The organism is Paenibacillus sp. FSL k6-2145 (genome assembly GCF_037976585.1).
Taxonomy (GTDB): Bacteria; Bacillota; Bacilli; order Paenibacillales; family Paenibacillaceae; genus Paenibacillus.
The window spans coordinates 115,343-173,013 of the sequence record NZ_CP150267.1 but is presented as its reverse complement, the minus strand read 5'-3'; the positions used below and the strand labels follow the sequence as shown (position 1 = coordinate 173,013).

Annotated in this window: 54 protein-coding genes and 1 pseudogene (2 of these 55 running past the window's edge); 46 read left to right on the top strand and 9 right to left on the bottom strand. The window is 45.0% G+C overall.

The annotated features are described in order from the left end of the window. On the bottom strand, positions 1 to 327 hold the 5' portion of the coding sequence (locus tag NZ043_RS00770) for an HAD family hydrolase (RefSeq protein ID WP_091028223.1). 342 nt of this gene lie to the left of the window's left edge; 327 of the gene's 669 nt are visible here — the first part of the coding sequence; its start codon is at positions 325 to 327; its stop codon lies beyond the left edge, outside the window. A gap of 503 nt (positions 328 to 830) precedes the next feature. On the opposite strand from NZ043_RS00770, the gene NZ043_RS00765 reads away from it, so the two are divergent. From NZ043_RS00765 to NZ043_RS00735, 7 genes are all read left to right on the top strand, one after another. After that, positions 831 to 1,757 carry an ADP-ribosylglycohydrolase family protein gene (locus NZ043_RS00765; RefSeq protein ID WP_133385685.1) on the top strand — a complete coding sequence of 309 codons (927 nt, stop codon included), beginning with the start codon at positions 831 to 833 and terminating at the stop codon, positions 1,755 to 1,757. 26 nt (positions 1,758 to 1,783) lie between these two features. Further along, positions 1,784 to 3,031 (top strand): MFS transporter, encoded by a 1,248-nt coding sequence (locus tag NZ043_RS00760; protein ID WP_133385684.1) that lies wholly within the window; start codon positions 1,784 to 1,786, stop codon positions 3,029 to 3,031. Positions 3,032 to 3,435: 404 nt separating this feature from the next. Further along, positions 3,436 to 4,383, top strand: a complete 948-nt coding sequence (locus tag NZ043_RS00755) for an alpha/beta hydrolase-fold protein (protein WP_133385683.1) — start codon at positions 3,436 to 3,438, stop codon at positions 4,381 to 4,383. A 216-nt stretch (positions 4,384 to 4,599) separates the two neighbouring features. Further along, positions 4,600 to 4,782: a hypothetical protein gene (locus tag NZ043_RS00750; protein ID WP_249912092.1), complete on the top strand. Its 183-nt coding sequence runs from the start codon at positions 4,600 to 4,602 to the stop codon at positions 4,780 to 4,782. A 130-nt stretch (positions 4,783 to 4,912) separates the two neighbouring features. After that, on the top strand, positions 4,913 to 5,611 hold the full coding sequence (gene sigK, locus NZ043_RS00745) for an RNA polymerase sporulation sigma factor SigK (protein WP_090915017.1): 699 nt from the start codon (positions 4,913 to 4,915) through the stop codon (positions 5,609 to 5,611). A 171-nt stretch (positions 5,612 to 5,782) separates the two neighbouring features. Beyond that, on the top strand, positions 5,783 to 6,028 hold the full coding sequence (locus NZ043_RS00740) for a hypothetical protein (RefSeq protein WP_133385639.1): 246 nt from the start codon (positions 5,783 to 5,785) through the stop codon (positions 6,026 to 6,028). Positions 6,029 to 6,191: 163 nt separating this feature from the next. Further along, a complete protein-coding gene (locus NZ043_RS00735) occupies positions 6,192 to 7,553 on the top strand; it encodes an amino acid permease (RefSeq protein WP_133385638.1) in 1,362 nt (453 codons plus the stop codon). Between the two features lie 58 nt (positions 7,554 to 7,611). On the opposite strand, the gene NZ043_RS00730 is transcribed toward NZ043_RS00735, so the two are convergent. Beyond that, positions 7,612 to 8,796, bottom strand: a complete 1,185-nt coding sequence (locus tag NZ043_RS00730; RefSeq protein ID WP_339310213.1) for a serine hydrolase domain-containing protein — start codon at positions 8,794 to 8,796, stop codon at positions 7,612 to 7,614. Between the two features lie 170 nt (positions 8,797 to 8,966). Here NZ043_RS00730 and NZ043_RS00725 point away from each other — a divergent pair, with 170 nt between their 5' ends. Next, positions 8,967 to 9,419 carry an Lrp/AsnC family transcriptional regulator gene (locus tag NZ043_RS00725; RefSeq protein WP_133385636.1) on the top strand — a complete coding sequence of 151 codons (453 nt, stop codon included), beginning with the start codon at positions 8,967 to 8,969 and terminating at the stop codon, positions 9,417 to 9,419. 102 nt (positions 9,420 to 9,521) lie between these two features. Here NZ043_RS00725 and NZ043_RS00720 read toward each other — a convergent pair whose 3' ends face one another. From NZ043_RS00720 to NZ043_RS00705, 4 genes are all read right to left on the bottom strand, one after another. Continuing rightward, positions 9,522 to 10,727: an MFS transporter gene (locus NZ043_RS00720; protein WP_339310211.1), complete on the bottom strand. Its 1,206-nt coding sequence runs from the start codon at positions 10,725 to 10,727 to the stop codon at positions 9,522 to 9,524. Between the two features lie 145 nt (positions 10,728 to 10,872). Further along, positions 10,873 to 11,712, bottom strand: a complete 840-nt coding sequence (locus NZ043_RS00715) for an alpha/beta fold hydrolase (protein ID WP_133385635.1) — start codon at positions 11,710 to 11,712, stop codon at positions 10,873 to 10,875. 56 nt (positions 11,713 to 11,768) lie between these two features. Continuing rightward, positions 11,769 to 12,215 carry a MarR family transcriptional regulator gene (locus tag NZ043_RS00710; RefSeq protein WP_289389953.1) on the bottom strand — a complete coding sequence of 149 codons (447 nt, stop codon included), beginning with the start codon at positions 12,213 to 12,215 and terminating at the stop codon, positions 11,769 to 11,771. A 139-nt stretch (positions 12,216 to 12,354) separates the two neighbouring features. Further along, on the bottom strand, positions 12,355 to 13,419 hold the full coding sequence (locus tag NZ043_RS00705; protein WP_339310208.1) for an ABC transporter substrate-binding protein: 1,065 nt from the start codon (positions 13,417 to 13,419) through the stop codon (positions 12,355 to 12,357). A gap of 166 nt (positions 13,420 to 13,585) precedes the next feature. On the opposite strand from NZ043_RS00705, the gene NZ043_RS00700 reads away from it, so the two are divergent. After that, the gene (locus NZ043_RS00700; protein ID WP_339312607.1) at positions 13,586 to 14,662 is read left to right on the top strand and encodes an iron ABC transporter permease; all 1,077 of its coding nucleotides are present in this window, start codon (positions 13,586 to 13,588) and stop codon (positions 14,660 to 14,662) included. Between the two features lie 2 nt (positions 14,663 to 14,664). Continuing rightward, positions 14,665 to 15,432 (top strand): ABC transporter ATP-binding protein, encoded by a 768-nt coding sequence (locus NZ043_RS00695; protein WP_339310206.1) that lies wholly within the window; start codon positions 14,665 to 14,667, stop codon positions 15,430 to 15,432. Between the two features lie 126 nt (positions 15,433 to 15,558). Here the strand turns inward: NZ043_RS00695 and NZ043_RS00690 are convergent, their stop codons facing one another. Beyond that, entirely contained in the window at positions 15,559 to 16,188 is a 630-nt protein-coding gene (locus NZ043_RS00690; protein ID WP_339310204.1) for a TetR/AcrR family transcriptional regulator, read from the bottom strand. 284 nt (positions 16,189 to 16,472) lie between these two features. On the opposite strand from NZ043_RS00690, the gene NZ043_RS00685 reads away from it, so the two are divergent. From NZ043_RS00685 to NZ043_RS00670, 4 genes are all read left to right on the top strand, one after another. Continuing rightward, positions 16,473 to 17,927 carry a 4-hydroxyphenylacetate 3-hydroxylase N-terminal domain-containing protein gene (locus NZ043_RS00685; protein ID WP_339310202.1) on the top strand — a complete coding sequence of 485 codons (1,455 nt, stop codon included), beginning with the start codon at positions 16,473 to 16,475 and terminating at the stop codon, positions 17,925 to 17,927. An 18-nt stretch (positions 17,928 to 17,945) separates the two neighbouring features. Then, the gene (ssuD, locus tag NZ043_RS00680; RefSeq protein WP_339310200.1) at positions 17,946 to 19,103 is read left to right on the top strand and encodes an FMNH2-dependent alkanesulfonate monooxygenase; all 1,158 of its coding nucleotides are present in this window, start codon (positions 17,946 to 17,948) and stop codon (positions 19,101 to 19,103) included. Positions 19,104 to 19,279: 176 nt separating this feature from the next. Further along, entirely contained in the window at positions 19,280 to 20,356 is a 1,077-nt protein-coding gene (gene sfnG, locus NZ043_RS00675; RefSeq protein WP_289389947.1) for a dimethylsulfone monooxygenase SfnG, read from the top strand. A 98-nt stretch (positions 20,357 to 20,454) separates the two neighbouring features. Then, positions 20,455 to 21,660 carry an acyl-CoA dehydrogenase family protein gene (locus tag NZ043_RS00670; protein WP_289389946.1) on the top strand — a complete coding sequence of 402 codons (1,206 nt, stop codon included), beginning with the start codon at positions 20,455 to 20,457 and terminating at the stop codon, positions 21,658 to 21,660. 91 nt (positions 21,661 to 21,751) lie between these two features. Here NZ043_RS00670 and NZ043_RS00665 read toward each other — a convergent pair whose 3' ends face one another. Continuing rightward, a complete protein-coding gene (locus NZ043_RS00665; protein ID WP_339310195.1) occupies positions 21,752 to 22,318 on the bottom strand; it encodes a DUF421 domain-containing protein in 567 nt (188 codons plus the stop codon). 131 nt (positions 22,319 to 22,449) lie between these two features. On the opposite strand from NZ043_RS00665, the gene NZ043_RS00660 reads away from it, so the two are divergent. The 3 genes from NZ043_RS00660 (at position 22,450) to NZ043_RS00650 (ending at position 25,473) form a co-directional block, all read left to right on the top strand. Next, positions 22,450 to 23,103 (top strand): ribonuclease H family protein, encoded by a 654-nt coding sequence (locus tag NZ043_RS00660; protein WP_249912105.1) that lies wholly within the window; start codon positions 22,450 to 22,452, stop codon positions 23,101 to 23,103. A 210-nt stretch (positions 23,104 to 23,313) separates the two neighbouring features. Beyond that, positions 23,314 to 24,183, top strand: a complete 870-nt coding sequence (locus NZ043_RS00655) for an alpha/beta hydrolase (protein ID WP_074095959.1) — start codon at positions 23,314 to 23,316, stop codon at positions 24,181 to 24,183. Positions 24,184 to 24,483: 300 nt separating this feature from the next. Beyond that, positions 24,484 to 25,473, top strand: a complete 990-nt coding sequence (locus NZ043_RS00650) for a serine/threonine-protein kinase (protein WP_339310191.1) — start codon at positions 24,484 to 24,486, stop codon at positions 25,471 to 25,473. Between the two features lie 181 nt (positions 25,474 to 25,654). On the opposite strand, the gene NZ043_RS00645 is transcribed toward NZ043_RS00650, so the two are convergent. Continuing rightward, positions 25,655 to 27,709: a VWA domain-containing protein gene (locus NZ043_RS00645; RefSeq protein WP_339310189.1), complete on the bottom strand. Its 2,055-nt coding sequence runs from the start codon at positions 27,707 to 27,709 to the stop codon at positions 25,655 to 25,657. Between the two features lie 576 nt (positions 27,710 to 28,285). On the opposite strand from NZ043_RS00645, the gene NZ043_RS00640 reads away from it, so the two are divergent. The 29 genes and pseudogenes from NZ043_RS00640 to NZ043_RS00500 form a co-directional block, all read left to right on the top strand. After that, positions 28,286 to 30,454 carry a transcriptional regulator gene (locus NZ043_RS00640; protein ID WP_339310187.1) on the top strand — a complete coding sequence of 723 codons (2,169 nt, stop codon included), beginning with the start codon at positions 28,286 to 28,288 and terminating at the stop codon, positions 30,452 to 30,454. Positions 30,455 to 30,638: 184 nt separating this feature from the next. Further along, on the top strand, positions 30,639 to 31,064 hold the full coding sequence (locus NZ043_RS00635; protein ID WP_056695746.1) for a hypothetical protein: 426 nt from the start codon (positions 30,639 to 30,641) through the stop codon (positions 31,062 to 31,064). Between the two features lie 126 nt (positions 31,065 to 31,190). Further along, positions 31,191 to 31,652 carry a J domain-containing protein gene (locus NZ043_RS00630; protein WP_133385625.1) on the top strand — a complete coding sequence of 154 codons (462 nt, stop codon included), beginning with the start codon at positions 31,191 to 31,193 and terminating at the stop codon, positions 31,650 to 31,652. Positions 31,653 to 31,721: 69 nt separating this feature from the next. After that, positions 31,722 to 32,246 (top strand): FHA domain-containing protein, encoded by a 525-nt coding sequence (locus tag NZ043_RS00625; RefSeq protein WP_339310185.1) that lies wholly within the window; start codon positions 31,722 to 31,724, stop codon positions 32,244 to 32,246. A 42-nt stretch (positions 32,247 to 32,288) separates the two neighbouring features. After that, positions 32,289 to 32,822 carry an FHA domain-containing protein gene (locus NZ043_RS00620; protein ID WP_133385623.1) on the top strand — a complete coding sequence of 178 codons (534 nt, stop codon included), beginning with the start codon at positions 32,289 to 32,291 and terminating at the stop codon, positions 32,820 to 32,822. Then, entirely contained in the window at positions 32,807 to 33,688 is an 882-nt protein-coding gene (locus NZ043_RS00615) for a protein phosphatase 2C domain-containing protein (protein WP_228469530.1), read from the top strand. Before NZ043_RS00620 ends, NZ043_RS00615 begins: the two co-directional genes overlap by 16 nt. A 40-nt stretch (positions 33,689 to 33,728) precedes the next feature. Then, the gene (locus NZ043_RS00610; protein ID WP_206105770.1) at positions 33,729 to 35,573 is read left to right on the top strand and encodes a SpoIIE family protein phosphatase; all 1,845 of its coding nucleotides are present in this window, start codon (positions 33,729 to 33,731) and stop codon (positions 35,571 to 35,573) included. Beyond that, positions 35,573 to 36,865: a normocyte-binding protein gene (locus NZ043_RS00605; protein WP_133386023.1), complete on the top strand. Its 1,293-nt coding sequence runs from the start codon at positions 35,573 to 35,575 to the stop codon at positions 36,863 to 36,865. The genes NZ043_RS00610 and NZ043_RS00605 overlap by 1 nt, the downstream gene beginning before the upstream one ends. 7 nt (positions 36,866 to 36,872) lie before the next feature. Continuing rightward, positions 36,873 to 37,562, top strand: a complete 690-nt coding sequence (locus NZ043_RS00600; protein ID WP_133385621.1) for an iron-dependent peroxidase — start codon at positions 36,873 to 36,875, stop codon at positions 37,560 to 37,562. Between the two features lie 32 nt (positions 37,563 to 37,594). Further along, positions 37,595 to 40,246 carry a molecular chaperone gene (locus NZ043_RS00595; RefSeq protein WP_133385620.1) on the top strand — a complete coding sequence of 884 codons (2,652 nt, stop codon included), beginning with the start codon at positions 37,595 to 37,597 and terminating at the stop codon, positions 40,244 to 40,246. A gap of 31 nt (positions 40,247 to 40,277) precedes the next feature. After that, a complete protein-coding gene (locus NZ043_RS00590) occupies positions 40,278 to 41,051 on the top strand; it encodes a DNA and RNA helicase (protein WP_133385619.1) in 774 nt (257 codons plus the stop codon). Positions 41,052 to 41,085: 34 nt separating this feature from the next. Further along, positions 41,086 to 41,724: a hypothetical protein gene (locus tag NZ043_RS00585; protein ID WP_133385618.1), complete on the top strand. Its 639-nt coding sequence runs from the start codon at positions 41,086 to 41,088 to the stop codon at positions 41,722 to 41,724. Between the two features lie 15 nt (positions 41,725 to 41,739). Next, a complete protein-coding gene (locus NZ043_RS00580) occupies positions 41,740 to 43,155 on the top strand; it encodes a hypothetical protein (RefSeq protein ID WP_133385617.1) in 1,416 nt (471 codons plus the stop codon). A 20-nt stretch (positions 43,156 to 43,175) separates the two neighbouring features. Further along, positions 43,176 to 44,282 (top strand): pentapeptide repeat-containing protein, encoded by a 1,107-nt coding sequence (locus tag NZ043_RS00575; RefSeq protein WP_133385616.1) that lies wholly within the window; start codon positions 43,176 to 43,178, stop codon positions 44,280 to 44,282. Next, positions 44,264 to 44,794, top strand: a complete 531-nt coding sequence (locus NZ043_RS00570) for a hypothetical protein (protein ID WP_133385615.1) — start codon at positions 44,264 to 44,266, stop codon at positions 44,792 to 44,794. The genes NZ043_RS00575 and NZ043_RS00570 overlap by 19 nt, the downstream gene beginning before the upstream one ends. Positions 44,795 to 44,810: 16 nt before the next feature. After that, positions 44,811 to 45,248, top strand: coding sequence for a DUF4280 domain-containing protein (locus NZ043_RS00565; RefSeq protein WP_133385614.1), 438 nt, complete (start codon positions 44,811 to 44,813; stop codon positions 45,246 to 45,248). A 1-nt stretch (position 45,249) separates the two neighbouring features. After that, positions 45,250 to 49,059 carry a polymorphic toxin type 15 domain-containing protein gene (locus tag NZ043_RS00560; RefSeq protein WP_165980232.1) on the top strand — a complete coding sequence of 1,270 codons (3,810 nt, stop codon included), beginning with the start codon at positions 45,250 to 45,252 and terminating at the stop codon, positions 49,057 to 49,059. Between the two features lie 16 nt (positions 49,060 to 49,075). Further along, positions 49,076 to 49,612 carry a T6SS immunity protein Tdi1 domain-containing protein gene (locus NZ043_RS00555; protein ID WP_276323994.1) on the top strand — a complete coding sequence of 179 codons (537 nt, stop codon included), beginning with the start codon at positions 49,076 to 49,078 and terminating at the stop codon, positions 49,610 to 49,612. Next, the gene (locus NZ043_RS00550; protein WP_240768067.1) at positions 49,609 to 50,064 is read left to right on the top strand and encodes an SMI1/KNR4 family protein; all 456 of its coding nucleotides are present in this window, start codon (positions 49,609 to 49,611) and stop codon (positions 50,062 to 50,064) included. The genes NZ043_RS00555 and NZ043_RS00550 overlap by 4 nt, the downstream gene beginning before the upstream one ends. A 26-nt stretch (positions 50,065 to 50,090) precedes the next feature. Further along, on the top strand, positions 50,091 to 50,585 hold the full coding sequence (locus tag NZ043_RS00545) for an SMI1/KNR4 family protein (RefSeq protein WP_062835590.1): 495 nt from the start codon (positions 50,091 to 50,093) through the stop codon (positions 50,583 to 50,585). Positions 50,586 to 51,144: 559 nt separating this feature from the next. Then, positions 51,145 to 51,276: a hypothetical protein gene (locus NZ043_RS00540; RefSeq protein WP_268801806.1), complete on the top strand. Its 132-nt coding sequence runs from the start codon at positions 51,145 to 51,147 to the stop codon at positions 51,274 to 51,276. Positions 51,277 to 51,282: 6 nt separating this feature from the next. Continuing rightward, a pseudogene (locus NZ043_RS00535) lies at positions 51,283 to 51,381 on the top strand (HNH endonuclease); the annotation flags it as partial. Positions 51,382 to 51,401: 20 nt separating this feature from the next. Beyond that, positions 51,402 to 51,878, top strand: coding sequence for a hypothetical protein (locus NZ043_RS00530; RefSeq protein WP_133385612.1), 477 nt, complete (start codon positions 51,402 to 51,404; stop codon positions 51,876 to 51,878). Positions 51,879 to 52,222: 344 nt separating this feature from the next. After that, a complete protein-coding gene (locus NZ043_RS00525; protein ID WP_339310178.1) occupies positions 52,223 to 52,372 on the top strand; it encodes an Imm3 family immunity protein in 150 nt (49 codons plus the stop codon). Between the two features lie 652 nt (positions 52,373 to 53,024). Beyond that, positions 53,025 to 53,960, top strand: coding sequence for a WG repeat-containing protein (locus tag NZ043_RS00520; RefSeq protein WP_133385610.1), 936 nt, complete (start codon positions 53,025 to 53,027; stop codon positions 53,958 to 53,960). A 185-nt stretch (positions 53,961 to 54,145) separates the two neighbouring features. Next, a complete protein-coding gene (locus NZ043_RS00515; protein ID WP_133385609.1) occupies positions 54,146 to 54,625 on the top strand; it encodes an antitoxin YezG family protein in 480 nt (159 codons plus the stop codon). A gap of 152 nt (positions 54,626 to 54,777) precedes the next feature. After that, complete coding sequence (locus NZ043_RS00510) at positions 54,778 to 56,193, top strand: phage baseplate assembly protein V (RefSeq protein WP_339310175.1); 1,416 nt, start codon at positions 54,778 to 54,780, stop codon at positions 56,191 to 56,193. A 36-nt stretch (positions 56,194 to 56,229) separates the two neighbouring features. Continuing rightward, positions 56,230 to 57,336: a pentapeptide repeat-containing protein gene (locus NZ043_RS00505; protein ID WP_339310173.1), complete on the top strand. Its 1,107-nt coding sequence runs from the start codon at positions 56,230 to 56,232 to the stop codon at positions 57,334 to 57,336. Further along, positions 57,336 to 57,671 carry the 5' portion of a hypothetical protein gene (locus NZ043_RS00500; RefSeq protein WP_339310171.1) on the top strand. Its footprint extends 180 nt past the window's final position, so the window shows 336 of its 516 coding nt (coding positions 1-336); it begins with the start codon at positions 57,336 to 57,338; the stop codon falls past the right edge of the window. The genes NZ043_RS00505 and NZ043_RS00500 overlap by 1 nt, the downstream gene beginning before the upstream one ends.

Genomic DNA, 57,671 nt, shown 5'->3' with positions numbered 1-57,671 from the left:
GGATGCTACAGCGAGTTTCAGTCCGGCTTCACGTGCTTGTTCGAGATATTCCTGAATACCAGGACGAACCTTCTCTTTGTTCATCAATGCAGCGTGCTGCAACTGAACGGATTCCCTGAACGCTTCCCGATCGATCGGAAGATTCAAATCTGTGATGAGGTACTCATACGGATTAAATGTTTTCAGACTGGTACCGATGCATTGTGAATACATCTCCAGGGTTAGATCCACGCCGTGTTCCTTGTAAGCATCACGAAAAGCAATATACCATGCTGTCTCTGTATCAATAATCGTTCCGTCGAAATCAAACACCAGTGCCTTAATCATAAATTTGTTCCTCCTGTTTCAGAATTAGTTTGGGAATAAAAACGAATGAAAATTTTCTGTAAATTCATTTCCGTATATTCATTAACCTGCGGGAAGTTAGTTGACGCAGTAAATCGAAAATGAATATTAATTTGGGAAAAAATATGCGTTTTAAGCTAATAAAACCGTAACATAGGACAAACTGAGAGGTCAAGCGTGTCATGATTGTTTACATTGAAAATTTTCACATATATGATTTGTTTTCAGAAAATGATGAACGTTGCAAACCGTTAACCCCTTTGCATGTAAGCGGTGTACCGAATAAACTGTATTTTCAGCTCGAAAAAATAAAACTTTTTTTATGAAAATTTGATAATCAGGCCGTTCAACAGCTTTCGACACTTTTATAATAGAAGAAATGGAGCTTAATTGATTGGATTTTATTAGCTTTACGCCGGATCAAGCCGTGTGGGAGAATGGAAGAAAGATTCTGAAAGTACATGGAGTAAGGGAGGAAGAAAAGGATGCTGCAAAAAGACCGTTTCAATGGCTGCTTCATCGGGCTTGCAGTGGGTGATGCGCTCGGAACTACCGTGGAATTCAGCAGCCCTGGCACGTTTGAACCTGTAACGGATATGGTGGGAGGTGGCGTATTTGGGCTGGAGGCAGGGCAATGGACAGATGATACATCCATGGCTCTATGTCTGGCAGAAAGTTTGATACGCAAGGCAGACTTTGATTCTGCGGATCAGATGCGCAGATACGTCAATTGGTACAAGGTCGGGTATATGAGCAGCACAGGTAATTGCTTCGATATCGGAGGTGCCACCCGAAGTGCCTTGGAGAGGTTTGAGATAACTGGGGAAGCCTACAGCGGATCAACTGACCCAATGACGGCAGGTAATGGCTCTATCATGAGGCTTGCTCCTGTCGTGATGGCTTATGCCAATCAACCTAACGAGGCGGTCCGCTATGCCGGGTTGAGCTCTCGTACAACACATGCTGCAACGGAAAGCGTGGAAGCATGTGAAGTGCTGGCTGCCATACTTGTTGCTGGTCTGCGAGGAGCAGACAAAAACGTCATGCTGATGCCGGAGACATGCCTACAGTGGAGGGAAGAGGTTTCATTTTCACCCGCTATTGAAGAGGTTGTTAGGGGGTCCTATCAGAGGAAAGAACCGCCCGAAATTAAGGGCAGTGGTTATGTGGTTCGTTCACTCGAAGCAGCACTATGGGCGTTCCATAAGTCGGCAAGCTTTGAAGAAGGTGCATTGTTAGCTGTGAATCTGGGTGATGATGCGGATACTACAGGTGCGGTGTATGGGCAGATTGCAGGTGCTTATTATGGACTGAGTGGTATTCCGGCACACTGGCGGGACAAGCTGGCTATGCGTGAAACGTTCGAACAACTAACAGATGCCTTGTGGTTGAAGGCGACAGAACATCGTTGATTAAGAGACAGGAGAAGAGAACATCTATGAGCACGACTGGACACACAATACAACCACAGGTTTCACAGTCAGGTAAACGAGGGGCGTTTCCATTGTCCCTGTTATGCTTGACTATTGGAGCTTTTGCGATTGGTATGACTGAATTTATTATTATGGGCCTGCTGCCCAATGTAGCAACAGATTTGAATGTAAGCATTCCACAGGCAGGACAACTCATTACGGGATATGCACTGGGTGTAGCGGTAGGTGCACCGATATTAACCGTGTTTACTCACAAGATTCCACAGAAGAAACTGCTGGTGCTGCTCATGTGCATTTTCATTATCGGTAACGCATTGTCTGTCATTGCTCCCACATACGGGTTGTTAATCTCGGCACGGATATTAACGGCATTTGCCCATGGTACGTTCCTCGGTGTAGGTTCAATCATGGCAACGCGGCTTGTTGCACCCGAGAGAAGGGCAGGAGCAGTATCCGTTGTTCTTGCAGGGCTTACAATTGCGAATATTATTGGTGTTCCGTTTGGTACGTTTATCGGGCAACAGCTTGGATGGCGTTCATCTTTCGGGGCGATTACGATCTTGGGCATCATTTCGTTGATTGGCATCATTCGTTTTATTCCCGTGCTCCCGCAAGGAGCACCAGCAAATCTCGGACAGCAATTTCGAAATTTGGTTCGTCCCCAAGTATTATTGGTTCTGCTTGTTGGAGCGATGGGATGTGGAAGTCTATTCGCCGTGTTCACTTACATCACGCCGATGCTTGTGGACATTAGTGGTTTTGCCGAACAGAATGTGACCTGGATTCTGGTATTGTTTGGCTTCGGCGTTACCTTGGGGAACATGGTTGGCGGCCGTCTGGCGGACTGGAAGCTGATGCCTTCCCTAATCGTCAATTTTGGGATACTGGCGGTGCTTCTGGCTGCACTTACGCTTACCCTGGAGAGCCCTTATCTTGCTGTAATCACTATATTCTTGTGGGGCGTTGCGGCTTTTGGCATTATGCCGGGATTGCAGATTCGAATCATGAATATGACCCGCGAAGCGCCACTGCTGGCAACAACATCAAGTCACTCCGCATTTAACCTGGGGAATGCAGGTGGTGCCTATCTGGGCGGGTATGCAATTACCCACACGGGTCTTATATCCGTACCTTTGTATGCGGCAGTTATTGCCGGATTGGGTTTGCTAGGACTGCTCTTCAGTCTGTTCATGGATCGTAAACATCATGGGCCAGAGGTTGTTGAGGTAGTAGAGGCAACGTCGGCAAGCTGAAAATGGAATCGGTTCGCCTCAATTCTTCCGTTGAACACGGAGAGTTGAGGCTTTTTTATTTCATGATGAGATCCGAAGTGGAGGAAGCGAATAGAGGGTATGGTGGTGTGCAGAAGTATACTTTTTAAACTATAAGGTATAGTTATTTAAGTTTTTTGATGATGTACAAGTCTTGGGAGGTGATATAATAAAGTTGTAATTGGAATTCATTGTAAATTATGGATCGTGATTCTTTACTTCCATATTGGGAAAGGCAAAGGATGCAGGTCCGTATTCATGCGTGGAAAGGAGGAACTTTACTCTAAAATGTAAGGGCTTTCAATTGAAGTTTTGTGTGTATCTGAAAGACCTGTTACGAGGTTCGAACACGGTTGAAAATCATATTCCAAAGGAGATTGATATTGATGAAAAAACGTCTGTCCAAGATTCTGAGTCTCTCCATCACAGCAGCACTCCTTGTACCAACGATGGCGTCTGCAGCCGATATGCAGGAAACTCCAGCTACAACCCCCATTCAGGCGGTGATCGATCAGGGAGCGACCGGCACCATGGATAATACGGGACAAAATGCGCTGGCTAACACTCCGGTTGTGCCTGCACCGCCGGGTTATGATGCGTATCGTAACAATATTCCACACGGCAATACCAATCTGATCTCCTATTATTCCACAACGGTAGGCAATACACGGAAAGCGACGGTGTATACACCGCCAGGATATTCACAAAATAAAAAGTATAACGTCCTGTATCTCTTGCACGGTATCGGCGGAGATGAGCATGAGTGGGTAAACGCCATGAAACCGAAGAACATTCTGGACAACTTGTATTCTGAAGGTAAGCTGTCAGATATGATCGTTGTCATGCCGAATGGACGTGCTATGAAGGACGACCGTCCAGTTGGTGACATTTTTGCTCCAGACAAGGTGGCTGCGTTTGAACGATTTGAGCAAGACTTGCTCAAGGATCTGATTCCTCATATCGAGGCCAATTATCCGGTGTACAAAGACAAGAATAGTCGTGCGTTGGCCGGTCTGTCCATGGGTGGTGGACAATCGCTTAACTTTGGATTGAAAAATCTGAATACCTTCGCCTGGGTAGGGGCCTTCTCGGCTGCACCGAATACGCAATCTGTATCGCAGCTGGTTTCCAACCCGGGACAAGTTGCCAGCCAACTCAAATTGCTCTGGATCTCCTGTGGATCAAGTGATGGTCTGTTATGGGTCAGCCAGAATTTCAAAAACGGCTTGAGCAGCATGAACATTCCGCATACTTGGTATCTGGATGTAGGTGGACATGAACCATCTGTCTGGAACAGCGGTTTGTATCAGTTCTCACAACGAATCTTCAAGTAATTAACCGGTATTCCTAGGGATTCTCAGATATTTACTGGGATTCATATTGGATGAGCCGCAGCCTCAGTTCTGTTTTGTACAGAGCTGGGGTTTTTGTTATGAATCAAGTCATCGGAATGGAACATATGAGGTATTTTTATTTTTGGGGATGGGGTTAATGAGAGTGTAAGTAATGGTTTAATTGATTACATAGGTAGTGTTAAGAAGGAGAGGGATATGATGTTTTATTACAAAGGTGCGTTCCGTGAAACGGACAATGTGATCTATTTTAAAAGCGATGTTTCATTAGCCCAGAATGATGTTGTCCTATTTGGTGAAAAGAAGTATTTTATCGAAAGTGTGGAAAAAGAATTTCTCCTGCTTCAGCGGGTGGGCTCCATTGTTTCTGTGAGTCTGTGAAATTTTCGCGAGATCATCCCCTTTTTCAAGTGTACGTGCACTTCTGGGCCTCTGCCTACATACAATAGATCGACCCTGTTCCCACATGTGCTCAGGCCAGATCGTTGTAAAACTGCAGGAGGTGTCATCTGTGCCCGGATTGTTTACCGCAATTGCTCTATTCATTAAAGAGTTAACGTTACTCGTCTCGTATGTCAAAAATAATGCGTTCCCCCAGCCACTGGCTGAGGATGATGAAGCCAAACATTTGCGCCTTATGGCTGAAGGCAATGCTCACTCTCGCAATCTGCTCATTGAACACAATCTGCGCCTCGTCGCGCATATCGTCAAAAAGTTCGACAATACGGGTGAAGATCAAGAGGACTTGATTTCCATCGGAACCATTGGTTTGATTAAAGCCATAGAAAGTTTTCAACAAGGCAAAGGTACAAAGCTTGCCACATTTGCCGCTAGATGTATTGAAAACGAGATACTTATGCATCTGCGTTCCCTGAAGAAAACACGCAAAGACGTATCCTTGCATGACCCCATCGGTACGGACAAAGAAGGCAATGAAATTACATTGATCGATATCCTTGGGACAGAAGCTGATGATGTTGTAGATCGGGTACAGCTTAAGATTGAAAAAAGCAAAATTTATCGCAATCTAGACATCCTGGATGACCGGGAGAAGGAAGTTGTAATCGGTCGATTTGGCCTGGAAGCAGGCGGGGAAGAACGAACTCAACGCGAAATTGCCAAGGAACTGGGCATCTCACGCTCATACGTATCACGGATTGAGAAGCGGGCGTTAATGAAGCTGTATCATGAGTTTTATAAGCAAAAATAGTTGCTGAACAACCAGAGGGCGCCTTTATCGGGAGCCCTTTTTACTGTGAAGATACTTAAAATTGGTCTATATAGTATTGATTATTTGGGATTATAACCTAAATAAAGGAATTTATCTCCCTGTTGAAGAATATCTTATAAACAGACAATTTAATATAAGGAGTAAATCATAATGAAGCAGCTTTTTCAGAAAACTCCACTGTGGTTTTTGTTAATCTGGATCGTAGGATTTATGATGATCGTTTTTAACATGTTCCAATCAAACTCGGGTAATATTAACTTGATTGCGCTATTGATGATTAGTGTTGCTAATGCTATTCGAGTTTGGAAAACCGAACGTTCATTAGCCATTGCTTTTTTAGTCGTTGCCGTTCTAAGCTTGGTTTATATTTTAATATATTTTATTAGGTATGTATGATAAACGTGTACATAAACAGAGGTCACCTTTTACAAGGTGGCCTATTTGCTGTGCAAAAAAATATATAAAATGAGGGATATGTATTCTGAGCAGATTATTATATGATGAGTAATAATATTTTGCATCGTAGAGAGCATTTGCAGAAAGAGAGTGGTGGTTGATCATGCAGCAAGAAACGTTAACAAGGGGATTAAAGAACAGGCACGTGCAGTTGATGGCGATTGGAGGGGCGATCGGTACAGGTTTGTTTCTCGGAGCAGGCAAAACGATCCAGCTGACAGGGCCATCCATCTTGCTGGCCTACATCATTACGGGTGTAGTGTTGTTCCTGATCATGCGTGCATTGGGGGAGCTGCTGTTAAGTAACTTGCAGTATCATTCCTTTGTCGATTTTGTGCGTGATTACCTGGGAAATATGGCGGCATTTATTACAGGCTGGACCTATTGGTTCTGCTGGATATCCATCGCCATGGCTGATATTACGGCAGTTGGTTTATATACGCAGTTTTGGTTTCCGAATGTACCTCAGTGGATGCCAGGGTTAATTGCGTTAGTCATTTTGCTGATCATGAACTTGGCAACGGTCAAGTTGTTTGGGGAGATGGAATTCTGGTTTGCCCTGATTAAAGTCGTGGCTATTCTGGCACTCATTGTTGTTGGTTTATATATGATTTTCAAAGGTTTTACAACGGATCAGGGTCCAGCGAGCTTCACCAATCTGTGGAGTCATGGGGGATGGTTTCCGAATGGACTGCATGGCTTTATCATATCGTTCCAGATGGTGGTGTTTGCCTTTGTAGGCATGGAACTGGTAGGACTCACAGCAGGGGAAACGGAGAACCCAGAGAAGGTTATTCCGAGAGCAATTAACCAGATTCCGATCCGGGTACTGCTGTTCTATGTTGGCGCACTGCTGATTATTATGAGTATCTACCCGTGGAACGCCATTGTGCCTACTGAAAGTCCGTTTGTACAAGTGTTTGCCGCTGTGGGTATTGCAGCTGCCGCCGGCATTGTGAACTTCGTGGTATTGACTTCCGCAGCGTCAGCGTGTAACAGTGCCATTTTTAGTACAAGCCGTATGGTGTTCTCCATGGCAAAGGATCGCAACGCACCCGAGTCATTTGCACGACTGAATAACAGGAAGGTTCCTTCCAACGCGCTGTTTTTCTCTACGATTGTTATTTTGATCGCAATTGTTCTGAATTATATCATGCCAGAAGGCGTATTTACGCTGATCACGAGCGTGTCTACCGTGTGTTTCATCTTTGTCTGGGGTATCATGGTGATCTGTCATCTCAGATATCGTCGTACTCAGCCGGAACTGGCGAGTCGCAGCCGCTTCAAACTTCCACTATATCCGTTTTCGAACTACTTGATTCTGGCATTCCTGGCGTTTGTGCTGGTGGTGTTGGCATTGGCCGAGGATACGCGTGTTGCACTGTTTGTCACGCCGGTGTGGTTTATTCTGGTTGCTGGGATCTACCTTCTCAAAAAAAGAAACTTGAGCAGTAACAGACAGTAAGTCTTACCATCGTTGCCAAATAAATAGCCGCCCAATGATATTGGGCGGTTATTCGTATTTAAATTCTTGTAGCCCCTTTGCCTTCACGAATGCCTGCGTAGATGGCATCACAGATATCGGTAGTGTATGGGCCCGACATCCCTTCAAGTGCCGTGTTGGTGAATGCTGCAACACTAAGTTCTTCTTTTGGATCAACAAACCAGGAATGCCCGTAAGTTCCACCCATCCGCCACGTGCCCGGGGATTCCGGGGTGCCAGCTGCAACAGGATCTTTAAGTACTGTAAAACCAAGGCCAAACCCTCTTCCTGGCCAATACGGCATGACGAGTTCACCGATTTGATTCGTGGCCATCTCGGTGGCAACAGCTTCCGTAAGAATAGGCTGACCCCCTTGCCGCAATGTCTCAAGTAAAGTGAGAAAATCTCCGGTACTCCCAACCATACCCGCTCCGCCTGATGGATAAGCCGAAGGTTGATTTGCACGGTTAGGGGCAAGCCGGAAACCGGCAGTACCTTCAATAAAAGGAACCTGCTCCAACTCATTATGGAGAAGACGCGGTTCTTCAGAACCATCAGCGTATGCAGCGGTCAACCGATTCGAATCCACTGCAACAAAATCAGTGTCCGTCATGCGAAGTGGATGAGTAACCAGCAATTGAACAGCTTCTCTTAGTGACATTCCGGTTACCTTTTCGATAACCGCTCCGAGTACATCTGTCGCGATGGAATATCTCCACATGTTTCCTGGCACATACAAAAGAGGAACAGAAGCAAGCCTTTGGAGATTCTCCTCCAGACTAATTCCAGATAAATCCATTCCATCCGAAACTCCTGCGCGTTCATAAGTGCCTTGGTCTTCTTGGAAGAACCGATAGGTTAAACCAGCGGTGTGTGTCATCAATTGACGAATTGTTATTTGAGCGTCCTGACCATGGGTAAGCTTGGGCTTGAATGCAGGTAGCCAGCGAGTCACCGGATCATGCAGACTCAGCTTTCCTTGTGAGACCAATGCCAGAGCTGCTGCTGACACAATGGGTTTGGTTACGGAAGCAAGTCGAAACAGAGCGTTTTCTGCCATGGTACGTTTTTGCTCCATGTCTGCAAAACCAGCAGCCCGGCTGTATATCAGGTCTCCTCCTAATGCAACTTGTACAACCGTTCCTACGATTCTTTTTTCGCTTATAGCGCGGTCTATTGCCTGATCCACATAAGTATGCAATGTTGTAATGTGTTCTTTTCCCATTCTTATCTTCCTCTCATCAACTGATGTGATTGATTAATTATTGTGACTGTGTTTATTATATTAATGATTAATCTTGTATTACATGGCTTACTAAAGGTATTATAGTGAATTATCGAATATACTTAAGGTTATTCTTGAATATATCTTATGTATTCAAAGGGGTGTATTATATGGACGAAATAGATCAGCATATTCTGTTTCATTTGGAGAATCAGGCGAGATTATCCATGACCGAATTAGGCAAATTAGTAGGACTATCTCAACCAGCTGTTACTGAACGAGTCAAACGAATGGAAGAAAAGGGCGTTATCGAGGAATATCGTACGGTGATCTCCCCATCCAAATTGGGCAAGCAGAGCACGGCCTATGTTCTTTTTCGTACGCGGGATTGTTATCCTTTCCTGGATTTCTGTCGTGCGTCACCTGAAGTTGTGGAATGTTATCGGATAAGCGGGGAGTACAATTACTTGCTGAAAATCCTCACAGACACCATTCAGGGACTCGAGGAGTTTGAGAACAAGTGTGATCCGTACGGCACTTACATGACCTTAATTACGATGTCTTCTCCGATTGCACATAAAAATCTCATGGAAGGACCGAATCTACTGGCACAGGCAGAATAAGACCGCAGTCTATAAAACTATAAAATGAAATGCAAAAGAGGAGTTCACATCAAGTGAACTCCTCTTTTGTCCTACGTGTAACTCATGCAAAATGCCTTCCTGTTATTTTACTTTGGGAAATCCATATTCATAAGCCCGCATAGCTACGAGCAATGCAGGGATGAGCAAGATAAACAGCGATCCGGCAAGGTATCCTGCTCCAAATACTTCAAGAAGGATGCCCCCGATGATGCCTCCTCCACCAATCGCCAGATTCCATGCTGTAACCAGCATCGATTGGGCGACATCTGCACTTTTGTCTCCGGCTTGAGCAATGGCAGTTTGCAGTAGAGTGGCAGCCCCACCAAACGTAAGTCCCCAGATCATAATGCCAAGGATAATAATCACAGGTTGATGAATACCGATTCCCATCACGACAGACGCCAGGGCGAATGCTGCCAGGCTGATGATTACTAATCTCCTCAAAAATCGGTCAATGAGCATTCCGGTTAACCAAATTCCCACAATGGAAGTGATACCAAAAATGAGCAAAATCAAGTCTACTCTGTTAGCAAATACCGTCTGGGCAAGGTAAGGAGAAATATAGGTGTAAAGGATATTATGGGCAAGCATCCAGGCCAGAACAACAAACAGAATGGGCCTAACGCCGGGAATTAAAAACACTTTATGCAGGGGAAGACGTTCTCCGGCTGGCTCTCCTGCAAAATCCGGCATTTTCCAGAGAACCCATACGATTAAAGCTGCGGTCAGAAGAGATACAATCCCGAAGATGAAGCGCCAGCCGATATAAGAACTAAGAAAACTACCGATTGGGACACCCAGGGCTAACGCCACCGGAGTGCCAACCATAGCCACAGCCATGGCCTTGCCTTTTAACGAATCCGGGACCATCCGACGAGCATAACCTGCTGTCATCCCCCATAACACACCTGCAGAGACCCCGGCCATGAAACGAGCAGCAAGTGTCAGGATATAATCTGAGGATATGGCGGTAACGGTGTTAAAGACAAGAAAGCCGCTAATGCATGCCAGCAGTAAAGGTCTGCGTCTCCATCCACGTGTAGCAGCAGTCAAGGGAATCGCAGCAATAAGTGATCCAATGGCATAAAGAGTCACCAACTGTCCAGTGAGGGCTTCAGTGACCCCCAAGTCTTTTGCAATTTGCGGCAGCAGTCCCGCGGGCAGGCTTTCAGTGAGGATGCATATGAATCCAGCCATGGCTAAAGCAAGTAGCCCAGCCCACGGAAGGCGTTCTGAAGATATGGAAGGCAGCTCCCTTTGCTTGGGGAGGGATGTGTTAATGGCCATGAATAAAAACCTCTTTTCTTATCGTTTAATCCTATCCAGAACTATGCATATAAGCTTATCTAAAAAAATCAAACTTTTGCATACAGGATTAAAGGTAAGAAGGAGGTTTTAACATGGTATTTATTTTATTTTGTGAGTTTCTCCGTTAATTCAAAAGATGCTGTCTGTTCAACCATCCAAGGATGAGTTGGACAGGTTCCATGTACCGTTGGCCTACCAGTAAACCCGTATGTGTTGTATCCCAGAGTCCGGCGTATTCAGCATGTAGCTGCTTGGCAGTTAATTTGCCTCTCTGATCTTCGTCTTCACAGGAAACAGCCTTGATCACCAAGCTGGGGCAACAGATCAGATCACCATTAATGGATACTCCATCGGCTCCACACAGAACTGAAAAGGTAGCAAATGCCTTCGCAGACTCCGTTTGCAGATATTTACGCTGAAAAGCAATGTCTTCTGCCGTCTCATCTATACTGGTCAGTTCATCACGGACAGGTGCAGGCATGATGATCCCCGGTGTGATACGATTGCTTTCCGGGTAGGGGATTAGCTCATGGACTTCCTTGCTCAGACTGGCGTCAATCACAACCAGGCCTGCCAGAGTAACGGTTTCTGCAATCTTTTGACTGAGAATCCCACCCATGCTAAAGCCAATGAGAACGGGAGGTTCGTTGAACTCGGCTAACACTTCACGAATATCCTCCAAATAATCGTCAAACGTAATCTTTGTCATGTCCATGACCCGACTCTTGTAGTGACTTCTCAGGTTCATGACATAACAGGTCCAACCGTGCTGGACAAAGTGGGGGATATATTTGCTCCACATCCAGCTGCCTGTGTATGCACCGTGAACGAACAGCAGTGGGGGCTTCTTGGTCGTTGTTTCTTCGTCATGAGGCGGGGTTCCTTGGAATATTTCCAAGTGTAAATCATGTTCTCCGATCTTCTTTACTTCATGTTCCGGTAATAATTGAGTGTAGTCCGTCATACCAAAAACCTCCTCTAAACTATTAGTTTGATATCAAACTATTTCTCCAAAAAAAATTAGAAGTTGCCATGAATTTTCATTAAAATTCGCAGCAGTTCTTTTTTCTCCGCTTCCGTAACGTCCGCATAGAACGCGTCCAACATGCGCTGAGATATCTCTTCAAAGACAGGCTTTAATTCTTCGCCTTTTGCAGTCAAAGCCACATGAACAACTCGTGAATCTGTTGCATCACGCTCCTTGAGGACGTATCCTGTCCGCACCAATTTGTCCACAAGTGCAGTCACCGTGGATTTATCCTTGCCAATTTTTTTGGCGATTTCAGCCATAGTCATCCTGTGATTGTTGTACAGGGCATAGATGATATCCCCATGGGATGTGGCAAGATCCTGGATTCCCTGCTCAGCCATCTCAGTAAGGATGAAGCGGTTGACCTTCTCTTTAATTTTGGATATGAGTGAAATAGCGTCTCTTGTTTTCATATGTGTAATATAGTTTGTTATCAAACTAATGTCAAGCTTTGATCCGTGATTTCTTGCATTCACGGCATAAAAAAGAGCAGTGAGAACTTCTTCTCCTGCTCCTTTGTTTTTATTTCATTGTAATACTTCACTGCAATATTATATTACCAACCAACGCCTGGGATTACTTAATCGGATTAGCTTTCATTTCCTGTCCCATTTTCTCAATACCATCCAGAATTTGATATCCATAACCCCAGAACTGGCTGAAATCTGTGACATAGATCTGTTTGTTCTTGATTGCGTTCATACTTTGCAGGGCAGGATTGGCATACAGATTTTGAATCAGCTTGTCGATATCCGGTGAACCGGCGTACGCGGACAAGAGCAGATACTCCGGGTTCGCTGTGATCAATTGTTCAACACTTACCTCACCTTGCACACCATCAAACGTATTTTTCAGCTTCAACAGGCCAAGTGCATCCAGCTGATACGTATCATTCTGCATGCTGCTTACCGTAATGGTGTCTTCTGTAGCGGGTACGATGTAGGCAAAAGTATGCTCAGGCTGATCGGCTACACTTGCCTTAATGGCATCAACACGAGTCTTCAGACTTTCTGTGAATGTTGCGGCATTTTCTTGAACGTCGAAGATCTGCCCAAGTTGTGCAATATCGCTATACAGACTATCGAGTGTGCCTTTGTGATTCGTCGTTTGCAGGAACGTGCGGATATTCATTTCATTCAAACCATCGACGGTACCCACGCCCCAGTCTGCATCAGCGAACAGGTCACCCCGTCCGAGTACCAGATCCGGGCTTGCACCTACAACCAGCTCTTTACCTACATAATCCTTGGACAATACCGGAATTTTGGCAAAATCATCAGCCACATCCGGTGTAACGGAACCGTATAGAGCAGCAACGCCGACCATTTTATCGGTCAGACCCAATTTGATGAGCATCTCAGCCGCAGATTGGGTATTCGCAACAACACGTTCAGGGGCTTTATCAAATACTTGCACTTTTGGTTTCCACTCGCCGCCCTCACCGGAGATTGTAAAATTCTCAATGGTGAGCGGGTACGTCGTTTTATTTGTACTCTCAGCAGGAGCTGAAGTTTCTGTCGTATTAGTTGTTGAAGTTGTTTCTTCGGCAGGGGAAGAAGTTGAAACATTCGAACAGGCTGCAAGCAGCAGTAACAGGAGACTTAGAGCAGCGAAGCCAATGGTTCTGGATGTGAATTTCATTAAATGATGAACCCCTTTTCTATGTGTTTTAAATTGACAAAGATAATCATTCTCAATTATAATCCGAGAAAACACATTGTAAATAGCTAAATTTAATTTGTTCTACATTTTACGCGAATTGATGGGGGAAGAGATGGCACAGACGGTTCAGGTTCAGACACAGCGTATGGGGAAAAGAGAGTCTCTGATTCATAGTAAATCCGGGTTTACTTTACTGATTGCAGCTTTAATCATAATTACGCTTATATCCGTAGGTATTGCAGTTTCCATTGGACAGGTACAAATTCCACTGGCGGAGTCGTATCGTATCCTACTATACAAATTAACGGGATTTCAGTGGGGAACAACACCCATTGAAGCAGGTTCCTTTACCGATATTATCTGGCAGATTCGCTTTCCGCGTGTGCTGATGGCGATGTTTATCGGTGCAGGCTTGGCCTTGTGCGGTGCTGTTATGCAGGCTGCTGTGCAGAATCCACTGGCTGATCCTTACATACTGGGTATATCCTCAGGCGCTTCACTTGGAGCAACCTTTGCAATTCTCATTGGATTTGGTGCGATTGGGTGGCTTGGTCAGACGGGGGTGGCTTTCTGGGCCTTTGCCGGTGCGATGGGTGCGTCCTTACTGGTTCTGACTTTGGCAGGGATTCGGGGGAAAATGACGTCGGTCAAGCTGGTGCTTGCCGGAATGGTGATTAACGCGCTATGCAGCGCTTTTTCGAACTTCATTATTTATTTTGCCAACAATGCTGAAGGCATCAAAACGGTGACATTCTGGACCATGGGCAGCCTGGCGGCTTCTGGATGGAACAAGCTTCCACTCGTGGGTATCGTCGTACTGGTTGCGATTCTATTCTTCCTTTTACAGTCCAGAGTTCTTAATACGATGTTATTGGGGGATGAAGCCGCCGTTACACTGGGCATTAATCTGAGTGTGTACCGCAGGGTGTACATGCTGTTAACCGCTTTGGTGACAGGAGTCATGGTGGCGAGCTGTGGCATGATTGGTTTTGTCGGACTCATTATTCCGCATATCGTCAGAGGTCTGGTGGGTTCCGACCATCGTAAAGTGATGCCTGTATCCGTGCTGTTTGGTGCCATTTTCCTTATCTGGACGGATGTTATTGCACGATCCCTCATATCCAGCGTGGAGTTACCGATCGGTATTATTACAGCCATGATTGGTGCGCCGATGTTTATGTATATGCTGGTCAAAAAAGGCTACGGTTTTGGAGGAAATTAAACATGAAGCTGAACGTAGAAAATGTATCCATCTCTGTGCTGAACACGGACATCATCAAGGATATTTCATTACAGGTGAACGGCAAACAGTTTGTCGGACTGATCGGACCGAATGGTTGTGGTAAGTCAACGCTGCTCAAGAGCATCTATAAAGTGATCAAACCGCAGCAAGGCAAGGTTTTTCTGGACAATACCGATATTCTCAAATCCAGTCCAAAGCTTGTTTCCAGACATATGGGCGTTGTCGGCCAGTTTAATGAATTGAGTTTTGATTTTACGGTACGTGAGATGGTCATGATGGGCCGTACCCCGCACAAAAAACTGCTGGAGACGGATAATGAACGGGATCACGAAATCGTGGAGCAGGCTTTGGAAAAAGTACATCTGACTGGACATGCAGACCGCAATTACGTGTCTCTGTCTGGTGGGGAGAAACAGCGTGTGGTATTGGCGCGTGTCTTGGCACAGCAACCCCAATTCCTGATCCTGGACGAGCCGACGAACCATTTGGACATCAAATACCAACTTCAGATTCTAAATATTGTCCGTGGACTCGGCATCGGCATATTGGCAGCGCTGCATGATCTCGAACTCGCCGCAGAATATTGCGATTATCTCTATGTGGTGAAAAAGGGCCAGATTGTGGTCCACGGCAAACCGGCTGATATCCTGACCCGTGAAATGATTGGTGAGGTATTTGATGTAGACTGTGAAATCTATGAAAATCCGGTTACGGGTGGCTTGGGAATTGCTTATCTGAGTACACGTTGATATGTCTAGTGTTCCAGTGAACTGTCTTTCTAGCTGATTTTCAGCTTGGAAGGCAGTTTTTTTTGTGTTTAGCTTTCTTCTCAGAGGAGGTTAGTCAAGTTAGCCTCTGGCTCCAGAACAGGCAGGTCAGGAAGGGGGGGAGCGTGTATCCTGGGCCTGCGCGCCCATGGCCGTGTAGACACCTAGTCGGGCAAGACGGGTAAGCTGCAAAGCCATATGATGGGGAGAGTATACTTTGTTGTTTTCAAGCCATTTATGAATAATTCCGCTGGTGGAGAAGCTGAGATGATCGAGTAAAATGTCCAGCGGTACCTGAACCTTCTGATCCATCCCGAGTTGGGTAATCCGTTGAAAAAAATAAGCTTTAATCACCTCGTTCAGCCGGGTACTGAAATTGCCGACAGGATTGATCAGTAGCATGACCCGGTAGAACTCATCATGTTCAAAGATGTGCTCAAACAGGACCGCAAAGATCGGGTCAGGCTCGGTAAAAGAAAGGGCCACATCCATGGCAGCAGAACGTTCACTGAGTACATGTTCCAGCAACTCCAATTTCTCGTTGATCATCTTGTCCAGTAAATCCTCTTTGTCTATAAAGTGGGCGTAGAAGGTTGAACGGTTGATGTTCGCTTGTTCAGCAATGTCCACGATACTGATTTCCACGTAATCCTGCTTCTTCATCATTTTCAAAAAAGCTTCAGAGATCATGACACGGGTTCTGTAAATTCTTCGGTCGACACCTCGAGTTTCATTCATTCCATATCACCTCAAAACAACAGATTAGTATTTTTTGTTGGTTAAGCAACATCGTTTAGATCCGCATTTCATGCATCCATGGGAATGCGCTTAAGATGCAGGTACCTTCAAATCAAGCCGGATTGTAGTTTATTTTGGCGTTGCCCGACAGATCAAGCATTTGTGTTTGTTAACCGTCAAATTTGGACTCATTGATTGTTGCGATCCAATGGATATTAGCTATGATAAACAATAAAACATAGCAAATCAATCGGAAAAATAAAATTTAAGTAAGGGGTGACATTTTGAGGGGAGATACTTTCATATCCAGTCTGGAGGATGGACGACGTGTCTGGCTGGAAGGGCAGCAGGTGAAGAATATTTCCGAACATGCGGCTTTTAAAGGCACACTATCCACCATCAGGCAGTTGTTTAATATGCTGGATGATCCTCTTCAACGGGAGCAAGTGGGCTATGCTCTCGAGGGACAGGAGCGATATGCACACAGCTCATTTCTCATACCGCACACAGCAGCCGAATTGAACAAACGCAGTCAGTCCTTTGCAGTCTGGTCTTCCAGCACCAATGGCATGATGAGCCGGTTATCCGACTATGCCCGTTCCATGGTAACCGGATGGTATGCTGCCCGGCACGAATTATCCGACCTGGACCCGCAATTTGCGGATAAAATCAGCACCTATTACCATGAGGCCAGAGACCGCGACCTCTTTCTGACAACAGCCATTATTGATCCCCAGATTGATCGTTCCAGCGGACTGGATGACCAGCGGATTGCAGAGCGATTCCTGCATGTGGTGAAGGAAACTTCGGAAGGGATTGTGGTTAGAGGAGCCAAAATGATTGCGACTGGTGCACCGTATACGCATGACTTTCTGATCTTTTCGTTCCTGCAATTTCAGACCCGACATCAGAAACATGCGCATGTCTTGATTGTACCCGCCAATTCACCAGGACTGCATATTGTGTGCAGGGAGTCATTTGCTGATGCCAGAGAACGCAATCATCCGCTCAGTGCACGATACGATGAGATGGATGCGGTCCTTTTTTTCGATGATGTCCTGATTCCTTGGGAAAGGGTGCTTCTCTACGGCGATTCTGACAAGGTCCTGAAGCTTCGCGGGAACCGTACAGCCAATGGATTGGCCTTCCACCAAAATGTCGTACGCTTTGTCGCCAAGCTGGAATTTGTCACGGGTGTGGCCTTTGCGGTGGCTGAGTCGATTGGCGTAACCGGATTTCTGCATATACAGGAGAAGCTGGGGGAGCTGCTGACACAAATTGATGTAATCAAGGCGCTGATTATTGCAGCGGAGGCCAAAGCCGTGCCTGATGCGGCAGGTGTACTCGTTCCTGATCTGACGTATGTAGAGACGGCGCGAAGTTTGGGAACCAAATATTATCCACGGGCTGTTGAGATACTTCAACAAGTCGGCGCAGGTGGCTTTGTTCAGACCCCTTCCGGAATTGAGGACTTCTACGGTCCGATTTCTGAATTTATGCATTTGTATTTTGAAGGCGCTGCGGTAAGTGCAGAGAAAAAAGTGGAGCTGTTCAAGCTGGCTTGGGATCTCATCGGCAGTCCGCTTGGCGCAAGACATCTGTTATATGAAAAATTTTATGCAGGTGATCCGATCCGGGGGCTCGCGTCCCATTACATTCGACATGACAAATTGTCGTTAACAGGTCCTGTCTGGAAGCTGATTCAAGAGAACAGCAAGGGCAGAGTAGCCACCATTTGAGCAGGAGGAGAGAGAAAAATGGAATTGTTTTGGTTTATCCCGACACATGGGGATGGAAGATTTCTGGGCACCCGAGAAGGTGCCAGGGCAGTGACCTATCATTATTGCAAGCAGGTTGCGCAAGCTGCAGATGAGCTTGGGTTTGCCGGTGCGCTGCTACCTACGGGAAAATCATGTGAAGATGCCTGGGTCGTTGCTTCCTCTCTGGTGTCGGTAACGGACAAGCTGAAGTTTCTGGTCGCTGCACGTCCGGGTCTGATGCTTCCGACCACGGCGGCACGAATGGCGAGTACACTGGATCGCTTCTCCAAAGGAAGACTTTTGATCAATGTTGTAGCCGGAGGGGATCCGATCGAGCTTGAGGGAGACGGGGTGTTCCTGGATCATGATGAACGTTATGCATTGACGGATGAATTTCTAACCATATGGCGCAAGGAGCTGGCGGGCGAAGAAGTCGATTTTGAGGGCAAATATTTAAAGGTCAACGGTGGATCGGTTCTGTATCCGACCATTCAGAAGCCTTATCCTCCACTTTATTTTGGAGGCTCCTCTGAAGCTGCCATGGAGGTGGCTGCCGAGCATGTAGACGTATACCTGACGTGGGGTGAGCCACCTGACCAGGTAGAGGCCAAGATCAACCGAATGCGAGAGCTTGCTGCCAGAAAGGGAAGAAGTCTGCGCTTCGGCATCCGACTTCATGTAATCGTTCGTCCAACCGCAGAGGAGGCCTGGCAGGCCGCGAATGACCTGATCGCTCATCTGGATGAAGAGACGATTGCTTCTGCCCAGAAGATCTATGCTCGCATGGATTCCGTCGGTCAACAGCGAATGGCCAGACTGCATAATGGGGATCGTTCCAATCTGGAGATCAGCCCAAATCTGTGGGCAGGCATTGGACTGGTCAGAGGGGGTGCCGGTACAGCACTTGTAGGTGATCCTGACCAGGTTGCAGCGAGAATTAGGGAGTACGAGGCACTAGGGATTGAGACCTTCATTATGTCAGGGTACCCGCATCTGGAAGAAGCCTACCGTACAGCTGAGCTGTTGTTTCCGAAGCTCAATTATGCACAATATGGCGATAACGGCGAGCGCTCGTTTATTAGCCCTTTTGGCGAGATCATCGCCAATAATAACATTCCTGATCATGTGGTAAAAGCGCCTGCGGCTTCCAAATGATAGGGTCTGCTTTTTACGATCTCTCCATTAAAAACATCATACATTCTGGCCGATTAGACGAACTAAAGGCACCCTCAAACTTATAGATTGTAGGTGTCTTTTTTGTTGCATTTCGCTCCGGTAGAGAGGGCCTTGGCCCTTGCCTATATATCATTCCATTGAAGAGGTGATTCAACATGTCCATGCAATTCGCGTATTGGGTTCCTAATGTAAGTGGGGGTCTGGTTATCTCCAGCATCCCGCAAAAAACAGGCTGGTCATTTGAGGATAACGCGAGGTATGCCAAGATCGCAGAAGATGTGGGCTTTGATTATGCGTTATTGCAAACCAGATTTATGGCCAGCTACGGCGCTGATAATCAACTGGAAGCCATTGCTCTTGCCTCCGCACTGGCTGTGGTTACAGATCGCTTGAAACTGATAGCAGCCATATTGCCTGGATTATGGCATCCCGGTCCAGTAGCGAAAGCGATCACGACGATTGATCATATCAGCAAGGGACGAGCTGCCGTAAATATTGTCAGCGGCTGGTTCAAGGGAGAGTTTCATGGATTTGGAGAACCGTGGCTGGACCATAACGAGCGTTATCGTCGCTCGGAAGAGTTCATCCGTGTCATAAAGGAGCTGTGGACGCAAGAAGAAGCCAATCACCAGGGAGACTTTTACCGTATTCATGAAGCGCCACACAAACCCAAACCGGTTGCACTTCCACCTGTGTTCCAGGGAGGGAATTCGGCGGCTGCACGCGACATGGCTGCACGAGTCTCGGATTGGTATTTCATGAACGGGAATAACATCGAAGGCTTCCGTACCCAGATTGAGGATGTGACTGGGCGGGCTGCGTCCTACAACCGCAAGCTGCAATTCGGAGTAAATGCTTTTGTCATCGTGAGGGATACGGAAGAAGAAGCATTGGAAGTACTGCGCCAGATTATTCTGCATGCTGACCCCGAGGCCGTGGAGGGCTTCCGCAGTCAGGTTCAATTTGCAGGCAAAGCTTCACCTGAACAGGAGGGAATGTGGGCGAATTCCAATTTCGACGACCTGGTGCAATATAATGACGGGTTCAAAACCGGTTTGATTGGTACCCCGGAGCAGGTGGCAGACCGCATCATTGCGTTGAAAAAGGTTGGAGTAAATCTCATTCTTACTGGCTTTCTTCATTACGATGAGGATATTCGGGCTTTCGGTGAGAAGGTAATCCCGCTGGTTAGAGAGAAGGAGGCTGCACTAAACCGGGTAGCAACTTCCTGATCAAACGATCGATCTTCAATAGAAGGAATGGATTGGCATATCTGTATCACTGTTATTGAGGGATGTATCCCTATTCTAATCAGAGGAGAGTTGATGCAATGAGTATTCAAGCAAACACCATTCACACCCAGCCAGACTATGAGCAATTGAGAGTTGAAATTCGGGGGATTGTCGACGAAGTCATTAAACCACGTGCTGAGCTGATCGACCGTGAGGGCCGTTTCCCGCGTGAGAATCTGTCCGCCCTTGCTGAGGCTGGATGGAATGGGGTGCTGATTCCCGAGCGCTTCGGTGGACGGGGACTGGATCATGTTGCCTTTGCGATTGCGGCAGAAGAAATTGCCAAGGGATGCCCTTCGACTTCACTGGTGTATGTCATGCATGTTGGAGCCGTTCAGACGATAGCTCTCTACGGAGATGAGGATCAGAAGGAGCGCTGGCTGAAGCCGGTACGTAATGGCGCTATTGGTACGTATTCCACAAGTGAGCGTGCTTCGGGAGGTCACTGGTGGTTTAATTTCAGCGAGGCTTCCCGAGACGGCGAGGATTATATTCTGAATGCCGAAAAGTCGTTCACGACAAGCTCGGGACAGGCTGATTTTTATGTGACTCAGACTCGCACGCCAGGAGCACAAACCCCGACAGATGTGAGCTTCTTCCTTGTCGATGGACAATTGGAAGGCATTACGTCCGGCGTGTGGGATGCGCTCGGTGTTCGTGGTAACCATAGCGGACCCATTAAATATGAAGGCGTTCGAATTGCAGCTCAGGATAAGCTTGGAACCGAGGGGCAGGGTCGCGAAATCCTGGAGAGTGGTGTATCCCCCGTATATTTGATCGGCCTGGGCTCAACCTGGCTTGGAGTTGCCGAGGCGGCGCTTGAGGCTGCATCCGAATATGTGAAGGGCATGGTTCATCGGGATTTTAACAAGCGCTTAGCCGATTACCAGATCATACGCCAGCAGTTGGCTGAAGTGAAGGTGCTAATCTCCAGCTTGAAGCCTTGGCAGTTATCACTTGCGCGGCAGCTGGACGAACTTCAGGCACAGGGGAAACCGCAAGTTGAGCTGTTCCTGCCGCTGGTTGAATTCAAAATTCATGCTGCCGAAGTCGCGAATAAAGCGACCAAAGCAGCACTGGATGTTACCGGAGGTTATGGTTATAAAAAAGGCGTGTTTGAACGTCTCTTCCGTGACGCGCGTGCAGGCATTGCCATGGGGCCCTCCAACAACATCGCCAGAGAGTGGATTGGCAAGTCTCTGGTCGGTCTGCCGCTGGAGCTGTGGTACGAGGGAGGGGATTAATTCACGCAGAAACTGAAAAAGGAAGCCTGTATATCTTCACCCGAAGATATACAGGCTTCCTTTTTCTATTGCGACGATGGACAGGCAGTAGCTATTCAAGTGTGGAGTCCAGCGGACGAGAGTGTCCATCCTGGATGACCTCCTGGAACAGTTTTTTGGATTCCGTGGGCCACGTACCTTGCTTCAGGAGTGCTTCCAGATCGCCTATGGTTACTGGGCGCGCGTGCCGTTTGAGCACATAACCGAGCTGCCCGTTTGGTTCCATCGTGGCCGTTTCCAGATCGGTAATACTTGTAATCCCTTTTTCCCGCAACTGCATCTCCAATTGGTCCACGGAAAAGCGCATATGTTTCAAATTCGGTAGATTCAACTTCCCATCTTCCACGATAACCTTGGATTTTCCGCTCATCATTGTTTCAAACCAATTAAACTTCAACTGTAATTGTTCAACGATCAGAAGCATGAGGATAAATACCGCCGCTGACCCGATCGCTTTGCCTAACTCATGATTCGCAATTGGCTGCACGATCGTTGTTCCGATTGAGATAATAATGACTGTCGTGGCTACACTCATTTGCGAGATGGATTTACGTCCAGCAATCCGTAGCAGAATCATGCCAATCAGTACAAGCAAGATGGATTTCCATATCCAGTCCATTGGTTGTATTCCTTTCTATACCAAATCAAGTGTCGTATTCCTTAGCTTGGACGAACAACTTAACTTTCATTCACCCCTCCCAATCGTTTACAATAGGGTATTGATGAAGTTAAATAAAGGAGCGGGTCAAAGTGGCAAAACAGAAATACTATGTTGTCTGGGAAGGTAAGAAGCCAGGCGTATATAGCACATGGGCAGAATGCAAAGCGCAGACGGATCAGTATACCGGAGCTAAATATAAATCTTATGAGTCTAAAGCGGCCGCAGAAGAAGCGTATCGTGCCGGATGGAAAGGGAACTGGGGTTCAAGTGCCGGCGGAGCGTCGAAGACCAAGTCGGCTGGTAGCGGAAGAAGCGCAGGCATGGAAACATCGGAAGAAGTGGATTATGACAGTATCTCTGTTGATGTGGGGACACGCGGTAACCCCGGACCTGTAGAATACAAAGGGGTAGACACCCGCACCGGTGAGATTATTTTCTCTGTTGGACCGATCTCCAAAGGCACGAACAATCTGGGTGAGTTCCTGGCCATTGTACATGCCCTCGCACATTTGAAAAAAGAAGGCAGTACCAAAACGGTGTATACCGACTCGGTCAATGCCATGAAATGGCTAAAGCAGAAAAAAGTAGCCACAACGTTACCAAGAGACAACTCCACGGAAGAAATCTGGCTGATGATCGATCGTGCGGAGCAGTGGCTCCAGACAAATACGTATAGCAATAAAGTGTTAAAATGGCAGACCAAACAGTGGGGCGAAATCAAGGCCGATTACGGCCGGAAGTAAGTATATTTTTTTTAGATGAGCCCTTTATTTCTGGTCTATTAGAATCGTTATTTACAATTTCCAGTTTCCGCTCTATAATCATCTGAATATGATTAGTTAAACATATGGAGGAGCCTGTCATCTGCAGGCCCTCTTTATCTTTTTGGTCCATCGATTAGCAAGTCCATTCACTAGAATGGGTTATTTGAGTATATATTGCAGGAGGCAGACATGAGTTCCATTTATAGAAGTGAAGAAGGCAAGAGCAGCATACTTGAAGAGTATGAGATTTATTTGAACGAGTTGGGTGAGGATTTTACGCGTGAGTATGTAGAGACGCGTTTTGGAAAGACGCATGTTTTACTGACGGGTCCTCTAGATGGCAAGCCGTTATTTATTCTCCAAGGCGGTAATTGTGTGAATCCGATGACGTTGTCATGGTTCTCTTCTTTATTTAAAGAATACCGGATTATTGCTCCTGATACGATTGGTCATCCTGGTTATAGTGAGGAAGCGAGTATCTCCACACGGTTTGATAGCTTGGCTTTATGGGTGTCGGATCTGCTGGACCACTATGATATTGAAAAGAGTGCATTTATCGGTCCATCGTTTGGAGGAGGCATTATTCTCAGATTGGCTACCTATATTCCGGAACGCATCTCGTGTGCTGTATTGGTTGCTCCTGCTGGTCTTGCGGTCAATTCCAAAATTAAAACAGCTCAGGATATCACGCTGCCACTCGTCAAGTATCGTATGACGTCTTCACCATCTTCTTTGCAAAAAATTACGGACAACATGTCGTGCAACTGCATGAAAGAAATGGATAAAAACATTATCGGCAAACTTTTTAAATACGTCAGCATAGATCAGGATCTGCCCAAGCTTACGGAGCGGGAAGAACTGGTGAATTATACGTCACCAACCTTATTGTTGGTAGGGGAGAAGGATGTCTTTTTCCCTGCGGATAAGTGTATTGAGCGAGCTCAAAAGATTATTACGAATGTAAAAGCCATTAAGTATGATACAGGACATTTCCCTTCACAGGATGTATTGGTTCAGATGAACGAGGAAATCGGGCGTTTTTTACAGAATAATTATTAATAAAAGCTGCAAATGAAGGATGAAAAATGTTTTTCTCCAGTTTAATAAAGTAATTACATCCATCTGTCGATACTCTATATAAGAGAATGCTTTTCTTCTATAGAATAGTGTGGATAGGGATTAGCAGTGGATCGTAGAAGGCTTGATATCATTTATATTTAAATATTTCGCGTGAAGGTGTTTCAAATTGCATCATTTGGTTTATATGTATAGTTGGCGATGAATTGCTTACTGGTTGAACCAAATGATGCATTTACGCGGAAAGTCTTCCGATTGACAAGGTTGAAAAGAGGTCTGGTTATGAGAAAAGACAATTGCAAAATGGCATTGCAACGCAATGTAATTATAAATGATACATATCAAATAAGACAGGTATTAGCCAGCAGTGAGTTGGCTATTGTATATGCAGGGCGAGATCGTAACACAGGTGCCAAGGTAGCCATTAAGGAATTTTTCCCACAGAGACTGGCTGAACGTCAGGCAGACAAGCGTGGGGTGTTCTGCTCTTCGCGAGGATACGGTGGGCAATATCAGGAGTTACTGGCTGCATTTCTGCTCGAAGGTGAATTGTTATCGAAACTGGATCATCCTCATATTGTTTCGTATTTGGATCATTTTGAAGCGAATGATACGGGGTATCTGGTGATGGAATACTGCACGGGAATCACATTAACCGAGTATTTGAATGAACACAATCATGCACTTGATGCTGCCTTCATAACGGAGACGCTGCTTCCACTGGTGGATACATTGGATTACATACATAAGCAAGGCATTCTTCACCGGGATGTGAAACCTTCCAACATTATGGTTATGGAGGATGGTACACCCAAACTTCTGGACTTTGGCTCAGCTACCCGTTGGCCGATGCAATCCGGAGAGAAACAGGTGATATTTACATCGGCAGGTTATTCTCCGCTGGAGTTTTATTCGGAGAAATCCAGTCAGGGACCGATGTCTGACATCTATAGCCTGGCGGCTCTGCTCCATTATTGGACATGCGGGCAACCCCCTATGGACGTGAAACAGCGGTTGTTCCAGGATGAATTGCCATCTGTTCGCTCACATAATGAGTATGTGAATCCTTGGCTTGCTCGTGTTATTCATTGGGGGTTGACGGTTCGGTCTGAGAAACGCTGTGCTTCCTTAGCTTGGGTCAGAAGTTCGCTACGAGTTCAAGCCTGGGTATGGAAAGTGCGCAAACCAGGTACAGTGGAATGGTCTTTAGCCGAGAATGAACATACGCAGGTCTATGAAGTGGAGTCGAAAAAGCAAACTGAGACGGCGTAAGCAGTCATAACCTATGTTCATAAAGTGGATGCACTTAAATGAGAGCATAGCATTTATATGCATGAACAACATTAACAAGCCAGTTCGTCCCCTTGATGGGGACGAACTGGCTTGTTTTCTTTTATATTTTCAGAGAGAACATACATCAGCGTGCTTCATTTCCACTTAGTTAACACGTAGTTTACTGGGGATCTCTCTTTTGCCCTACATAGATATTGGTACTTGGTTTGATGGCTTTGTAACGAATTTCGATCTCCGTAACACCATCCTCAAACGTAATATACAACTTTTCATTGTACTCCATAGCTTCCGTGTATCTACGCTTCACTGGCGTTCGGCCTCGGACAACCGTACAATTCGTATCGTGCCGTACCAATAACGTTTCTTTCTTACCCGCTTCCAGCCAGATTCGTCCCGCTTCAGGTACTTTGACCCCAATGTCCATGCGATCAAAAAGTTCACTGAGACTTACTTTTCGACGTTCCAATGAGGTTAGAGGCCAATTGGTCACTGGTATATCCTCGCCGTTCGCTGTAGCTAGAAAGTATCCTTCCAGTCTTCCGCGGAATACGGGTTTTGGTTTCAATACGAACCAATACAGTGCGAAAATACCACCAGCAAGAAGCAGGCCCAATCCTGTATAGAGCAGTACCTTTTCACGGAAAGACTGAATTTGCAACGTAATGTCTGTAGTTATACTTGCTCCCTCAGAATCCGTTGCTGTCACCTTAATGGTGGAACTTCCAGTGTGAAGAGAAGACCATCGCAACAGGTTACCTTCAATGACGGCCTCCCCGAGCTTGCGTTCATTTCCACCTTCAGCAAGGACATACGTTAAAGGATCATTATTGGCATCCTTAAAGTAGTTGTTCAGGTCGACATCTGTATTGCTGTCATCTTTGGATAACACCATGGATTCGCCGGTGGATACGGGTGCTTGATTCGTAATGTCTACTTCAACCGGAGTAATTTCGCGATAAAAGTCTGGACCGTCGATCCGTAGTCCCCATGTGTACAGATCCGACTTGGGAAAAGTGTATTTTCCCGTAAATCCGCTACCTGTATTGGTCAAAGGGATACGTTCTGTCTTTCCATCAGATGGAGTTACAATGAGTTCCGCTTCCAGTCCCTTGTACACATCCAAGTCCTGAATGGGTTTAGGGTCCACAGCCTGATCGTAGAGTGATGCCTCAAATGTGATGCTTTTCCCCTTGACTGGCTGCTCCGTTGCCATATTTGCAGTAGCAGCTACGTTGTAATTGCCCAGTAGATTAATCTTCACCAGATCACCACTACGACCTTTAAACTTCAGTTTAAACTGTCCTTTGACCGGACGAATGATCTTCATCAGAGCATATTTATCAGATCGAATGAAGCTGACATTGCTCGACTGATAATAGAGCTGAGCTTCCGAGACAGCATGATCAGAGAGCATGATAATGTTGGCATCCGCCATGCTGGAGTTAGGAATATCCACGGTTACTTCCTGCATTGCTCCAGTTGCAGTCACAGCCGCTACAGACACAAGAACAGATTGAATCTGATCTGCAAAAATACGATTGAAGATTTCAGGCAGATCGTCCGCACTTCCGGTAATGAAGGAAGAACCACCCGTTTCTTTGGCGATGCGCTCCAATTCTGCGGGGTTAACCGTACCGTCGCGGTTTAGTCCCACAGTATAGATGGGATAACCAGCTTGTTGTGCCATCTCAATAACCTTGTCCACATCCTTGGATGAGTCGGCAGGTGTTCTGCTCGTCGATCCTCGTAAATCCGTTTCTCCGTCAGAGAGCAAAATCATAAATGGTTTACGTTTGTCCGTCTGTGATTGTTCAAGCAGGCTAGCACCTCGGCGTAAGCCAAGTCCGAGATCTGTATATCCTGAACGTTTTAAGCCATCCACACGGCTACGAAGATTATTGCGAGCTCCAGAGGATGAAATATCCATCAGTGGTACGGATGAAGTGATCTTGTCATTATAAGCTACAAACCCCAATCGGGTCTTAGGTCCACTAGTCATATCCATAAACATATGTATAACTTCTTCGGCGATGCGATCTTTGTCGGTCTCATTCATGGAGTAGCTAACATCCAGGACAAACATGGCATCGAGTCCTTCATACGTCTGGGTCTTGACGGATGATTCAGCGTATATGCTTCCCATGTCCCATGCTGGAATTAAAAAGCTGATGAACAAGAGAGAGAAAATTGTTTTTTTTAATTTTATTAATATCATACGATGCTTTGAATCTCCTTTCTGTTTTGGGCACTACAATTGTTTTTAGAGGTGAAACTGATTTTTGTTGAAAAACTTTTGTTTTTACTCGATAAAACCCCGTTATGCGTAGTTTTGATAAGTTAAGAATATTGCAACACCGCATACGTTAAGGTGATTTCCTTATGATTAGGGGAAAAACTCCACTAGTCTTAAATCATTGAACATCATCCAAATTATAGGATATTCTTTATCATCGGCATGATTCGAAGGGAAGTGAAGCGAAATTCGGAAAATAGTTCTATAGGTATATCGAAGTCACATAAATGAGCTTTTAGACCTATATAGGGGAATATTGACAAAACATATCGCTGATGATTAAGATGAATTCCATAAATCTCCAAAGTAAACGGCATAATCTGGTACATAAGTTCCAGTCATATGTTGACAGCTCGTTCTATTGGACTTGTGATGGCCTGAGAAGATGATTCTCTTAGATCATGACCAAAGACTGATAGTGCGTGCGGAGTGTCAAAAATTGATGGAGGGGGGGAAGCATTCGCCCAAATGAACCATCATTAGGGGGATGTTGCCTGAATGGATATTATTAATCAAACGAACCGAACGATGCTTTTTGAAGAGATCAATCCTGAGAAAATGGATTTGATTACGATTGTCGGTGACGTAAAAGGGATCGACAGTTTGAATGATGACAAGATCAAGGAGATCAACGAACACTTGCTTGTACGCAACTTCGATGAGTTTTTGGACAAGTTTTCTCCCAGTGTGTATTCCTTTTTCAATGCGGTAAACCAGAAAGTCATGTATACGCTTAAAAAACCGGAAGGGATTCCGGATGAAGCAATCTCTGAGATCAAAATTGATCATAGCAATGACTTCCTGAGAATGCTCTTTACCCTGATCGATACCAAACGTAGTCAGGGGATTACGAATGTAGATTTCAAGTTTGAAAATTTGCTGGATATGATTTCACCGAAAAAGGTTATGGATGACATTCGGCAGGTACGGAAAGAAATTCATTACATGTATGGCCAGCATGAGAAGCTTGATGACGGGGACCCGAAGAAGTTGGATATCGGGGATAAACTTAATGTCATGTTTGAAGATGCCAGCCGGAACTATAACAATGTTATGGCAATGCTGCCACTGGCCATCGAAGATATCAAAACCCGCTTGTTGCTGGGCCGTGCTCAAGAAGAAACTTCTTCCGAAGCGATTCAGGTAGGACAACTCACGATTGGTGAGAGCGGAGAATTGAAAATTATTGAAGCTCCAAAGAGTGATAACAACGAGTTGATGCTCCTGGATGAGTCGACAAGCACAGATTTGACTCAGGTGTTTGCCGAAGATTATGATTCACTCTCCGAGGCACCTTCACCGTATGTACAGGATCTGGTCGTTCGTACATTCTGCCCACTTCCTGCGGTTCAGACGGATGTTGATACGGCAGTTGAAGTACAGAATTACAATACATACCTGGAATTTTACAAGAACGCCAAGGATGACTTTGTGAAAACCGTAAAACCGCTGGTAGAGAAAATTTTGGGTGTCAAAATGTTCTTTGATCAATATGCGACCAAAAACAAAGGCATGCTGCCTTCCATGCTGATTGCCAATGCCAAGCTGGATATGCTTGTTAAGAGCAGTAACATTCCGCGGCTGGAGACCTATCTCAACACAGTCAATGCGAAGAATGATTTTACCGACACCATTTGGTTCGGTATTGTTCCTTCCGTTGAACTGGAGAATACGGGACAAGCTCAAGTCAGTCGTGCCCGTTTCCGTGGTAACGAGAAAGTGGTTAAACAAGACGGAAACAGTATGGAATCCCTGTCCATGCTCCTGCAAGTCGTTAAAGACTACAAAGTACAAGTATTCTTCAGCTTTGAATCCGGAGAAGAGACTACATTCAGTAGCATGGCTACTGCGGGCATCGATAAATATATTGATAAATGCTCGGTATTAACTCGCAAGGACTACAGCGAATTCGCCATTCCAAGTGCTCCGAATTTCACCATTATTCCGAAAGAGAAGTCCGGTGTCGTTATCGACAGTCGTATGCTTCAGACAGAGAATGGTGTGGAACTTTCCAAGGAGAAAGAAGACATTTTGAAGCTGTGGATTGAAGGTGTGTATGTCGGTGCGTCTTATGTATCTGCCGGAATTGTGGCTGCATATCAGTGCCCCGAGTATCTACGAGGCGCATTCAAAACCGTGAACCGGGATTATCCAGGTGTGCGTTTTGATATTGAGGCAGGCGATAACAGTCTGCGTGTCGTGACTACGATGACCAAAGAAATCTCCGGATTCACGAACACCATCAAGGATTCGATTAACCGCAAAAACTTTGGATTTATTTTCTCATCGGAAAATGCCCAAATCCAGGATAGCGATATCAAGCGGATCACGGTATACAAAGCGAGAAGCATGGCGATGTCCGAAGATGGCTTTGATTCCTTGTATAAAACACTCGTAAGTACTTACATTGAGCGCTTGCTCCGTTTCCAGACGGGTGATTTCAAGCATGAAAATATCGTCAAATTCTTCAGCAACAATCCGAGCAGTCAGAAGAGCCGGTGGCTGGGAACCCGAGGGTCGATCAATTCGATCATTCAGGAAGGTGACGACATGAGCTTTATCATCGATGAGAAGAGCAATATGTGCCACATTGATCTGGTATTCAACGGCAACGTGAAGAACCTGGAGGTCATGATTACCAAAGGCACCAGCGCGATGAAAGTGTAAGAGACTGGAGTAGTTACAAGTTTTGGATTTTAAATATAATTCTTCAAACAACGAATTGTAGACATTTATTTTGGTGTTAGAGGCAGCCTTTACTGGCTGACCTTATACATATATTCCGGTACCTCTCCCCAGATGGAGAGCATGCCGGGCACATTGTTTTCTAATCTTAAGGAGGTTTTTATTAATGGGTTTTGTATTGAAAGTAGAAGGCGCAGAAACAATCGAATTGGGAATGGATAATATCCGCACAGTAGTGTATGACACAGATACACCGGATGATTCCAACGCTAGATCCACAGATGTAGGTGCAACACTTCGCATCAGTGGCAAAATTATTACAGCAACAGACGGTGACAATGCAGATGACACGATGAAACTTGCTCTGTGGTCCCTCGTTCCAGCTGAAAAAGCAGATTGCTACCGTAAAGTAACCCTGGAAGTGGTTGCAGCGGATCAAGTGGTACGCAAAATTTACATGCCTAACGCGTTCGTTGTGGATTACACAGAGCGTTTCGGAGATACCGAAGGCGTGGGTGAATTCAGCCTGTTCATCAAACAGAAAAAAGACAAAACTGAATTCACTAAAATCGAAGGCGGCTTCCCGGTATAAAAGGGGGCAACTAATGTTCCGGGTCAGTTATGACTGGCCTAGAATAACGCTGTCATGTTAAGGGGCCCTTGTGCCCCTTAATCTTTATTTACGCCCGAATACGGCAGGGAGGCAGGAACGAATACCATGAAAGATTATTATGCCGTGCTTGGTGTGGAACGTGAAGCTTCTCCGGAGCAGATCAAAAAGGCTTATCGTCAATTGGCGAAGAAATTTCACCCGGATGTTAACGGGGGAGATCCGCAGGCAGAGGCGCGTTTCAAGCAAGTACATGAGGCCTACAGCACACTCGGAAACCCCGAGTTAAGGGCAGCATACAATCAACAACCTCGATCTACAGGGAATCCAGGAGGGGCAAAAGGAGCAACATCCAGTACTGCACGAGAAAAGAGTGGACATACAAAAAATGGACCTATGAATACCGAGAAGGTATGGTCTGATCCATCACGAATGCAGGAACAGTTTGAACAATTTTTTGGCTATAGCCCCAAAGGCAAGGAAAGCTCAAACAGTGGCAAAGCCGATCCCAATAAAGGAATGGATATGTCCGCCATGTTTGACCGATATTTCGGAGTTCGAAAAAAGTAAACCGGTGGCCTGTAATGGATCGTGCCGGTTCAGGCGGAGGTTATGGAAGTGAGACGAGGAAGGTCGGTAATGACGATAGGGCTTGACGTATGCGTCGCCATGATTTCGTTAGCCGTGCTGTATTACATATTCATCATAAACCGGGACATAAGTGCCCAGTGGATAACTGGAATTATTGTAGTCCTCTCCGGGGGAGCATACCTATTTTTTAAATACATACCTGCCACCAAGGGGGAAAAGAAGAAGCTGTCTTCACGTGTTGTGAAACTCGTGCTGTTGGACGACGACGGTACAAGTGTGAAGGAATGGTACATTCAGGGTGAGACGAGTGTATTGATCGGAAAAAGTTCGAAGAACAGTGAGGCGGACATTGATCTGTCCGATACTCCATATGCTTCCCTCATCAGTCCGCAACATGCTGTGCTGAACAAAGCCTCGGGCCAATGGTTTATCGAGGATATTGACTCGGCCAGCGGCGTAGGTGTACGTAAGGGAAATCAAAGCAGATCATCCAAATTGGAAATCGAAGAACCCAGCCTGATTGAGGCAGGGGACTTAATTTATATTGCCAATACCCGAATTTTGGTGAAATAACGTTGGCGTACCATTATACAAGCTACGGGGGAATGAAAAGAAATGAGTCTGACAAGATGTGGAAACGGACATATGTTCAGCACGAGACGGCACGGAAACACGTGTCCATATTGCAATCTGGCCGTCGAGTCACCGGCTTCCGGCAATAGTGAAGCAGCGGGAGCAATCCCACGCGCGCCTCGCACGGCAGAGGATGACAGAACGATGCCATACCTGGGGGAAACGACAGGAATTGAACCGGTAACGGGATGGATGGTGTGTATCGAAGGTCCGCAGATGGGCCAGGATTATCGAATTATGGCTGAAAAGAACTTTATTGGACGTTCGGAAGAGATGCATGTTCGAATCCTAGGGGATAACACGATTTCAAGGCGTAATCATGCGGTGATTGTATATGATCCAAAAAAACGGAATTTCTATCTGCTGCCCGGCGATGCTTCCGGCCTTGCCTATCACAACAATGAAGCGGTCTATTCTCCGGTGGAACTGGCTGCCTACGACGTCATTCAATTAGGACGCAGCAAATTCATTTTCATCCCATTATGTGGTGTGCATTTTGAATGGGAGCAACAGTGAATACCTTCATGATCTTGTGGAACGACAAGGAGCTAACGCCTTATTGGGTTCTGGCAGCAGGCTGTTTGTCGATCTGGTTGTTGTTATTCGTCCGAAGCCGGATTCCGGTAAGGCAACGTGACGATAGGCCAGTAGGTGTTCAGATCGGGAATGGACAGACCATTGGTGCTCGCAGTGAGCAGGATGATTATTTTGCCTGCGCCGTGGAGCCTTATGGTGTACTTGCAGTACTTGCCGATGGAATTAGCGGATTATCTGGAGGGAAAGTAGCCAGTACCACTGCCGTAGAAACATTTATCCGTGAGTTTGAAGAGTTGGAGCGGTTTCCTGATCCAGAGGAGTTTTGGGATGCTTCTTCCCATGCGGCAAACCAGGCGATTCTTCGTAACTTGCTTGGCGTTCCGGGCGGAACAACGTTGGTATCAGCCATGATCAAGGGCAGAGAGCTATATTGGGGCGCGGTAGGAGACAGTATTTTGGCCGTATTTCGCAAAGGTGAGCTACTTGCTATCAATCATAAACATACGCTGGAAACTCAACTCGAAGAACAGTATATGTCTGGAGAAATATCGGAGCAGGAGGCGTTGGATAATCCGCAGCGCAAAAGGCTGGTCAACTATTTGGGGTACGACCATTTTAAACAAATGGAAATCGCGGACGAGCCGTTTGCACTGCAACCGGCGGACAAGATTGTGTTATGCAGTGACGGGGTATACAACTCCCTTACTGAGATGGAACTGGAGACTATACTGGCGAAAGACATGTCGCCATTTGATGCAGCCCAGACCATCATTGATTTGATTGAAGAAAAACAGCTCGTGCATCAGGATAATGCCACGATTATCATTTTGGAGCAAGGATGGTAACGGATCAGGCAACGCACAGGGAAGGGAAATGGGGAGACGGATGAGGAAGGAGAACAGTGAATTCAAGACGGCTTTTGTCTCGGAAGCGGGATCTTTCCTGAAAAATCGGGATTTCTACGGCTGCGTTGAGCTGGAAGATTGGGCCTGTTATGTCATTGCAGATGGTTTGGATACGGATACGGAAGTGAATAGCGCACAGATCACAGTGCAGACCATTCTGGAATCCTTTTTGGAAAAACCAACCATGTCCAAACGGAGACTAACAGAGTATATCAAGATTGCACATGAATGGCTTCAGTATGAAAGTCGCCGAGTCAGGCTCAAAGCGGGATTTGTCATTGTTGTGACAGATTATACACGTATGGTGTGGGCATCTGCTGGACACAGCCGGTTGTATCATTTTCGTGGAAATCGGCTTGCACTAAAAAGCAAAGATCATAGCGTTGCTGCCCAGTTGGCAGCCGAAGGCCAGATTGCAGAGGATCGTGTGGATCAGCATGATGAACGCGGTAATCTGAATGAATATGCGGGCAAACCTGGCATGATCAGGCCGTATGTATCGGATAAGATCAAGCTGGCCGATGGCGACGTACTTGTGCTATGCACCCCTGGATTGTGGGAGGGGGTTCAAGATGCCGAGATGATCGATGCGGTTGAAGGCGCCAATGACCCGCAGACACTGGCGGATACGCTTGAAGAAGTGATGCTTAGCAAGCAGCATGCCCGTATCGAGAATTATAGTGCGGCAGCCATATATGTGAACAAGATTTTTCATGAAGAGCCCAAGAACCGTAAGAAATGGATTAAGCGGATTGCCATCATGCTGGTCATGCTCCTGATTTTTGGTGGAGCCGGCATATTCTACGCGGTGAAAAGTGCAGCCAAAAAAGCTGAATTGGTCGTAGATATGCTGCAATATGAACAGACCGCAGACCAGTACGTCAAGGAACAAGAGTATGCCAAGGCGGTCTCGGACTACAGCCTTGCACGCAATAATTCCATCAAAATCAAGGACCCTATACATAAAAAGCTGTTGACCGCGAAGATGTCTGCTGCCCAGACGCTGGTTGATGGGGAAGCTCACCTGAAAGAAGGCGACATTACCAAAGCAACCGCGAGTTACACCAAAGCATTGGAATTGTCTGAATCCTATAGCATGTTCAACCGGGAAGTTATTCAGGAGCGACTGGAGCAGATGACCACTTTCCAGCAAGTGCAAGACTGGATCACCGAGGGCGATCTGAAACTCCAGAACGGAGATTACAGTGGAGCAATCATTTTGTATAAACGGGCCAGAACGGCCGCTACGGAGACGGCTTACAAAGATGCGCTGAAGGAGATTGCTACGCAACTGGAGACGGCCGAGACCAAACGTGCAGATATCAAGCGACAATCCCGGCAGCTTCAGGCAGATACGCTGGAACAGAAGGGTGACCGCTTCAATGAAGCCGGAGACTATAGTGGTGCCATGGAGGCCTATGCTTCGGCACAGGGAATTTATCAAGAGATCGATATGCTGGAACGTGTGCTGGCCATGGAGCGGAAAATAAACAAGCTGGATGAGAAATTGAACCCACCTGTACCGGCGGCTGATCTTACGCAGGATACGGCAGGATTAGATACAGCAAACACATCGGGAATGACCTCGGATATGACCGGCAGTACCGGAAGTATGGGCGCAGGCAATACAGTGGGGAACGGTTCTTCCACTGGTGATGTCACCTCGGCTGGAAATGGCAATGCGGATGCTTCTGGCTCAGGTGCTTCTTCTGGAAAAACGACAAGTAATGCTAGCAGTAATTCTGCCTCCAAGGCTGACGGAAGCACCGACACTACGGAGGTTGACGTGAACGAACAGGAATCATCGGAAGGAGGAGATTCATGATGAAAGACATGATTCGTGACCGTCTTAACAAGATGGAGGATCTGGAACAACGCCGCATGCTCAAAGATCTCATGACAGGCGTTTTTCTTAATCTTGTGGAGTATCAGGAGACGCTGAACAAACAGATTGAGCAACGAGTTTTTGATGAGGTGTTGCCGCAGGAGGAACGTCATGATGTATATGTCACATTATGCGCGCGGGAAGATCTGGACCCCATTCATGAATTTCTGTACCCGATCATTCCTGAGGATGCTGAACCACAGACCGTCTATTTGAGCGAGGCCTCAGAGGCACTGGCGCGTCAGGAAGACATGAAATTGTTCACATTCTACATGGAATGTGGGCAACAGGAACTCCAATCTCTGCTGAACAGTAATCGGACATTTCGCGGGGAGATTGTAACCAATGAAGGCAGACATGCCATAACGGTTCGGTTGAAATCAAGTACTGCGTATATCTCCAAAGTTGAAGAATTGTACCGGGTCTTTCGTAAGAACAGCCTGCCATGGAAATCGATTAATGCACCTTATATTTTCAAATTCGTTGATTGTGTTCTAGTGGGTTCGGATGACGGAGAGGCATGGGACAAACAACATACTGTCAAGGAACTTTCCATCCATCTGGAGGAGTTCGAGTCTTATAAAAGAACCAATATGATTCCGCTGTGGAACATCCAGAAGTTGGATATGAAAACGGGTGGATTCCCTGTTCCGGCTTCGGACCGAATCAATTATGAACATGTGTTGCCACTCCGCAAAACCGGAACGGAACACGGATATCTGGTGGATGGAGACGAATCGCATATTCGGTATATCAAAAGATCGGAAGAAGATATCACCATCGTATCACCACTGGAAAAATCCGATTCATGGACGGTGCTGAAAATAGCCGGTCCTGTCGCAACTCGAATTGGCAGAATGGACTATCCACTGTTTTCCAATAACAAACGGGAAGGGTTTGCCGGTAAATATGCGCGTCAGGAAGGACGTTCTGTGCGGTCCAAAGGGGAGATTGCCCGCATGGTTCACGCTTTTCAGGCAGCAGAGGGATTGGAACTGGAAGATGTACAAGTGGTGGCGCCAGGACCCGCTTTGGGCATTACGTACCCACTTAATACATTTGTAAGCGACCATGTCCGTGTTGAGGCAGATAAACATCGAATGATTTTAAGGTTCAGCAGACACGGGAAGCAGCCGTTACAGGCTATTTTTCTGGATGATCTGCTGAGCTTTCTGGTATCCGAAATCCAGCTGGCTTTCCCCGAATACTGCTGCGAAGGGGAATGGGTGTGAGTACAGCATGAATTACATCTGGGATCTGATTATTCGAGCTAAACGTGATGGAACCGATCTGCGCGACGTAACCTTTGTGCCAGCACGTGTATATTCGCCTTATATGGAACTTAGCCAGACAAACCTGAATGCTTCAGGCGTGGAAGGTACGGTTGAAGTCAATCCGTATTATCGCTTTTTTGATATTTTCCGGGACCTGTTCGATATCAATAATGAACAGCAGGTGGAGTTGCGGGAAGCACTCTTTGATCTGGTTATTCATTTTCTGGCGGATATGGATTTGATGCAGGGTATGAACAAGAGGGAGTATTATATTCGCTTCATTCTGAAGGATATGCATTCGGGTGTATACGGGGATCGGGTTCGGCGGCGACTGGAGCTGTTCGGGCAGGAGGAGCAGGAAGTGATCGCCTGCAATATGCTCCGTTTGTATGATACGGGAGAGGCCGTTCATCTACTGAGGGATACCCTTGTTCGAATGTTCCCGCGTTCAACCCTTTATGCCAATTGTGAGGAGAAGGATGAATTGCTTTTGTATATTGGTCAGGTAGAACGTACAGAAGCGAAGGAGAAGCTGGAACTGATTCTTGAGCTCTTTCTGCCGGTACGTTTCGACACGGAAATATACTGGGGGCATCATTTTGGCATTCTGGATGTGGACTATACGATGATACAGGACGGGATTGCCCTATATTAAGCAGCATCAGCAGTTGTAAGGAGGAAGTATAGATGAACGGCTATTCATACCGATTGTATCCTGACGCCACGAGCAGGGAACGTTCCAGAGGAACCATGCGTTATACGCGCGAAGAATTGATGGACATGACCACATTCCAATTACGGAACATTTGCTACAAGGAACGGTTAATTGAGGGATTGGGCCCTCGGACGGAGCGGGAAGAACTGATTCGGATTATTTTAAAATTTCTGGGAGCGGACGATGTATTGTGGATCGATCAGTCTGTTGAAGGTGGATTCGAGCGCATCCAAAAGGCTATCTCTCGTCATATGACGGCTCCCATGAGCAGTGATGGAGGCATTAGTGTGCCTGCGCGACTGATTCTGTACGAAGGATTGAACGTGGACAAGCTGGATCGATATGTGGTCACGGCACCGGGTGGATTAACCGAATCCAACGTACTTTTAGTCAATGAGAGCATGGAGCTGTGTGGCATCTTCAACCTGGTTAAGGACGACTCCGTATCGGGAACCTTTTATTTGACGGCAGGAAGTGGATCAACCTGGAAGAGATCGGGAAACAGACAATACAGTCTTCTCTTTTTCCGTAAACGCGACTCCGAGTATCTATATGAAACCTATCATTCCAGCAGACCGCTTCCACCGGTTCATATTCAATATACTCAAATCCCACTGGCAGATCTGGACATCCGGGAGCTTGAACCGACAGAAGCAGTGCTTGCAATTGATTTTGGCACCTCCAATACGACGGCAGGCGCCTATTTGCATAACGGTTATATTCAGGCGCCAAGTAGCCAGGATTTGCTGAATGGACGAGTCCGTATGGATGCCATCAACTATGTTGCTTTTCCCGACCCTACATACAAAGATACGGACTGGATCGAGGTCCTGCCTACGGCAATCGGTGTGGCGGAGTGTTCGGATCCAGCGAACATTCGTTACGAGTTCGGCTATGAAGCGCTGCGAAGCATGCGTCGGGGAGGGTACAGCAGCCGGGCGAGTGTTTTCCGCAGCATGAAGCGCTGGGTGAACAACTACAACAAAATGGAAGAAATTGTCGATGTTCATGGCAATGCAGCCATGGTTTCTCGTATGGATCTGCTGCGTGCGTACATGAACTACATCATCCGAACGGCAGAGCATCAGTTCAAGTGCAAGTTTCGGCATGTGCATTTTACCAGTCCCGTGAAGATGAAAACACAGTTTTTGCAGATGTTCGGAGAGATGCTTCCGGATTATCGGATTGAGCAGACGTATGCGCTGGATGAGGGAATGGCTGTGCTCTATAACACCCTTGCTGACGGCATGGAACGTGGTGCTTTCATGGAAGGGCAGACGTACCATGCGCTCGTGATTGATTGTGGAGGTGGAACGACCGATTTGTCTTCCTGTGCCTTTACGATCGAGGACGGACATATGGCGTACAAGCTCGATATCCATACTACCTACGAAAATGGGGATACGAACTTCGGAGGTCACAACATTACCTATCGTATTATGCAATTCATGAAAATTGTATTCGCCGACTACTATAGCGGACGCCGTCAGGTGACGGATATTGATAGTCTAATCGAGGCACCTGGTGCGGATGTGTTCCGTCAGGTGGACGAAGAGGGTGTGAAGTCCGTTTATCAAAAGCTGGAGCAACGCTATGAGGAGGCAGAACATATCATCCCTACTGCGTTTGCACGTCGAGAGAATCGTTCACGGGACGAGTATTTGCGGGTAAGAGGCAACTTCTACTTTCTATGGGAAATCGCAGAAGAGATGAAGCAGCAATTTTTCCGCAAAACCGGCATCTTGCGTAACCGATTCCACTCGGAGATGGAGGGCGACGGGGACAGTGATCTGCAGATCACCACCATGGAGCGTTGGTTCCTCTCGGTAGAACGGAATGGGGAGTTGAAGGATGAATATGAGTTCCCTGATGTGGTGTTCAATATCAAGGAAATTACCCAGCTGATTAAGGCCGATATCTATGAAGTAGTTCGCAAGTTTTTGGATGATTTTTATCGTCAAGGGCGGATGAACCAGTACTCGATTATCAAGTTGACAGGTCAGTCCTGCCGCATTGATGTATTTAGGGAAGCATTGAAAGAGTTTGTTCCAGGCAGAAGCATTGAGTTTCGGCAAAAACCTGCAGAAGGGCGTGTGCCTGATCTTAAACTTGCCTGCCTTCGAGGGGCGATTCGTTATCTGAGTGCCCGCAAAACAGGAAGCGTTCAAGCCGACATCACGCATGATGCCGCTGTAATTCCGTATACCGTAAGTGCCTACACGCATAATGGACGGGAAAAAATGCTGATCAGCAGTCTGGATCGGAGTGATGGTATTCCCGGTAGCATTTCCCGGCCATTCGAGACGGCAGAAGTGGAGTTGTACCTTAGCGGAAGCGATGGCCAGCTGAGACAAAAATTCGTATATGCGAACCGCCCGGATTTCTATAAAGAGGTACTCTACGAAGACATTCGAGATCGATATGGAGATAAAATTCCGCAAGATGATACGGATTCCATCGTGAATGGAGAGACGAAGTTTTTTGTCTTTCCGGATGATCGTCATTGGGGCTTCCATGTGTTGCCTGTAGCTCGCAGAAATGAACGGCTGTATCTGGGATCGCAGAAGCTGCTTCCGTTTGAGACAGACTTGTCGGAACTGGACTTCTTTGACGGAATGAAGTGAGGACCACGAGCAGAAAGGGGGAACACCGCTCATGTTCACATATTCGTATCCGCATTTTAACAAGGGAAGAATTCTGAAAACATCCATGTTGGAGGGACTACGTGATTTCCCCAGAGACTTCATCGAACTGTACTATCGCGGTTATGCAGATGGCATTCTTGCAGGTGCAGAGGTAGAAGTCTTCCCGGACAAATTGGTCGTCGCTCCTGGGATGGTGCTGTATAAAGGAAGGCTTTATATGCTGACAGAGCCTATGGAACTGGCATACCAAGCTACGGGACGGGTCAATGTGCTGAAGCTTCGGTTTACCGCGGAGGAGACCGTGAGTGACATGACGATAAGCCACTCGGAACTGCTCCTGGATGAAGAGGCAACGTGCACATCGAGTGAGTTGGAGCTGGCTCGATTCAAGCTGAAGGAAGGGGCCCGGCTGCGGCGTGACTACCAGACCTTTGCCGACTTGGCAACGGAGTTCAACACGCTGCATGTCATTCATGTCCCTTATGCAGCCGAGGGGACAAGCACCTTATCCCCGGTTGTCATGAAGGATTATGCCGAGAGGTTGCTTCGAACGGGGACCTCTGATCCCCAGGATCTGGTCTTCGCCATGATGTGTCTCAATGAAGGAACGGTTGGGCGTAGCGTCATCTTGCATCACATTGCCAGTCGATTGGGGCTGGAGTACAGAGAATATGATAATGCGCAAATTCATCGATATCTGGATCGTATACTGGCGAATGCAGGTCGGGGAACGGGACGTTCGGGTATGCCGGTGGGCGGACCACATCGTATGATTGTAGATTGAAATTTTCAAGTGAATGGGAGGATGGAATTCGTTTATGGAACATATGGATCGCAAAATCATCCCGATGTTATATGGCAAAACATTGAACGGTGAACCTCATCAGGGAACAGAGACTAGAGATGTTGAAGCCTCTCCTGAATCAAGAGAAGTTAAACCATTCGAGCCAATAACCATGATACACCTTGAACAGGAAACGATACATCTGAGAAGAATGGAGCTATACGAGGGCAAGGTTACGGTGTCTCTTCCCCGCACATTTCGTTTGGTGACAGAAAGAGAAGCTCAGTTAAAATATCCGTCGTCCCATCGTCCTGAATGGATCTATACCAATGATTCGGGAACGATCAACTTTACGTTCAAGACATTGGATCATCGTCTTGCTCCGGAAGAGCTGAATTCCTTTACGGAATCGATGGCTGATGTGATTCGTGCAACTCAACCTGTACGAGAATGGAAAAAACACGGCGTTCGAGTAACGGGTGCCGGTCTTTCCACGGGTTACTGCCAGTTCGTTGTTCAGGGATTGAATGATCAAATTTATAACCATATGGTGTTCACCATTTTAGATCAGAAAGTCCTTGTTTATGGTTTTAACTGTACGGACGATGAGAAGAGAAATTGGATGGAACCCGGTGGTACACTTCTGGATACACTCATTGTCGAAATGAATTAGAGAGGAGCTGAGTCCATGAGCCTGACGTATGAAAATCTGATTATTGAACCTTATGAGCTAGTACATCTGCAAGAATTGACAATCCGCAAAAAGATGAATGAGCACACCCGTCTTGTTTTCAAAGGTATGGTATCCGAGGAATGGAAAGATCGTTATGTGGATGTTACGGATAAGAATACCCCGATTGAAGTGTGGCAAAAGGACGAGGAGGGGAACAAAACTCCGCTATTCAAAGGCATTCCTTTATCTGTAGAAGTGCAGGTTGTGAGGGGCGTATATACGCTCCAAGTTGAAGCAATCTCACATACGTACCTGATGGATGTCAAAAAGCGAACACGTACGTTTCAAAACATCCAGATGACGCTCCCTGAATTGTTAAAGGAGCTGGATCAGGATTATCCGGGACTGGACGTGATCGATGAGGGGACCGGGGGAGCCAAGATTGGCAAGGTTGCCGTGCAATATCAGGAAACAGACTGGGCATTTCTCAGAAGGCTGGCTTCTAGATTTCATACGAGTCTGATGCCTGCGGCTCAATTCGACAGTCCAAAATTTTATTTCGGCGTATATGAGCATGGTAACTCGATCGAGCTGGATAATACACGTTATACCGTCCACAAAAATATGACTCCGTTCATGTACTTCACGGAGAACGAGACCGTTAATGTGAATGAAAGTGACTTCATTGTATACGAAGTGGAGACAGATCAAGTTATGGAACTGGGACACCATATCTCATTCCGAGGCAGAAGTCTGTATCTTACGGAAGCCTATACGGAACTCGCCGGAGGTATTTTAAAGCATAAATATGTGCTAAGTCTTCACAAAGGATTGCGACAGAAGACGTACTACAATCCGCTGATAGCTGGAAGCTCATTAATGGGACGTGTTATCGGTGTACATGGTGGGCAGGTTCAGGTGCATCTTGATTGTGATGATAAACAAGGGACGGAAGATGCACTGTGGCTGTTGTATCAATCTCCGTATATTGCAGAGGGAGAGACCGGCTGGTATGTCATGCCCGAAATTGGTGACCCGATAGCTGTATATTTTCCAACGATGTATGAAGAAGACGCTTACGCCACAGGTGCTCCACGACTGGATAACAAGTCGTCATCCACCAACAAGCTGAACAATCCTGATCATAAAATATTTCGTACTCCTCATGGGAAAGAGATACGTCTTACTCCAGACGCTGTAATCATTAGCGGTAAAGAAGGAGAGGTCTATATTCGACTTAGTGGAAATGAAGGTATTCATATTGCAGGTAGTCAGCAGGTAAGTATGTCAGCAGGAGGGAGCATTTCGTTAAAAGCAGGAAAGAAAATTACATTATCTGCAGGATCAGAACTTCTTCTTGAAGGAGGAGGAGGGAAAATAAGGCTGGATGGTCAGGCTCAAATGAGCGGGACAGAAGTGAAATCTAATTAACGCTGGAAGGAGGAAAGTCAGTGAGCCGGAAGGAATCACTACTGCACTTTTATACGAATCAAGTGGAGCCTGAACGAATCAGGCTGATGGCTGACATTCAACATACATTAAACAGCCAATTCCCAATGTTGACTACGGAGTTCCTAAGATATTTCGAGGAATTAGCTAGTAAAATAAGGCACAGTCAACAAATTGGTGCCAAAGGGAATGTTGCTTACATCCAATATTCTTTGTTGCGGACAGAAGTCGCTAGGGGAGCGATGCATTATCTTGCCGAAGCCAGTGATATGTCATGGCTTCTCGACAGAGACCCTATACAGGCAATATATGATGCCAAGTGGGCCTTTGATTGTTTGGAACGGATGCTTGATCGTTTGAAGAAGACACTTCCTGATTATCAGGGGATGATCTCGATGGTTGAACTGGATCGAATACGACTTCAAGAGGTAACTTTGGTTCATCGCTATGTTATTTATTTTATTCGTCAATGTTTCCATCAGCTCCTTGATTCCCAACTGATATCGGATATGCAGGTGGAGCCCGAATTTGAGATTCGTGTAGGGGAGTATTTGGATACCAGTGAATGTGTGTATCGCCTTGACCAACGAGAACGGAACCTGGAAGACATCGGCAGGGAGCTTGAGGAGGGTGATGGTTTGGGTGGGATGTATGCGGACTATCACGATCTGGACATGGAAGAGATGATATGCAGCGATTTAGACTTCCGGTATAGCAGGTTTAATGACATCAGATTAAAATCAACAGATTTTGAACGTTGTGTCTTGGTAGGCACACGTTGGCATAACTGTGATATGAGAGATACCAATTTTGCTGACAGTCTACTATACGGTGCTGACTTCAATGGATGTTCACTGGAGAGGGCTATCTTCAGGGGCATTTCTGGGGAAGAAGGGCATCCTGATGGTCGAATACAGGGTCCTGGGTACTCAGGTATCAACTTCGAGAATGCGAACTTAACCGGAGCAGATTTCAGGGGAGCGCGACTCCGTGGAGCTATATTTCGTAGAGCAAACCTAACCAACGTGTTATGGGATGGGGCAGATCTGGAAGGTGCGATATTTGAGGAGTCGGTGAAGGAGGAATCGCCATGCGATACTTTAGGCTGATGCAGGATACCAGATGGACAAATCGTGTAGAGACAGAAGCGGTTGGTGAGGTACAGCGTCGAGAGTGGAATGCTTCTTTTCAGGAGGGGAGTAGTAATCACACCGCAATTAACCTTTCAATCAAAAGCAGACCTAATGTAGATTACACCGATTATTTGGAGCGCCCTGTACCTCTGGTATCGGATCGAATGCTGGAAGTATTTACGTTGTACCATCCCGGCTTAATTCGCAGGGCGGCAGTGTTGACGGACAAAGCACGTATGTCCCAGGAGACCTATTGGGCTATTTATCCAACGGTAATGGATGTGCTCTCTCCCCAAACCGAACGTCATCTGGATGGAAGTCTGAAACAGATTGTTCTGGATCGAGGTAAGGCTGAACTTCCTTTGTTTCAATTAAAGGAACCTCGTGAATCTGTCATCATCGTTAATCTAGCTTTGGCAGAGAGTCTGCTGCGTCGGGATTTTTCCGGGATTCAGCTGGTCCGTCTGGAGCAGGAACAGACAATATAGAGAGGAGAGAGGCGAAATGGCACAAGGTAATCAAGAGAGTGAGATCAGTCTTCAACCTGCTACAGGAGATTCCAAGAGTTATGTGGTTGCCGGAGCGATTCTGCATTGCAGTTGTGGTACACAGCGTACCCGATTAAAGATCCCATTTAGTCATGGCGTTTACATCAAAGGCAAGGCTCAGTTGACGATTGAAGATTATGTACCTGGAGTCCATATTGGATCATTTGGGAATTGCTCCAATATGGAGAATCCAGCTGTATCCAACAGTATGATGGTGGATATCTATGGAGTGAAGAAAGCACCGTGTGTACCTGTATTGACTATGCCTTGGCTACATGGCAAAGGAGATGCCAAGGTGGAAGGGAAAGCTGCTCTACTTGGTCACTGTACGCATAAGTGTCTGTATGGTGGAGATATCGTCATCGAGGATGACGGACAGCAGCTGGATTTTTGAGATGAGCGAATCAAAGAAAAAGGTACAGGAACGCATCGGATACGAACAACTCCGTTTATATTGGCCGTATAAAGTGCAATGGTTGGAAGAAATCCGAATTACCCGACAGATTAATGAGCATGCGAAGTTATATATTAGCGGCGTTATACCGGAGGAAGATGGACCAGGCATCCTTCATGTCCAGGCTGAAGGAGAACCGATTGTACTAAGACAGCTAGATGAAATGGGGAAATCTGTAAGGCGTCTGTTTCATGGCGTGATGACCTCATTAACTATACATTTAGTTGGTGGTATATACCGATTCGAGCTAGAGGCCATATCGAATACATATCAGATGGACATTGAAATTTCCGAGCGAGCATTCCAGAACAGGGCGATGTCCTATGGAGAATTAGTTAAATACGTGATGAAGGCGTATACCTACTCGGATGTAATTGATAATGTCACAGAGAATACCCAATTGGGAGAACTTGTTTTACAATATAGAGAAACCGACTGGATGTTTCTGAGACGTTTGGCTTCCCGGTTTGGTACCGTACTGGTGCCTGAGGTGACAGCGGCTTCACCTAAATTGTTCTTCGGGTTACCCATGGGCAAGTTGTGGAAATGGCCTCTGGATCGTCCATATCATGTCAAGAAAGAAATGGGCCATCTGAATTGGCATGGGGATGAGCAGCATCGGTATATGATGCAGGATCCCAAAGGTACACAGGGGGCGCTCATATATACGATGGAGTGTTATGAAACCTATGCTTTGGGTGATAAAGTCGAACTGCCTGATGGGAAAGAATTAACGGTAACTCAAGCGGAATCCCGATTGGAATCCGGATTGCTTATGACTACATATCGTATGATGTTAGAAGATCATATTCGGGTTCCACGATCCGATCTTCTGGATCTCATTGGCCTCTCCTTGTACGGTGAAGTAATCCGCATTATTGGTGATCGTGTACAGATGGAACTGTATATCGAAGATGGTCCGATTAAAACAGAATCTTCCTGTCCATATCCTTTATCGACATCTTACGTCGCCGAAGGTCACAGCGGACTCTACCTGACGCCAGAGATTGGTGACACGGTGGAACTATACATTCCCGGAAGTCGCGAGTCCAAGGCTTATATTCGTCATGCAGTGCCCGAAAGCAAGCGTTCGGTTTCCGGTGGAACGCAACACAAACTGTGGGGCCATCCTGACGGACCATCTATTGGTATGTCATCGGATGAGGTGACCGTACAGGCTGGAGCTGGATTAGTCATCACACTGAATGACCAAGGTGTAATGATGCAGAGTGCAGGTAACATCTCGATTCAGGGTGGCAGTCTATCACTTAAAGCAGGTCAGATTAAAGCAACCGCCCCTGAAGCAATTTGGCTTCTTGGCGGAGGAAGCAGCTTTATATTGGATGGACAAGCTGATGTTCGTGCTGGACTGCTCCAACAGGAAGGCAGCCATAAGGCACCGGTCGTGGTAGCTGATTTGCCGCCGGAGCCGGAGCCGCCCCTTATTCCGCTTGAACAATATGAGGCAGCTCAAGCAGCAGCTGCAGCCGAAGCAGCTGCTATGCAGCCTTCCGTGGTTAACATGAAGGAGGTCTCCCTGTTTGGTGCAGCGGTCGCCATGGCGGGCATGATCCCCGTTTTGGGTATGCTTGGAGGTGCACCAGCCATTGCGGCACAGGCCGTTGTCGTTGGCGCTGCAGCAATCGGCTTGATCGGGAACATCCCAAGTGCAGGATCCTTTAAGCCTTCGGCCCTACAACTTCTGAATCATCTGAATGGTGATTTCGTGGGCAAGATGCAGCAAGAAGAGGCTTATAAGCACCAATTATTTGGTAAAGTTGTCTCAGCAGCACGAGAGTTAAGCACGGCTACTTCCTTTATGGATTTTGTGAAGAAACTGCATCAGCAGGAAAAGGAAATTAGCCAGATGTATTATCAGATTCCAGGCAATACGAGGGAACATTGGGCTCATCAACAGGTTGACCAAGAGTTGAAGGAAGCACTCGTGTATTATGGGGATGTGAAGCAGAATGACATTAAATATGAACTCTTTTTTGGCCCTTATCATAACGGCATTGCTCGAGATATCGGAAGAATAGACATCACCGCCGAGGAAATGGGTGACTATAATTACTGGCAGAAACAGAATCTGACGGTCGAACAGAAGAAGTATCTTGCCCGGCGAATTATGGCTCCCATGAGCGAAGAAGAATTATCTACTCTGATGGGTGAATTCGAGCAACACGAGATGACTATGAAAGGATTGGACGGGGAGTTCAATGGATTTACGGGCAGAGTAAGCACGAAAAAGGGTTCTTCAGGTGTACCTGAACCCTCAGACCATCCAGGAACAACAGGTTCTCCAAGTGCTGCTTCTAAAGGAACAACGACGACAGACAAACCGGCTACAAGTAAAACAAAGACATTTGTGAAAAAGTCAAAAGATGTGATTGTTAAAGCCTTCAGCGATTATTATAAAGAGAGCCAGGTCATCCGGTTTCAGCCTTGGGGCAACTTGGGAAAAAACAAGCCCAAAGAGTCGGGGAATGCCGGGGAAGTGGGTTCCGGAGGGAAAACAAGCTCGAACGCTGGGAATAAGTCAATTGACGGGGCAGGAACAAGTTCCTCCAGCAATGGCAAGAAACCGAATCAGACCCCGAGCAGCAGTAAGAAGTCGGAATCGTCAGGTGAAACGGATGCTACTGCATCGAGTCCAGGTACAGGGAAGAAGTCTGGCGACGGTGAAGGCACAAACTCACCAAGCAGTGGTAAGAAAACGGGTCAGACACCGAATACTAGTAAGAAGTCCAAATCATCGGGTGAAACGGATAGTACGGGTTCAAGTTCAGGTACAGGGAAGAAGCCTGGCGATGGTGAAGGAACAGGATCATCAAGTAGTGGAAAGATAGAGGATCCAACTCCGAATACCAGTAAGAAGACCCAAACATCCGGAGAACCGGACACTTCAGGATCAAATACAGGTACAGGGAAAAAGTCGAGCGAGGGTGAAGGAACAAGCTCATCTAGCGCTAATAAGAAAGATAATCAGATTCCCAACAATCATAATCAGTGGAAACAAGATTCATCGAAGAAAAAGGATAAACGCAAAAAGGGAAAAGAAACCAAAACGAAGCCGAATGAATCGACGGAGCAGCAAGGGAAGGATAAGGACTTAGACACGTCGAAGAATAATTATAAACCAAACAATAAGGAAGAAGCGTCTGGAGCAGATAAAAGTAAACTAGAGCCTACAGAAAAAACTGATCAATCTAACTCATCAAAAGAGAGCGGAAATGTTACTCGTAATCAAGTTGTTATATCAAGAATTCCTGAAATTAAAATAATTTTTAAAAGAAATCCTAACCATGATAGTGCTGAGTTTAAAAGACAATTGAAAGATCAAGAAGAAGGGATAAATCAATTAACAGTAGATGAGTTTTTGAAAAATAGAGATAGATATCTAAGAGATGGTAGAGCTTTAGAGGGGGATGCCGCTCAAAAACTTGCTCGTAAGAAAGCTTTACAAGATAAAATAGATGAACTACGTAATGAAGGATTCTCATTTGAAGAGGCTGAAAAGAAAGCGAATGAATGGATCAAGGGGAAAGCTGCCCTTCATAATCCAGATCAAATTGCGGGTGGATATCCTGACAATATAGGCGGTCTAGGAGATATAAGAATCAATTCTTCTCTTGGATCTCAATGGAAGAACAGGATAAAAGATTTGGATAGACAGATTAGAGAAATTGCTAAGAATATGACAGAAGAAGAAAGAAAGACAACCTATTTAAATATTAAGTTACTGGAGTAAAGTGGGGGGACACACGGTGAACATTTCAAATTTTGTTTTTAAAGAGGACATGCCTACAAACGTCATTGAGAAGTACCAATCTGTAATACCTATTCAACTAATTGAAGTATGGAAGGAATATGGACTGGGTAGTCTTTCCAATGGATATCTGAAAATTATTAATCCTGATCAGTATTTAGAATTATTACAGGATACCTACAGTCGAGCAAAATTAGCAATTCCTCTATTTACAACAGCAATGGGAGATATATTGATTTGGGAAGATGGATACTTAATGGCGCTTAACTTCAGAAAGCATGAAGTAAATGTTATAGGGAAAAATTTTAAGTACTTTTTTGGGGACATAAGTGATGAATATTTTTTGAATAAAGCTCTTGACTGGTCTCCCTATCTTGAAGCGTTTGAAAAATATGGAGAGCCTGCTTACGATGAATGTTTTGGCTATGTTCCTCTTTTAGGATTAGGTGGAGCAGAGAAAGTTGAGAATTTAAAAAAAGTTAAATTTATTGAGCATATATATATAATCAATCATTTTATGGGACAAATGGAATGAAAATAAAAAAAATGGGGATAATTTGGGAACGCACGGTTGGAGATATTAGTGAAGATATAATTAATAAGGTTGAAAAAAAATATGGTATACAATTTCCTGATGACTATAGAGAATGTGTTAAAAACTATAATGGTGGGCATCCTGTACCAAATATATTTTCCTATGATGATGGAGGAGAGGGAGTTTTTGACCATTTACTAAGCTTTACAAGTGAGCCTAATATTGTTGTAGTTTATGAATTTATAAGTGATTTCATGCCAAAAGGGATATTTCCATTTGGAACAGATCCTTTTGGCAATCAGCTTTGCTTTGATTACCGAAAAAGTGAAAATTCACCTTTAGTTGTATTTCTTAACAATGAAGAATTTGGTGAGGACTCCATTACTGAGGTATGTAACAGTTTTTCTGAGCTCTTAGAAACATTACATGAGGCCAGCGATGAATTTTATTGACTTTCTTAATAGGTGGGTAGATAAGTATGGATATAGATGAAAATATTATTAAAAGTTCATATCCTCCTGTAAGTCTTCAGGAGATTGAGATAGTCGAGAAGAAGTATAATATGATTTTCCCTGATGATTATAAGAAATTTTTAATGTTAAAGAATGGTGGAAAAACTGGTACTAGAAGGAGATTTACTACAAATGATGACCAAAAAGAAGGTGAAATAGAGTCTTCTATTTTGATGTTTTTTCCTTTGTCTAATAATTTAAATAATAATTCAGAACAAAAGTATCGTCTGTACACAGAAGCAAATATTTTATCGAGAATTTATTATCCAATAGGTGAGACACCGAGGAATAATTTAGTTTGTATTGTAGTACAAGGACCTAATAAAGGGAGTGTATATCATTTCGATATGGATTATGACAATTATATTGAAAAGAAACTTCCTCTAGAGGAAGAACATATCAGACTGATCACAGAAAGTTTCACTGACCTTTTGGATAGTTTATTTGTTTCTCAGACGTAGGAATAATCGTGAATAATTTCAAAAATTAGATGTTGCAAATTATAAGGCCTATTCCATCAGAATTATTAAGGTGGGATTGGTCTTTTTGTGAGAAAAGACTTCTAAATAAATTGTCAGTTCTTCGTGAAAGATCACGCACCTTTTACGAATGTCCGAAACAGTACTGGACAATTTGATTAATTTATGGATTTGTTCGGATTATTAAACAACTTACAATAAGATCGAACAATACAACAAACACCACCACAATGCGACCTAACCGCGTTTTGTAGTTCTTGATTATCCGCCACTATATGCTAAATAATACAAATGTAAGTGGTGGATCTCCATCAAAGATCCCACCCAATGACGAATGAACCCATCATTTAACCAATAACACATATAACCCATGTAAGACCCGTATAAAGATTTAGTCATTTCGGTTGTACGCACATCAAATGCTTAAATTTTATAACTTAAATAAGGAACACCATGATTGACTCGTTTTCTTCTTTTCTTCTGGAAATTTCTCAATTGTCAGTACGCTCTCCCTAAGGGAATAGTAATAGAAACATCTGACATGGTTGATTTACAAACCATTAGCGATGAGAAATTCGTAGAGATGATCTACGATTATGAAATGCAACGCGATTTAATAGAGAACGGAACGATGATCGATGGAAATCTAAGGGTAAGAACGCCAGACATTTAAGGGGATACTTGGCATGAACTTAATGATGGAAAAACCATACAATTGGTTCCGAGTAGTGTTAATTCTAAATTTGGACACCTTGGTGGTGTAAGTGAAGTTAAATAAGAAAGGACGATACTCTAAAAATGAAAAAAGATGAGTTGTTTGGAGAAATTGTTTATGAAGATTTATGGATAGGGACGACAGAGATAACTATGTTTAGGAAAAACCAAAAAATACTTTTGAATATTTGTGGCGAAGAGAATGAGGAAATTACTCCGAATCAACGGGATGCTTTTTCGCAATTCAAAGCGAATATGCCTAGCATAGTAAAGGAAAGCGAAGATAAGATTTTAGAGTATTATTTAGAAAATTATGAAGATTATCGAGCAATGCAAAGTGATTGTGAAGAAGTTGAAAAAATTGCTCCAAAGATTTCATCAATAGACAAGTTAGGGAGACTTGTTACGCCTACAGGTTTGCTAATAAGATATGATTTCGAAGATGGTATAAGAAGAGTAGGGATATTATGTGATTGCACTTGGGAACAAGAACATGGATTAGGTATTAGTGTTGAAAATGAAGAAGTAGTAGAAGTGGGTCTTCAAGATATTGTACTTTAACAGGTTCTGTCAAAGACTTAGTGTAAACTTGGTTTATAACCCCAGCAACAAGACCGTACAATGCCACAATGCGAGTTAGCCGCCCCTGTTTGGTCTTTTTCATTCTCTAATATAGATGGCGGCGGTTAATGAAGTAACCCTCACCCAGTGACGAATGAAGCCATCATTCAACTAATCTCATACTTAACCCATGTAGTATCTGTATAGAGATTTCTTCATTTTGTTTGTACGCAATCAACGCTTGAATTTTAAGTTAATTTAAGGCGAAGTATCTGAATATAACAATTGAATTATTCATAATGGGGGCATCCCTGTTATTCCAAAAAATTAGTGGAGGTATTTATATGCACTGGGAATACAAGGAATTGTTTGACGCAGTAAATGAAACATACAATGAGTTTAAGTTAGAAAATATGAGTGGCACTAAAGCATTATCTAGAACACTTAGCGAATTTGAAACAACAATGAATCTCGGTATTTTGAAAAATCTATAATAGTTATAGCTTACGGTGAGATATTATTAACGCATGTAGAGGTGTTTCATAAATCTAAAGAGTATTTGTTAAAAGAATTGAAAGGTTTGAGTCTACATCAACTAAAGGATAAGTTGTCTTTAGAACAATTTAACGATCTTAATACACGTAGAAAGGTAATATTAGAGAATATTGAACAGAAGACTGTAACAACTATACTAGATTAGAATTGGTAGTAATGTTGTTGATTCATTTTATTTGTGATTGCACAGATATTCTTTACAGTGTACAAAGCCACAATGTGATAGTTCCTATAAAAGCTTTAAAGTTTCCTATTTTGGGGGGATGAAAAGCGTCAGTCCGAATAAGCGGGACAGCTAGTTAAAAGGCAAACCATCAAATGGAGTGCAAGCAAAGTTTATAGAACAAAGAAGAGATGGGTTCGTATAAAGTACCTAATGATTGGAAGAAGACCATATCTAGTTTAGGGAAAACATAGTATCACTTAGAAGTTGCAGCAGAATGGGATTTAATCCTTTTGTTATACATATTATCCCCTGAAAGACAAAGGTAGAAGAGCTTAAGATGGTTGGGTGCGTTCTTTGTCAAGTCGGCCTTTTTAGTTATGATGCATTAGCGGTGATAAAAAAAGATTAATGGGAGAATTTATAAAATGAAGGATAATGTTCTATATAAAATTATAATAAATGAGAAGTATGGTTTTATTAATAAACAAGGTGACATTATAATTGAGCCTTCTTATAAGGCTGTAAACAATTTTTGTGAAGGTTTAGCATATGTTTGGACGTTCGATGATAAGGAAGGATATATAAATACTGAAAACGAATGGGTCATTGAATTGAGTGCTGACTTTCTAGGGGACTTCGAACATGGCTTAGCATTGGTTTATTATAAAGGAAAGTATGGATGTATTAATAAGCAAGGAGAGTTTGTAATAGAACCGATCTTCGATAGAATACATGGAATAAATCCGGGGCTTTCAGTTATAGCGGAGAAAAATAAGAAGGTGGGTGTTTTTGGGGTATCTGGTGAAATTATTATAGATCCGATTTTTGATGTTATGGGTACATTTTCAAATGGATTGGCACTAGTAAAGCAAGGGACAAAATTTGGTTTTATAGATGATAAAGGTGAGCTGAAAATTGATTATCAATTTAATTCAGTATCCAATTTTTCAGAGGGATTAGCTGAAGCCTCAGCAGACGGTGAATTCTATGGCTTTATTAATCAACAAGGGGAGTTTCTTATACAACCTGAGTATTATCAAGTTTCAAGTTTTTCCGAAGGGTTAGGAGGATTCAAATTAAAAGCAAATGGAAAATGGGGATTTATAGATCACTCGGGGATTAGGGTTATCAAAGATAAATTTCAAAGTGTAGGTGACTTCCAAAATAACTTAGCACCAGTTGAAAGTAAGGATATGTATGGATATATTAACAAAAATGGAGAGTACATTATTAAAAACGTATTTACAACAGCTGATTCTTTTTACAATGGTCTTGGCTGTGTTACATTTAATGGAGAATGGGGCTATGTGGATGAAGGAGGAAAATGGGTATTCAAACCCAGCAATTTTGATCTTTGGTAAACGGAGGTTTTGTTCAAAGTGGAAAATAGAAAACAAGTACTAGAATTGGTGATAGAACGATCTCCATATTTTGAATTTTTATGTAAATGTGTTTAATCAATGATAGTTTGATAGTAGAGTACTCGATAGATGGAGTAGGACAAAGAAAATTACAATAGAGAATTAAATTGGAGGTTAGAGGAATAATGGAGCAACAGATGGATCCTCTTTATCCCATGATAGCAGAGCATATTCTAAGTATGATACCTAGTGATAACTGGAATGAGATTTATTTGTACGCCGAAATACTAGATGTATCCAGAGAGGTATACTTTTATTTCAACACTTCTGAGAATGAGGAGTTTATATACTCTCATGATATTCCTGAAAAATATAGACTGATTGAAAAAACTTATGATAACTTATTATTAGAATTACAAACAAAATTTAAACAATTAAGACAAATTTTTATAGACAATGATCAAGAGACGTGGACAAATTTAACCTTAACTTTAAAGCATCCTGGTAAGTTGAAAATTCATTATGATTATGAAGATGTAATAGCTTCAACTGTAACCCCAACTCAAAGACAAATGATTTTTGAGTATAAATATTTAGGATTACTTCCTGAAAAAGAAAAGAATAAACAGTTCGTAAAGAATTATTTAAATAGTCAAAATAAATAGCTGTAGAATTATCCTAATGAAAAACAATTGCATTACATGTGAACAGGTCAACTTTGGTTATATACAACCATAATTGTCCTGTTTTTTTTGTTATTTTCCAAAGCTACTCGCAAATGTTTGCGATCCATTGAAGTTGAAAGGAGATGGGCAACATGAGTTTGACTTATGAGAATCTGATTATTGAACCATATGAACTGGTGCATTTGCAAGAACTGACGATCCGGAAAAAAATGAATGAGCACACTCGGCTCGTGTTTAAGGGCATGGTGTCTGAGGAATGGAAGGATCGCTATGTCGATGTTACGGATCAAAATACCCCAATTGAAGTGTGGCAAAAAGATGAGGATGGTAATAAGAAGCCTCTGTTCAAAGGCATTCCACTATCTGTTGAAGTGCAGGTTGTCAGAGGCGTATATACGCTCCACGTGGAGGCCATTTCACATACATACCGGATGGACATTACAAAACGAACGCGTACATTTCAAAATGTCAAAATGAAGTTACCCGATTTGTTAAAGGAACTGGATCAGGATTATCCGGGGCTGGACGTGATTGATGAGGGAACAGGTGGGGCCAAGATCGGGAAGGTTGCCGTGCAATATCAAGAAACGGATTGGGCATTTCTCAGGAGACTTGCTTCTCGTTTTCACACCAGCTTGATGCCGGCCGCTCAGTTTGACAGCCCCAAATTTTATTTTGGCGTCTTTGAGCACGGAAACTCAATCGATCTGGACAATACACGTTATACAATCCGCAAAAACATGGCACCATTCATGTACTTTACCGAAAACGATACGTTAAAGGTCAACGAATCAGATTTCATTATATACGAAATCGAGACAGATCAGGTGATGGAGCTTGGACATCATATTACCTTCCGAGGCAGAAGCCTATATGTGACTGAGGCATATACCGAGCTTGTGGGAGGAATAGTGAAGCACCAATATGTACTTAGCCTTCATAGAGGACTAAGACAAAAGACATATTACAATTCGATAATTGCCGGAAGCTCATTACTTGGTCGCATCCTTTCAGTGCATGGTGGTCATGTAAGAGTTCAGCTGGACTGTGATGAAAAACAGGAGGAAGAGGAAGCGTTGTGGCTGTTGTATCAGTCGCCATACATCGCAGAGGGGCAGACAGGTTGGTATGTCATGCCTGAAGTGGGTGATCCGGTGGCCGTATATTTTCCTACGCAAAACGAAGAAGAAGCCTATGCGACAGGAGCACCCCGTCTGGATAACAAGGTAACTGGAACGAACCAATTGAACAAACCGGATCATAAAATTTTCCGTACGCCTTATGGCAAAGAAATCAGACTAACCCCAGATTCCATCTCCATTAGCAGCAAAGAGGGCGAGGTGTTCATTCGTCTCAGCGGGGACGAGGGCATTCAGATCATCGGAAGCCAGCAGATTCGGATGTCTGCTGGGGGCAATATCTCGCTCAAAGCCGGAAAGAAAATTACGTTATCTGCGGATTCACAATTGTTGCTGGAAGGCGGGGGAGGGACATTCAAATTGGTTGGACAAGCAAAAATGAGTGGATCAGAAGTGAAAGCCAACTAGTATAGGGTGACGTATGGGCAGGAGGGATAATTTCCAATGGATCGCAAGGAATCTATATTACATTTTTATACCCATCAGGTAAAACCTGCGCGGGCCAAACTTATGGATGATTTGCAGCATACGCTGCATACAAGGTATACGGAATTGACAGCTGAGCTCCTAAGTCATTTCAGGTTGATGATTCAGGAAGTCAGCGACGCCCAAAAGCGTGGGGCGAAAGGGCCGATCGCTTACATTCAATATTCTATGTTGCGAACAGAACTTCTTGGAGGGGCGATGAATGTCCTGGTCGAAGCATATGATGCTTCATGGTTGTTGGATCGAACACCCATCCGTTCATTCTATTCTTCCCACTGGGCCTATGAGTGTCTTGAACGGATGCTCAATGGATTAAGAGAAGAACTTCCTCACTATCAAGGAACCGTTACAGTGGTAGAACTGGACCGCATCATGCTACAGGAAGCGGCGTTGGTGAATCGGTATCTTGTACATTTTATACGCCGTAGCTGTAGCGCGCTGGAGGACTTCGAATGGAACTCCCTTATGGATCTGGAACAGATATTCGAAGTACGTGTAGGAGAATACTTGGATGCTAGTGAGTGCGTATTTCGTCTTGATCGAAGGAATAGGAGCATTGAGGAGATTGGTGAAGCATTGGAAGAAAGTGATGGTCTTGAGGTCATGTACGCGCACTTTCAGGGACTGGATATGAGCGAGATGGAATGCAGCGATCTTGATTTTCGTTACAGCCGTTTTGATCGTATCGATCTGCATTCTACCGATTTTCAACGCTGTATCTTGATAGGGACACGTTGGCGCAATTGTAGTCTGGAGAACACCAATTTCACCGGAAGCATTCTATATGGGGCAGATTTCAGCGGGTGTTCTCTGGAAAGAGCTGTTTTCAGGGAGATAATAGGGGAGGTAGGACATCCGGAAGGACTCGCTCAAGGTCCAGAATACGATGCGCTTAACTTCGAGAATTCAAACCTTTCAGGTGCTGACTTCCGAGGGGCACACCTTCGTGGAGCCATATTCCGTGGAGCCAATCTAACAGATACGTTATGGGAGGGTGCTGATGTGGAGGGTGCGATTTTTGACGATGCCGAGAGGAGGCGAGGGTTATCCGATACTTTCGTCTAATGGCCGATCCCAGATGGATACACCGCGTAGAGACTGAGCCTGTTGGTGAACTGCAACGCAGGACCTGGAATGAGGCTTTTCATGATTCGGGCAGTGAGCATACAGCAATTAACCTTTATGTGCGAAGCGGCTTCCATGTGGATTATACGGATTATTTGGAACAGCCGGTTCCCTTGGTTTCAGATCAATTGCTTGAAACACTTATTTTGTATTGTCCTCAGCTCAAGCGAAGGGCTACCGTATTAACGGACAAGGAGCGAATGACCCAAGAGACGTATTGGGCCATTCATCCTCCTGCACTGGCAAACGTATTATCTCCTCATACTCGTCGGCGC

Excerpts from the sequence above, each read along its gene's own strand:
- NZ043_RS00765 (WP_133385685.1), top strand. The coding sequence starts at position 831 with ATGCTGCAAAAAGACCGTTTCAATGGCTGCTTCATCGGGCTTGCAGTG.
- NZ043_RS00760 (WP_133385684.1), top strand. The coding sequence starts at position 1,784 with ATGAGCACGACTGGACACACAATACAACCACAGGTTTCACAGTCAGGT.
- NZ043_RS00755 (WP_133385683.1), top strand. The coding sequence starts at position 3,436 with ATGAAAAAACGTCTGTCCAAGATTCTGAGTCTCTCCATCACAGCAGCA.
- NZ043_RS00750 (WP_249912092.1), top strand. The coding sequence starts at position 4,600 with ATGATGTTTTATTACAAAGGTGCGTTCCGTGAAACGGACAATGTGATC.
- NZ043_RS00740 (WP_133385639.1), top strand. The coding sequence starts at position 5,783 with ATGAAGCAGCTTTTTCAGAAAACTCCACTGTGGTTTTTGTTAATCTGG.
- NZ043_RS00735 (WP_133385638.1), top strand. The coding sequence starts at position 6,192 with ATGCAGCAAGAAACGTTAACAAGGGGATTAAAGAACAGGCACGTGCAG.
- NZ043_RS00730 (WP_339310213.1), bottom strand. The coding sequence starts at position 8,796 with ATGGGAAAAGAACACATTACAACATTGCATACTTATGTGGATCAGGCA.
- NZ043_RS00725 (WP_133385636.1), top strand. The coding sequence starts at position 8,967 with ATGGACGAAATAGATCAGCATATTCTGTTTCATTTGGAGAATCAGGCG.
- NZ043_RS00720 (WP_339310211.1), bottom strand. The coding sequence starts at position 10,727 with ATGGCCATTAACACATCCCTCCCCAAGCAAAGGGAGCTGCCTTCCATA.
- NZ043_RS00715 (WP_133385635.1), bottom strand. The coding sequence starts at position 11,712 with ATGACGGACTACACTCAATTATTACCGGAACATGAAGTAAAGAAGATC.
- NZ043_RS00705 (WP_339310208.1), bottom strand. The coding sequence starts at position 13,419 with ATGAAATTCACATCCAGAACCATTGGCTTCGCTGCTCTAAGTCTCCTG.
- NZ043_RS00700 (WP_339312607.1), top strand. The coding sequence starts at position 13,586 with ATGGGGAAAAGAGAGTCTCTGATTCATAGTAAATCCGGGTTTACTTTA.
- NZ043_RS00695 (WP_339310206.1), top strand. The coding sequence starts at position 14,665 with ATGAAGCTGAACGTAGAAAATGTATCCATCTCTGTGCTGAACACGGAC.
- NZ043_RS00690 (WP_339310204.1), bottom strand. The coding sequence starts at position 16,188 with ATGAATGAAACTCGAGGTGTCGACCGAAGAATTTACAGAACCCGTGTC.
- ssuD (WP_339310200.1), top strand. The coding sequence starts at position 17,946 with ATGGAATTGTTTTGGTTTATCCCGACACATGGGGATGGAAGATTTCTG.
- sfnG (WP_289389947.1), top strand. The coding sequence starts at position 19,280 with ATGTCCATGCAATTCGCGTATTGGGTTCCTAATGTAAGTGGGGGTCTG.
- NZ043_RS00670 (WP_289389946.1), top strand. The coding sequence starts at position 20,455 with ATGAGTATTCAAGCAAACACCATTCACACCCAGCCAGACTATGAGCAA.
- NZ043_RS00665 (WP_339310195.1), bottom strand. The coding sequence starts at position 22,318 with ATGGACTGGATATGGAAATCCATCTTGCTTGTACTGATTGGCATGATT.
- NZ043_RS00655 (WP_074095959.1), top strand. The coding sequence starts at position 23,314 with ATGAGTTCCATTTATAGAAGTGAAGAAGGCAAGAGCAGCATACTTGAA.
- NZ043_RS00650 (WP_339310191.1), top strand. The coding sequence starts at position 24,484 with ATGAGAAAAGACAATTGCAAAATGGCATTGCAACGCAATGTAATTATA.
- NZ043_RS00645 (WP_339310189.1), bottom strand. The coding sequence starts at position 27,709 with ATGATATTAATAAAATTAAAAAAAACAATTTTCTCTCTCTTGTTCATC.
- NZ043_RS00640 (WP_339310187.1), top strand. The coding sequence starts at position 28,286 with ATGGATATTATTAATCAAACGAACCGAACGATGCTTTTTGAAGAGATC.
- NZ043_RS00635 (WP_056695746.1), top strand. The coding sequence starts at position 30,639 with ATGGGTTTTGTATTGAAAGTAGAAGGCGCAGAAACAATCGAATTGGGA.
- NZ043_RS00630 (WP_133385625.1), top strand. The coding sequence starts at position 31,191 with ATGAAAGATTATTATGCCGTGCTTGGTGTGGAACGTGAAGCTTCTCCG.
- NZ043_RS00625 (WP_339310185.1), top strand. The coding sequence starts at position 31,722 with ATGACGATAGGGCTTGACGTATGCGTCGCCATGATTTCGTTAGCCGTG.
- NZ043_RS00620 (WP_133385623.1), top strand. The coding sequence starts at position 32,289 with ATGAGTCTGACAAGATGTGGAAACGGACATATGTTCAGCACGAGACGG.
- NZ043_RS00615 (WP_228469530.1), top strand. The coding sequence starts at position 32,807 with ATGGGAGCAACAGTGAATACCTTCATGATCTTGTGGAACGACAAGGAG.
- NZ043_RS00610 (WP_206105770.1), top strand. The coding sequence starts at position 33,729 with ATGAGGAAGGAGAACAGTGAATTCAAGACGGCTTTTGTCTCGGAAGCG.
- NZ043_RS00605 (WP_133386023.1), top strand. The coding sequence starts at position 35,573 with ATGAAAGACATGATTCGTGACCGTCTTAACAAGATGGAGGATCTGGAA.
- NZ043_RS00600 (WP_133385621.1), top strand. The coding sequence starts at position 36,873 with ATGAATTACATCTGGGATCTGATTATTCGAGCTAAACGTGATGGAACC.
- NZ043_RS00595 (WP_133385620.1), top strand. The coding sequence starts at position 37,595 with ATGAACGGCTATTCATACCGATTGTATCCTGACGCCACGAGCAGGGAA.
- NZ043_RS00590 (WP_133385619.1), top strand. The coding sequence starts at position 40,278 with ATGTTCACATATTCGTATCCGCATTTTAACAAGGGAAGAATTCTGAAA.
- NZ043_RS00585 (WP_133385618.1), top strand. The coding sequence starts at position 41,086 with ATGGAACATATGGATCGCAAAATCATCCCGATGTTATATGGCAAAACA.
- NZ043_RS00580 (WP_133385617.1), top strand. The coding sequence starts at position 41,740 with ATGAGCCTGACGTATGAAAATCTGATTATTGAACCTTATGAGCTAGTA.
- NZ043_RS00570 (WP_133385615.1), top strand. The coding sequence starts at position 44,264 with ATGCGATACTTTAGGCTGATGCAGGATACCAGATGGACAAATCGTGTA.
- NZ043_RS00565 (WP_133385614.1), top strand. The coding sequence starts at position 44,811 with ATGGCACAAGGTAATCAAGAGAGTGAGATCAGTCTTCAACCTGCTACA.
- NZ043_RS00560 (WP_165980232.1), top strand. The coding sequence starts at position 45,250 with ATGAGCGAATCAAAGAAAAAGGTACAGGAACGCATCGGATACGAACAA.
- NZ043_RS00550 (WP_240768067.1), top strand. The coding sequence starts at position 49,609 with ATGAAAATAAAAAAAATGGGGATAATTTGGGAACGCACGGTTGGAGAT.
- NZ043_RS00545 (WP_062835590.1), top strand. The coding sequence starts at position 50,091 with ATGGATATAGATGAAAATATTATTAAAAGTTCATATCCTCCTGTAAGT.
- NZ043_RS00540 (WP_268801806.1), top strand. The coding sequence starts at position 51,145 with ATGGTTGATTTACAAACCATTAGCGATGAGAAATTCGTAGAGATGATC.
- NZ043_RS00530 (WP_133385612.1), top strand. The coding sequence starts at position 51,402 with ATGAAAAAAGATGAGTTGTTTGGAGAAATTGTTTATGAAGATTTATGG.
- NZ043_RS00525 (WP_339310178.1), top strand. The coding sequence starts at position 52,223 with ATGCACTGGGAATACAAGGAATTGTTTGACGCAGTAAATGAAACATAC.
- NZ043_RS00520 (WP_133385610.1), top strand. The coding sequence starts at position 53,025 with ATGAAGGATAATGTTCTATATAAAATTATAATAAATGAGAAGTATGGT.
- NZ043_RS00515 (WP_133385609.1), top strand. The coding sequence starts at position 54,146 with ATGGAGCAACAGATGGATCCTCTTTATCCCATGATAGCAGAGCATATT.
- NZ043_RS00510 (WP_339310175.1), top strand. The coding sequence starts at position 54,778 with ATGAGTTTGACTTATGAGAATCTGATTATTGAACCATATGAACTGGTG.
- NZ043_RS00505 (WP_339310173.1), top strand. The coding sequence starts at position 56,230 with ATGGATCGCAAGGAATCTATATTACATTTTTATACCCATCAGGTAAAA.